This is a genomic window from Sphingomonas sp. IC4-52 (assembly GCF_020707225.1).
Taxonomy (GTDB): domain Bacteria; phylum Pseudomonadota; class Alphaproteobacteria; order Sphingomonadales; family Sphingomonadaceae; genus Sphingomonas.
Genome location: NZ_JAJFEU010000001.1, coordinates 342113 through 398384, shown reverse-complemented (window position 1 = coordinate 398384; position 56272 = coordinate 342113). Strand labels below are relative to the sequence as shown.

Sequence of the window (56272 nt, the reverse complement as noted above, 5' to 3'; positions counted from 1 at the left end):
CCGCCCAGGCGCAACTCATTCAAGCTTCAACGGCTGCATTCTGGCAGACGGTGACAGCCATAGGTCTCACCATCACCCCCGTGTTGGCCAAGGTAGGAAGCGCCATCTCCAGGCGGATCGAAGGTAATGATGACACCTCGGCGACCGCTCCCGACGACGGAAAGCATACGGTCATTATCGGCTTCGGGCGCGTGGGCCGCATGGTTGCCGAACTTCTTGACGTGCATGCCCAACCTTATCTTGCCGTCGAGGCAGACATCGACGTGGTGAAGGCGGCGCGGGCGAGCGGGAAGTCGGTAATGTATGGTGACGTCATCCGTGCAGAGTTGGTAGATCGTCTCAACTTGCCTGCAGCTCGCGCCCTCGTTTTAACGATGGATGATCCGGTACTTACCGTGCGCCTTGCACGACGGGTGCGAGCATTGGCGCCTGAGCTTCCGATCATCGCGCGCGCGCGGGACGCGGCCCACGCTGCAGAGCTTTACCGTGCCGGTGCGACAGATGCGGTGCCGGAGACGTTGGAGAGTTCGCTGCAGCTTTCCGAGGCTGTTCTCGTTGACCTTGGGGTCGCAATGGGCCCGGTGATTGCTTCCATTCACGAAAAGCGCGACGAACTCCGCCAGACGATCCGGCAAGAGGCAAAACTCAGCCGTGAGCCGCGCATCCGCCGCTTGCCGCGACAAAGCGAGATAGGCACCGCATCGCAAATCTAGAGTGACCGCTGCCCAGCGTTCGCCGCAATCAAGCGCTACCCGGCCACGATCATGGAGCCGTCGGACCTTCGTGTCGCACTTTTCAGCGGCAATTATAATTACACCCGAGATGGCGCGAACCAGGCGCTGAACTTGCTGGTAGGCCATCTTCTCAGCCGTGGCGTGAACGTCCGCGTCTACTCACCCACCGTTGCCGAGCCGGCATTCCCGGCAACGGGCGACCTTGTTGATGTGCCGGCCATCCCGCTCCCGGGAGAGCGCGGCGAATATCGGCTCGCCCGCGGCCTGCCCGCAAAGGTGAAGCGTGACTTGGCGGCATTCGCGCCCAACCTGATCCACGTGTCGGCTCCCGACATTCTAGGTCATCGGGCAATCAGCTATGCGCGGCGCCACGGCATTGCGCGGGTGGCTTCGCTGCACACCCGCTTCGAAACTTACCCACGCTATTACGGCTTGGGCTTCATTGAGCCGTTCTTTGAACGCATGCTCGCAAGGTTCTACGATCGGGTTGATCGCGTTCTGGTGCCGGGCCCGTTGATCGGCGACATTCTACGAAGCTGGGGTGTCAAGACGCCAACCACAATATGGTCTCGAGGTGTGAACCATGGCCGCTTTTCCCCTGCCCGGCGCGATCCGCAATGGCGGCGGCAGCTCGGGATTGCGGATCATGAGGTTGCGATCGGCTTTCTTGGACGGCTGGTGAAGGAAAAGGGGCTGGACGTCTTTGCCTCGGTCACGACCGAACTGAAACGCCGCGGGATAGCCCATCGCGTTCTGGTGATTGGTGAAGGTCCGGCGCGCGAGTGGTTCGCCTCGCAAGTTCCAGACGCTGCGTTCGCCGGGTTCCAAGCAGGAGATGAACTGGGACGCGCGGTTGCGTCGATGGACATCTTTTTCAATCCCAGCGTGACCGAAACGTTCGGGAACGTAACGCTGGAAGCGATGGCGGCCAGCATTCCCGTCATCGCAGCACGGGCCTCAGGCGCCGTTGGGCTGGTCGATGACGGCGTTACCGGCTTCCTTGTCGAGCCCCGCGACATCGCCAGCTATGCCGACGCGCTTTCCGCACTGATCAAGGATCCTCAGCGACGCGAAACCATGGGCCGGGCCGGCAATCAGAAGGCCGCCGGTTACCGCTGGGACGCAATCAACGAGGCAGTGCTCAACGCCTATCTTGAAGACGCCGCCTCCACTCTCCAGCGTACTGCCGCCGGCGCGTAGGCGCACGACAAGACGTGGCTTTTCGGAGCCAATCCGTTCATCGGACGTTCCGGCAACAACAGCTACAAGCGATTCATTCCGCCGTATCGGCGGGCTTCGGAGACGTCATAATGAAAATCTTGCGTACCGGTCGCAGCCTGCTGATGGCGACGGCCGTTTCTGGTGCATTGCTGGTCGCGGGGTGCGCCACGGAGACTCCATATCGTCCTGCCACCGGATCCGGCTTCAACCGCACTGGCTTTAGTGAGCGCCAGGTCGAAGCAAACCGTTTCCTCGTCAACTTCGCTGGCAACACCGTTACGGACCGCGACACCGTCGAGCGCTATCTATTGTTCCGTGCTGCCGAACTGACGCTTCAAAACGGCTTTGACTATTTCGTGACGGTGGATCGCCAGACCGATCGCCAGGCGCGGACGTATTCGACGCCCGGCACCGGATTTGGTCCCGGGTGGGGCTATGGCGGTTGGGGCGGCTATTGGGGTCCCTCCTGGCGCTTCTACGGCCGGCCTTGGGGTGGATGGGGCGGCTGGGGTCCGTGGGGTGGCGGATTCAACGACTTCGACGTCCGGACCGTCGACCGCTATGAGGCGTCTGCCGAGATCGTGATGGGCAAGGGCTCACCGCCCTCTGGAGAAGTCCGCGCCTTCAACGCTCGCGATGTTGTCGAGCGGCTCGGACCGACCATCGTACTGCCGGAGCAACAGCGTCGCCGCTGACCGCAGCGAAATGTAAATAGAAGGGGCCCTCGTCAATTCCAGCGAGGGCCCCTTTTTTCACCACAAGTCCTCGACGAGGATCAGATCGCCAAGCGAATGGCAGCCGAGCGCCTGCGCGATCAAGCCGCAGGCGTACTCCTCGACGTGCCGCCGCTTAAACCGTGCCGTGGCAGTGCTTGTACTTGCGGCCGGAGCCGCAAGGGCACGGCGAGTTCCGGCTGACTTGACCACGCCAATTTTCCGGATCTTCACCAAGATCCGCTGCCGTGGGCTGAGGGATCTGCATGGGCGGCATCTGGGTCTGGATGAGACCAAGCGTGCCCGCATCCACATCGGCCGAATTATCCTCTCCCGAGAATGGGTCGAAGTGCGTTGTGATAAAGTCGGGGAGGTCTGGGAGCGGCGGCGGTGCCTGCAGCCGGAACTCGGCATGAGCGATCGTCTTCGTCACGTCCTCACGGATATTGTCGAGCATCCGCTGGAACAGCGCGAACGCTTCCTGCTTATACTCGTTAATGGGAGTTTTCTGTGCATAGGCGCGCAGGTGAACCACCTGACGCAGCGCATCGAGCGTCGCCAGATGCTCCTTCCAATGATGATCGAGGTTCTGGAGAAGGATCGACTTCTCGACCTGCGTCCAGGTCTCTGATTCCAGTTCAGCCGCCTTCGCTGCGATCATCGCGTCGGCTTCGGCGCGCACGCGCTCCGTCACCATTTCCGGGTCGATCGCGTCTTCTTTCAACCAATCCTCAATGGCAGGATGGACATTCAGCACATCGGCGAGACGCGCTTTCATGCCGTCGATGTTCCATTGCTCGGGGTAGGAGCCGACCGGGCAGGCCTCGCCGACAATGGCGTTCACCGTTTCGGCGCGCATGTCCTCAACGACGTCGCCGACCGTCTCCGCGTCCATAATGTCCGCGCGCTGCTCGTAGATCACCTTGCGCTGGTCATTCATTACGTCGTCATATTCGACGACCTGTTTGCGAATGTCGTAGTTGCGCGCTTCGACCTTCTTCTGCGCAGTTTCGATGGCCTTGGTCAGCCACTTGCTGCCGATTGCTTCGCCATCCTCGATGTTGTTCCGCATCATGCGCGCAAACAACGTGTCCGGACCGAAGATACGCAGCAAGTCGTCGTCGAGGCTGAGGTAGAATCGGCTGAGACCCGGATCGCCCTGACGGCCTGAACGGCCGCGCAACTGATTGTCGATACGACGACTCTCATGACGTTCGGTACCGAGGACGAAAAGACCTCCTGCTTCCAGTACCTTGGCCTTTTCAGCGGCAATCTCACCCCGGATCTGCTCAATAGCAGCATCGCGGTCCGGCCCGTCGGGCATGCCCGCAAGCTCGTCTTCCACACGGAATTCGAGATTGCCGCCCAACTGAATGTCGGTGCCGCGCCCCGCCATATTCGTGGCAATCGTGACCGCTCCAAGCCGTCCCGCCTGGGCGACAATGTGAGCTTCCTGCTCGTGATAGCGGGCGTTCAGCACCGAGTGATCGACGCCTTCCTGCTTCAGGAAGTCACTGAGCAGTTCGGATTTCTCGATCGACACTGTACCGACGAGCACCGGCTGACCCTTTTCGGCATGCTGCCGAATTCGCTTGGCAATGGCGCGGAACTTGTCGTGCGTGTCCTTGTAGAACTCATCCTCCTCGTCAACGCGGCGGATCGGATTGTTCGTCGGAATGGTGACGACGTTCATCTTATAGATATCGAAGAATTCTGCGGCCTCCGTCGCCGCAGTGCCGGTCATGCCAGCAAGCTTCGGATACATGCGGAAATAGTTCTGGAACGTGATCGAGGCCATGGTCTGGTTTTCGGGCTCGATCTGAACTCCTTCCTTTGCCTCCACCGCTTGATGGAGACCGTCCGACCAGCGACGACCGTCCATCATGCGGCCGGTAAACTCATCGATGATGATGACCTTACCGTCCTTCACGATATAGTCGATGTCCCGCTTGAACATGACGTTCGCACGGAGCGACTGGTTCAGGTGGTGAACCACCTGGGTATTTTCAAAATCGTAGAGGTTCGCGCCTTCAAGCAGGCCGGCCGCCTCCAGCAGCCGTTCCACCCGCTCGGTGCCCTCTTCGGTGAGAACGATCGTCTTCTGCTTCTCGTCCTTCTCGTAATCGTCCGGCGTGATCTGTTTCACGATCGCGTCGACCTGCATGTAGAGGTCGCTTTTGTCGTCGGTCGGGCCGGAGATAATCAGGGGGGTGCGCGCCTCGTCGATCAGCACCGAGTCGACCTCGTCCACGATTGCCATGGCGAACGGACGCTGCACCATGGACGTGCGATCGTACTTCATGTTGTCGCGCAGATAGTCGAAGCCGAACTCGTTGTTCGTTCCGTAGGTGATATCGGCTGCATACGCCTGGCGCCGCTGCTCATCACTAAGGTTGGGGACAATCACGCCAACCGTAAGCCCAAGGAACCGATACACCCGGCCCATCCAGTCGGCGTCGCGCGCAGCCAGATAGTCATTGACGGTGATGACGTGAACGCCATCACCGGGCAGAGCATTAAGGTAAGTGGCGAGCGTCGCCACCAGCGTCTTTCCCTCACCTGTGCGCATTTCGGCGATCTCACCGCGGTGGAGCACAATACCGCCAATCATCTGCACGTCGTAATGGCGCTGGCCCAGCACGCGGCGAGCAGCCTCGCGCACGGTGGCGAATGCCTCCGGCAGCAGGTTGTCGAGCTTCTCGCCGCTGGCCAGCCTTTCGCGAAACAGCACCGTCTGATTGGAAAGCGTCGCATCGTCCATCGCCTGCAGCGACGACTCGAACGAAGCGATTTTTGCTAGGATGGGGTTGAGCGAGCGAACGTAGCGGTCGTTTGAAGAGCCAAAGAGCGACTTGGCGAAGTTGCCGAACATGAGCTGATATCCTGATAATCGATGCGGCGCGGCAGCCTCGCTGGGCGCGCGCGGAAAAGGCGTGCTGGTCCGACGCGTGAGTCGGGAGGAATTCTCTATTCGCGCCTGCGGCTGGCGAACAAAGGCTCGGCCGCCACAAGCGTTAATGCCCGCACCTCACCCGGCAGCGCCGCCTCACGTAACGTCGGCAGCGCCGTCCTGGGACGCTGGGTGAGGAGCCGTGGGGCATGCGCCGTCGCCGTCGTAGTGAGCGACCCCTCGGCCACCGCCTGCGCGCGATCCTGCGACCGCACGCTCGCGCCGACGCCGGACAGCGCCGAGAGCAAAGCGGACAGGAGGAGCAGCAGATTCATTTCAGCCCGGACATAGGGAGGCCGGCCGACATGGCCAACCCAAAAGCGTCACACTTCATTACGTCGGCAGCCGCCATACGATCCGCCGGGTGAACTCCCGCTTGTGGGACAAGCTCTTGGGGTCATAGCAGCCGCGCGCCATTATGGCACGGCAGCCAGCCTGATCCAGCAGATGGTGCCCACTTGATACGGCAATGCGGCACGAAGCAATCCGGCCATTGTCGCCGACCATCCAGCTGAGCGTCGTCGTTCCTTCCTGATCCTGCATGATGGCGTTAAGCGGATAATCATCGGCGGTGCCCCACTCCGCCGCTGGAGCGCAGGCTGCGTCTGGGTCGCTCTGCTCCGCAACCGTCGAGGGCCCGGCGCGGCTCGGCGGTGCCTCGGGCATGGACCAGCTGGCGATCTCCCGTTCGACAATGCTCGTGAGCAACATGATGATCGCGGTACCAAGCGCGACACAGGCGCCGATAACGATATAACCGCATCGGTCATGCTGCGGTGTCACGTAGCGCTCGACGCGCCACGCCAACCACGCTCGTGTCCCGCGGATGTACGATGGAGCCCCCTCACCCATCAAAACTGACCGCACGATCATGATCGGTCAATCACGCTTTTGGTGACTTTTTCATCGCGCGGCAGCATGGCAGTTTCATGTCACACGCCGTTTCTCCACTCGCCCTTCCATTCCCTGACCTGCCGTCAATCGATGGGGCCACGCCTCGCGTCGCGCGGGCGCGCTACAAGGAATGGGATCGCTGCGACCTCAGCTTCGTAACGCTTGATCCCGGCACGACGGTGGCGGGCGTGCTGACGCAATCGAAATGTCCCTCTCCGGAGGTGGAGTGGTGCCGAAGGGCGCTCGTCCTAGGCGAAGCACGTGCCCTCGTTGTGAATGCCGGCAATTCGAATGCGTTCACCGGCAATCGCGGCCGAGCGGCCGTCGAAGCGATCGCCGCTCGTGTCGCGGCCCAGCTTGGCTGCCAGCCATCCGACGTCTTCGTCGCCTCGACCGGCGTGATCGGCGTGCCGTTGCCAATCGACAAGGCGGAAGCCGGCCTCGATTCGGCCGTCAATGCCCGCCCCTGTGACTGGCGCGAGATCGCAGCGGCGATCGGCACCACGGACACTTATCCGAAAGGCGCCGTCACCACAGCTATCGTCGATGGACGCCCAATCACTCTGGTGGGCGTGATCAAGGGCTCGGGCATGATCGCCCCGGACATGGCAACCATGCTCGGCTTCATCTTCACCGATGCCGCTGTTGATGCGCCATTCCTGCAGGCCGCACTTTCGGCAGCGAACGGCCGCACTTTCTCGTGCATCACGGTGGATGGCGACACCTCCACCAGCGACACCGTGCTTGCCTTCGCAACCGGCAAGGCGGGAAATGCTCCGCTCACGGACGACGAAAGCGCAGGTGCCGACGCCTTCAGCGCGGCATTGTCGGATCTGTGCCACCAATTGGCCCAACTGGTCGTGCGTGATGGGGAAGGCGCGACCAAGCTCATCGAGATCACTGTGGAAGGCGCCACGAACGATCCGTCGGCGCATCGTATTGCAATGTCGATCGCCAATTCACCGTTGGTGAAGACTGCTATCGCGGGCGAGGACGCCAATTGGGGGCGGGTGGTTATGGCTGTGGGCAAAGCGGGCGAACCCGCAGAACGCGATCGGCTCGCGATCCGTTTCGGCTCGACGCAAGTGGCAAGCGGCGGTTTAGCGGTAGACGGCTATGATGAAGCGCCGGTCGCTGCGCATTTGAGAGGACAGGAAATCGAGATCGGCGTTGATCTTGGCCTCGGCGAAGGGCGCGCAACGGTGTGGACCTGCGACCTGACGCACGGCTACATTTCCATCAACGCCGATTATCGGAGCTGATCCAACCCGTGGATTTCCCGACGTTTGCGCCGAGACCGGGAACCCGCCGAGAGGGGCCGCTAGCTGCGCCCCTCTCATCATCTGACCGGGAAACCGGCGCGGTCATCAATAGACCGAGCCGGTGCCACCGATCGTCAGGCGAGAGCGCCTTCTAGCCAGGCCTTGATCCGCCCCTTCGGCTCAGCGCCGACCTTGGTTGCGGCAGGATTGCCGCCTTTGAACAGGATCATCGTCGGAATACCGCGCACGCCATAGCGGCCCGGTGCATCCGGATTCTCATCGATATTGATCTTTGCGATGGTGACCTGCTCGCCGAGCTCTTCGGAAATTTCCTCCAGGCTTGGGCCGATCATCTTGCACGGGCCGCACCACTCCGCCCAGAAATCCACGAGGACAGGCTTGTCCGACTGAATGACGTCTGCCTGAAAGCTGTCGTCGGTGATCTTCTTGGTGGCCATGTAACAATCTCCTTTGCGCACCGATTTAGGTTCGCGAAACGGGACACTCAACGACCCACGGGCAAGCTTTGCTCCGCCCGGGTCAAGCCCGGCTTGTGCGTCGCCAACAGGCTCTCGGGAAGGTGAATGAGCAACGGCGCCGATGTGTAGAGTAACGACGCTTCGACCGGACGGTCGGGAAAGATCACCGATAATGCCGCAACGTACGCGGCCATCTGGCGAACGTGATAAATGGGAACTGCGTCCAGCCCTGCAGGCGCGAATCGCCCCGTCTTGAAATCAACCAGTTGCACGCGCTCCGGCGTCACAAGCAAGCGATCCACGGTGCCGGTGATTACCAAGCCGCCTTCCACCACAGCGCTGATCGGCGCCTCGCCCAGGGAACTTGGGCCGAACAGCGGGGCGGACTCGGGATCGGCGAGGATCCCACATACCGTTTCGATTACGTCCGATCGCTCATCGGGATCCGACACTTGCCCGACCTGCAACAGCCAACGATCCGCCGCCGCCCGACGGCTCTCAGCGGGGACAGCCGGCAGGCGTTCGAAAAGGCCGTGGATCAGCCGACCACGCTCCGCCGCCGCGCGCATCGCAGGCGTGGGTGGTGGATCCGCAACGGCATCTTCACCGATCGACGAGGGGGCAAGCGGCCGGGGCGGACGGGTCTCCGGCGCCGCTGGCGTACGTGCCCAAGCGGGCAGTGGCTCAGCTTCGCTTGTTTCCGTTGTTCCGGGAGACTGCAAAGGCACGGGATCATCGGGTCGGATCCCGCGAAAAACACGGGTGTCGCCCTCGGGCACTCCCAACGCATCGAACGCGCGCCGAGCGGCCGCGTACCAGCTCGCCTCCGGCGGGCCGTTGCGATACTTGACGCTCAGCGAGCCTGCGATCACCAACCGCTCCTCCGCGCGGGTCGCAGCGACATAGAACAGGCGCCAGTGCTCCTGCAGTTCGCGCGTCTCCACTTGCGCTGCAACGTCTGCAATCGACCCGGCAAGCTCCGGCGGACGCGGCGGAATCACCGGGATCGGCGCGGTAGAACCATCCGGAGTCCACATCAGTGTCCCGCCTCGAGTGGCCTTCGGGTCCGCCGTGGCGTCCGCAAGGATCACGATTGGCGCTTGCAGCCCCTTCGCACCGTGCGCCGTCATGACGCGCACCGCGCTGAGCGCCCCTTCCGCCTCGCGCTTTACCTCCACTTCGCCGCGATCGAACCAGTCGAGGAAGCGCTGCAGCGACGGGGTTGCGGTTGTTTCGAAATCAAGCGCCGCGCTCAGCAGCTCTTCGATCGGATCGCGTGCCTCCTCACCAAGGCGGGACAGCAAGCGCCGTCGCCCTTCGAGCGGCCCGGAAAGGATCTCTTCGAGAAAGCGGTAAGGCGTCGTGAAATCCGCACGAGCGAGCATGCGGTCCAGTGGCCCGAGAAGATCTCGATGATGCTCGGACAGATGCCGCCACAGGCTACCCGTTCGGGGGACCGCGCGCGCGAGCAGCTCTTCCTGACTCCAGCCGATGAGCGGGGACACCAGCAGATTGGCAAGGCTTAGATCATCCTCAGGCTGGAGGACGAAGCGAATGGTGGCCAATAGATCCTGGACTGCGAGCGGCGCGTTCAACCGAAGGCGATCGACGCCCGCGACCGGCACCCCTTCCGCATAGAGGCGGGCCACCAGCAGCTGCGCAATCTCGCCGCGCCGCTTGACCAGCACCATGATGTCTTCGGGCCGGATCGGGCGACCCTTGCTTTCCAGAATGGCGCCGCTGTCGAGCCATGCGCGGATCTCGCGAGCAATACGCGTCGCATTGGCACGCACCGCATCGTCGATCCACTCTTCGTCGCCGCCGTCATCCTCGGCGTTGCCGACTGCGATGGGAGGCCACACCTCGACACAGCCAGGCCCCGGAACCTCGCTCGCGTGTGGAGGCATGGCAGCATCAAGCCCAAGCGCTTCCGAACCGAGTGCCTCGACCGCCGCATCGACAAACTCCAGGACCGGGCGCGTGGAGCGGAAGGAGGATACCAGCGAAAGCTGTTCAAACGGGAGGCCGCGTTCATCCGCCGGCATACGGTCATCGCCGGCTACCAGAGCCGCCTTGCGTGCGAAATGCATTTCCGCCGCCCGAAAGTTGATTGGATCGGTACCTTGGAAGCCGAAGATGGCTTGCTTGTGATCACCCACGGTGAACAGCGTACGCATGGACGGCGCATAGACACCGCGACCCACGAAATACTCGTCCACCAGCGCACGTACGATGCGCCACTGCGCGACGTTCGTGTCCTGCGCTTCATCGATCAGCACATGCTCGGTCGTCTGGTCGAGCTTGAACCGGACCCAGTCGCCGATGCCTGGCACCTCCAGCAAGCGAACGGTTGCCCCGATCAAATCGTCAAAGTCGACCAGCCCTCGCCGCCGCTTGGCGGCGCTATAGGTGCGCGCATATTCACGCCCGACCGTCAGAGCCTCAGCCAGCAGATCGGCATAGGCAGCACGCACACGCAACGCGAGCAGCTCTCCGCAGGTGCCGTGCAGGCGCATGGCGAGGTCGGCATATTCCGGATCCGCCGGTGCTTGCCCCTTCACGAATGATCGCGGAACGCCATCGGTTTTCGCCCAAACCAGATGAAGCTGGTCAAGCGTTGCGGCTCGCTGCTCAGTGCCTGCCGACAGCCAGGTCGCAATCGTGTCGGCCCGCGACGAGCCTTTCTTACCACCCCAGCCGCGGTTCAGGGCGCCGATCACCTCGAGTGCAGCACGATCGATTGAGTCATCACCGCAGGCATCGCGGATGTGATCCTCAACATCGCCAGCTGGGAGATCCAATTCGCGGCGCAACCACGGCTGGATGCCAGCGGGCAGGTCGTCCAGCGCAGCGGCAGCACGGGCACAGTCGTGGAGGTATCGTTCCGCCCCTGCCTCCCCCAAGCGGATACTGAGCTTGCCGATCGCTTCCAGCGGACCAGCACGGCCCTCCTCTTCCGCCGTAACAAGCAGATCCGCCAGCGTACCGCGAGCGAGGACCGCTTCCTCGCGCGCCTCGATGGGTCGGAAACCCGGAACAAGTCCGGCTTCCGCCGGGAAGGCTGCTAAAAGCCCCTGGCAGAAGCCGTGAATGGTCTGAATGCGAAGGCCACCCCCGGGCGCGTCGAGAACCTTCGCGAACAGAGTTCGCGCCCTGTCTCGCTGCGCAGGATCTCCTGGCTCCCCAAGCGCGATGAGGTCCGCAAACAGATCGCGATCCTTCATTCGCACCCATGCGGCCAATCGCTGACTGACGCGGGCCGCCATTTCGGCGGCACCCGCCTTGGTGAACGTCAGGCAAAGGATCGCCGAAGGTTCCACGCCCCTGAGAAGCAACCGGAATACGCGGGCAGACAGCACCTGTGTCTTGCCCGTGCCGGCCGAGGCGGAAAGCCAAACATGCGCGTCGGGCGCGCTGGCCCGGCGCTGCTCACCTCTCAGCGGGGGAAGGGGGCGGGCGCCCGAGGAACTGCTCACTTGGAAGGGCGATCCGCTTGGGCAAACTTAGTTGTCACGGCCATACCATTCATCGCGACGCATCAACTGATCATATTCGGCGTAGGGCGCATATTCGGGATGGAGCTTGGCCACGAACGCCTCGTCGCCAGTGAGCCATCGCGAAGTCGCTTCCGCGAACACGGCGCGAGCCTTATCGACGAACTCGCTGGTGATGATCCGGTCGTTCTTTCCGTTTGGATCGACCGGCGTGCTTACGCTTCCAAATGATGAGTCGCGGTTTTTGGCCAGCGACCAATATTCAAAGGCACCTGCTTTGCCCGTGATACTGGCAAACCCACCTGCCTCCGCGATCGCGCCGAGCAGTCCGAGCTGCATAGAAAAGCCAGCTCGAACGGCCGCGGCGGAAGGCGCCTTGCCGGTCTTGTAGTCGACGATTGCCAGCATTCCGTCCGGCAGAAGATCGATGCGATCGAACCGGCCCGAAAGTTCGATGCCGGCAATCGTCGCCATGCCCTTCCCCTCCGCGGCAAGCACCTTGCGCCCGGCTTTCTGCTCATCCGCCATGCGCTGAGCGATCCACTCCACTGCGGCAAGCAGCCGGGGTTGCCAAAGAACCCGAACCAGCGGGTGGGTACCGGGATCACCCAGCATCTCGATCGCGAGCGGCCCAAGAGCGTCCACCCGACAGCCGGTATCCCGCGCCCATCTCTCCAAAACGCTGTGGACGGCGGTCCCGCGCCATGCGGCAGTCGGGTCCGCATCGACCGGATCAAGTGCCACAAGTCGAAGGATCCTGTGGGCATAGAAGGCGAACGGATCGGCCTTCAAGCGATCGACCTGAGTTACGGACATAGCCAGCGGGCGTAGTGCGGCGGGTGGATTGGGCGCCGGCCGAGCGGCGGGTTGGGGCGTGCCGCCGTCGTCAATCAGCCGGCTCCAGCCTTCGAGCCGTCGATCGCGTGCACGATCGAACTCATCGCCCGCCATTGCTGCGAGCCGCAGCCATAAGCGCGACGGGATCGCCGGTGCGCGAGCATCCCTGCGCGAACGTGTGATGAGCACGTTGGGCGCACCAAGCCCCTGTCCGAAATCATGCGCGGCAACACCGATCGCCCTTTCAAGTCCGGGAAGACCAAGGGCAACGCGGATGCGCGGAGCCAACCAAGGGTCCGGCGCAGTACTTCCCGGCCAGACTCCCTCATTTAATCCGCTGAGGATCATCAGGTCCGCCGATTGGAGGCGGGCTTCGATCAGGCCGTAAATGGCGAGCCGCGGGTGCCCGCCTTGCGGCGGTCGAATCGCGATCTCGTCCATCAGCAGGCGCAACGTGGGCGCCAGTTCCTGGGGCGTTACAATGGCGGGCCCCAGCGCTGCCTCGGCCTCCAGCTCGGTGAGCAGGTCGGCCGCCGCTCGTCCCGCTGGACCGCTCCAGGCATCGTCGCCGGCCAGCGCGCTTGCCGCATTGCGCAACGCCGCGATCAGGACCGGCAGGGGCGCGGCGCCATCTCCGAACGATGCTGCGAGCGGATCGAGCAATGGACGCAGCTCCGCCCACCACGCGCCCGTACGATCGCCGAGGTGCGCTTCGATCCCGTCCAGCCCAGGCGCAGGCCTTGGACCTCGCAGGCTCCGGTCCAATCGCCGTACACCCTCTAGCCAAGCGCCCCGCCTCTCACCAGCGCGCACCAGTGGATGCTTCAGCAACGTGAGGAGCGCGAGGGGCGCAAAACGGTCGGTCGCCGCCTCGATGATAGCGGTCAGCAATGTGCCTGGTGGCGTGATCGACAGGGGACGGCCGGCGCTGTCGTCAACGTCCAGTCCCCAGCGCGCACAATGCGCCGAGACGCGACGCGCCAGCGCACGGTCTGGTGTCACGAGGGCGGCGGTGCGGCCCCGGTCTTCCACCGCTTCCCGCAGCGCAAGGGCGACGGCTTGCGCTTCCTCTGCAGGACTGGAGAGCTCCGCGATCCGCACCCCTGCAAGTTGGCGCTGCTGCGGCCGCAACTCGGTCCAGCGAGCAGTGTAGTCCGCCGGCGCAAGCGCGGTTGCGATCGTTCTGCCACGTGCAGCAGAGGCATCATGGTCGCTGCCGTCGGGCCAAAGCGCGACATCGTCGCGCGCGAACCCCATTCGCGACAGCAGCTGCTTGAGATGAAACTGCGGATGCACCTCGATCGACCGGGCTGTCCGGCCAGTGATCGGATGGGGCTGATGAGGGCCGAGCGCCTGCCACTCGACCTCCTCCATCGCGCGGTCCAGACCGGCAAGCACGACCAGTCCGTTATCCAGCTTCGCTATCCGGCCGAGCAGCGCAGCCACGGCCGGCGCCGCATCCGTAATGCCGGCGGCGCAAACGAAACCCGCCGGGCCGCCCTGCCCCCAACGCTCCTCCAACCGCCGCAACAGCATGACTCGGCGGGCCGAGCTGTCGATCCGGCCCATTCGGGCAAGCTCCGCCGGCCAGTGATCCAGCACCACCCGAAACAGCTCCAGCGCCTCGCGCCAGTGCTCGGTCAAGTCCCCAAGATCCAGCTCCGCAAGGCGGCCGGGATCCACCTCTTCAACGATCAGCTGGTCAAGGGTACTCGCCAGTTCGCCCGCCAACCGGACGGCCTCTGCCGTATCCAATGCGGGCTTGGCCTGCTTGACCAGGCGAGCCAGGATCATGCGACGACCAAGCACCGAGACGGCAGGCGGCGGCGGATCAGCTGCGTCGGCAGGATCGAGCGCCGCCCCGATCGCTTCGCCAAGGTCATCCGCGCCGATGGCCACGAGACGCGGCAACACCAACGCACCACCGCGCGCGCGCACAAAGGCGTTGGTGACTGCGAGCTTCGCTCGATTGTTCGGCAGCAGAACCAGCCCGCGCGCCAAGCCTAGCGGATCGCCGCCGAAGCGCCGGATCAGCCCGGCGACCAACGCATCAGCAAAGGCGCGGTGGGGAGGAATGGTGAAGAGCCGAGGCCCTCTCCGCTCACCCATCGATCAACAGCGCTTCCGCCCTGGCGATTGCGGCAGGTGTGCCAACATCGACCCATAGACCCTGATGGACAACGCCATAGGCGCGGCCCGCGGCGATTGCCCGTTCCCAGAACAGCATCGTGGAAAACGGACCTTCAGGCGCATCCACAAGGATTGCGGGGTTGAGGATTTGCACACCGATAAAGACGAACGGTGCGAGCCGTCCTGGACGTCGGCGTGCGGTGATCCGGCCGTCCGCGCCGATGTGAAAATCGCCCTGCCCCCTGTGACAATGCGCGCGTGCTAATGGGACCAGCAACAGCAGGACGTCCATTTCCGCCGGGTTCCACCGCGCGGCCAGAAGCGAGAGGGCGTCGATGGGTCCGTCCAACCAGTAATTGTCACTGTTAACGACAAAGATCGGGTCTGCGCCAAGCAGCGGCTTGGCCTTCATCAGCCCGCCGCCTGTCTCCAGAAGCTGCGCACGCTCATCGGAGATCTCGATCTCGATGCCCTCGATGGATGACAGATGTCCTTCCAACGTATCCGCGAGGTAATGGGCGTTGACCACCGCCCGCTTCACGCCCGCGGCGCGGAGATGATCAAGCGTGTGATCCAGCAGTGTTTTGCCGGCCACTTCAATCAACGGCTTGGGCCGCGTTGCGGTCAGTGGCCGCATACGCTTTCCGAGGCCGGCAGCCATGACCATCGCCGTCTCGGGCATGTAGGCCTCGATTTCCGGCCGGATCAAACGCGGCTTGATCATTTCGCGCTCAGTAGCAGTGGATCGCCGCGCAATTCGACGGGAATGTTGGCGTTGAACCAACGTGCAACCGGCGCTAGTTCAGGGCAAGCCAAGTCACGCTCCAGATAGGACCAGACCCTGGGACAAAGGCTGGGATAGCGGTCCTTGCCGTCGCGCTTCCAAAGACGAGTGAAGATGCCGATGATCTTGGCATTTCGCTGCGCGCCGAGGACATGGTAGGCGCGCATAAAGCCCTCGCCCTCACCCGTCGCGCTTCGATAACGCTCCAGCATCGCCTGCTCCAGCGCAGGATCCACGTCACGCCGGGCGTCCTGCAGCAGCGACACCAAGTCGTAAGCGGCATGTCCGGCGAGCGCATCTTGGAAGTCTAGCAACCCCAAGGAACGGGACGCACCGACCAGCATCAGATTTTCCACGTGATAATCGCGAAGCACGGTGACCGCCCGATCGCAACTTACATGGTGCAGAACGGCGTCCCACGCATCGACATACCCGGCCGTGTCGACCTCCAGTCCCACCGCCGGGCAATACCATTCGACCAGAAGCGCCGCCTCCCGTTGCAGCTCCGCCCGATCATACGCGCGCCAGGCGCCCGCCGGGTGATCGCGGAGCGCGACGAGAACGTCGACCGCAATGGCATACAGGGTGCTCGCAGCACCAGGATCGGCATCAATCGCCTCGCGCATGCGATCGTTGCCGAAATCTTCGATAAGGACGAGCCCATGCGCCTCATCGATGGCGTGGATCTTTGGGGCACCGAACCCGCGCTGCGTCAGCCATTTCGCCACCGCTATGAACGGTCGCGGGTCCTCATGTGGCGGAGGCGCGTCCATCAGCACGGCGGTGCGCGCACCGTCGACAACACGAAAATAGCGTCGGAACGAGGCATCACCGGCTAGCGGTAGCACCGTTGCTCCGCCCCATCCGTGCGCAGCGAGAAAGGTGTGCGCTTCGGCGGGCGGCGTCATGTCTAGGACCATCGGCGCTCCCATGCCGCGGGCGTTTCCCAAGTCAAGCGCCGCGCGCCGTCTGGTTCAATGGCGAGTGTAAGTCGTAGCGCATCCGGCCATGCTCCCGCACCCGCACGGTCCGGCCATTCCACCACCAGCGCAGAGTCAAGCAAGGCTTCATCCAGGCCGAGCTCCTCGAGCTCATGCGAACCATCCAGCCGATAAAGATCGACGTGGAGGACAGGAAGTCGCACCTCCGGGGGGTCATAGGGCTGAACGATGGCGAAGCTGGGGCTCGGCGCCTCCCCGATGAGGCCGAGGCCGGCCAGCAACCCGCGCGCGATGCTCGTCTTTCCCGCGCCAAGCGGACCGGAAAGAGCGATGACGTCGCCCGGCTGAATCATCGTCGCGAGACGAGCACCGACAGCTTCGGTTTCGACCGCATCGGCCAGGCGACAGCTCCCAATCGTCATCGCGGCAGCTCTGCTTTTACCAAGGTTCCCACGCCAAGTTCGCTGACCAGCGAGATATTACCGCCATGCGCTTCGACAAACTGTTTTGCCAAAGGAAGGCCGAGATCCAGCGCGCGCACGCCGCGTGTTGTCGTGGGCTGGGCAAACCGGTCGAACGCATGCCGCGCGGCGTCCTCGTCCATCCCGCCGCCATCGTCCGACACGATGATGCGGGCCGTCTCTTCCTCGCCATCCACGTGAAGCAACACCCGCCCCCCTGAAACGGTGGCATTGATGGCGTGCCGAAGCAGATGCTCCACTGTCTCTCGGATACGCCGAGGGTCTCCGTTCACCTGCCCTGCACTCGGGTCGATCTCTACCGCGAAGTCGATGTCTCTCTCCCCGGCCGCTCCTTGCACCGCCGCAGCTGCCGAGCGCGCGATGTCCCCAAGATCGACCATTTCCCGCTTCAAGGGCATGTCACGCTCGCCCTGCGTCAGATCGAGCACTTCATCGATCAGCAGGCCAAGGCGACTGACCGATTCGAGGATCGCGACCACATATTGATCCGCCTGCTGGGTCAGCTTGCCGGCATAGCCGGCGTGCAACATTTCTGCGAAGCCGCTGATCGACGTCAGCGGCGTCCGCAATTCGTAGCTCATGTTGGCAACGAACGCCGTCTTTACCTTGTTGGCAGCCTCAAGCGCCGCGGCGCGATCGCGTAGCGCCTGTTCGGCGCGACGGCTATCGCTGATGTCCAGCATCGTGAACAGTGCGTTGCCGTCTGGCAGAGGCACCGCCGCGAACGCAAAGTGGCGACCATCCGCGAGTGCCACCCGCCCGTTCCGCTGCTGCCGATCAGTAGTGGCGGAACGGACAAGATCCGTCACCAGCGTCGCGCGATTGGGCGTCCGCAGCTTGGGCGCAATCTTCTCCGCCACCGCATCGACCCGCGGGTGGCTGCTGAGGAACTCCTCCTCGAACTCCCAAAGCGCGCGGAACCGATTGTTCCACAACTGAAGCCGACCGTCAGCGGCGAAAACGCCAAGCGCTTCAAAGAGATTGTCGAACGTGGCGGTTCTCACCCGAAGCAGGGTGTCCCTGGCAGAGGCGAGTTGCACCTCTTCCGTCCGATCTTCGAAAATAAGCAGCAGCCCGCCGTCGGGCAGCAATTGCGCAAGCACCCGAATGTGCACCCCGCCCGGCAGGTGCCAGGTTTCCTCAGTCGCCGCATCCGTACGGGTGAACCAGTCGCGGCGCTCGGCTTTCCAGCCCGGGAAATCCCGCACCTCTGGCAACCGGTTCGCTTCCCGCATGCGCTCAAGCACCCGGTCGAATTCGGGCCGATCGGCCATCCACTCGCTGCGCATCGCGAACATGCGCCGGAACGGCTGGTTGCAGAACACCATCGACCGGTCGCGTCCAAACTGAGCCACGCCGGCGGAAAGCCGATCAAGCATGGCGCGCTGTGCAACGGCAAACCGCTGTTCGCGAGCGCGAGCCTCTTCGAGTTCCTCGACATCGATGGCGAAACCCGCGACGCCCCCGCCTGGCAACGGAACATCGTAAAGCTGCATCGAACGGCGAGCACCGCCGATGGTCGCGGGAAGTACGCGGACCTCGGGCCGGCCAGACTCTCGCGCAGCCGTGGCACCGGCGAGTGGGCCACCCTGGCCGGATCCCTCGATCAACTCCAGGCCACGTGCCACAACGTCCGCAGCGTCCGCGCCTTCTACCGCCTGAACATAGGCCGTGTTGACCATCGACAACCGCAGGTCTGGTCCGCGATACCACATGGGTAGCGGGGCCGCTTCGATCAGGCCGGTCAACGCATGGAACGCGTCGCGAACCTCGGCCTGCTCGATCGCCAGTCGCTCCACCTCTTCCTGTGCTTCGCTGGCGTCATGTACCCAGATCACCACGTCCGCACTTACCGTGCCCACCGGGGCTCGGGCACCGCGCAGCATCAGCGTGCGCGCGGCCCCGCGCGGACGCACCTGTCGCACGAATGGCTTGCCCGAGCGCTGGACCGTGATCACGTCGGCGAGAAGCTGCTCAGCATCTCGCGGATCAAGTCCGCCGCCCGCCGCGCTCAATCCATCAAAGTCGGTCGGCGGCTGAACAAGGCCGAACAGGTCCGCAATGCGTGGAGGCATCTCCAGTCGATGGTCCGCGCGCACCAGAATCGGCTGCATCGGCGCGCCCGCCAGCAATCCTTCGGCGAGTTGCAGCCGCGCCCGCTGATCCGCTGCCGACGCAAGCGCTCTCAAGCCGCGGTTGAGCACCATGGTAGCCGCGCCCACCAGCAACAACAGGACGGCGCCGGCGGCGATCAACATGGGCGTGGTCAAGAAAGAGGCGAGTCCGTGATGATGTCCGCTACTTCTACGCCCGCAGGCCGCAAAGTGAACAGCCTACATCTCTCCCCGCGCACGGCGGATCGCATACCATTTCGCGACGTTCGCATTGTGCTGCTCCAGCGTGTCCGCAAATACATGGCCGCCGGTGCCGTCAGCCACGAAGTAAAGCGCCGAAGTCGTCGCCGGATCAAGAACGGCGTCTATCGATTGCCGGCCCGGGTTTGCGATCGGCCCAACAGGCAGCCCAGCACTGGCGTAGGTGTTGTAACCGTTCTTCGCCTGGAGCTCGGATCGTTTGATCCGCCGCCCGAGCGGCTTTCCCTTGGTGATAGGATAGATGACCGTCGGATCTGCCTGAAGCGGCATCCCCCGCTTCAAGCGGTTCGTGTAAACGGCGGCCACCATCCGCCGTTCGGATGGCTTGCCCGTTTCCTTCTCAACGATGGAGGCTAGGACAATGGCCTCTTCAGGCGACTTCACGGCAATCCCCGGCTTGCGCTTCTTCCACGCCGTCGCAAGATAATCCGCCATCGCCTTCTGCATGCGGGCAACGATTGCCGTGCGCGTATCGTTGAGCTGATATGCGTAGCTGTCCGGTAGAATCGAGCCTTCCCGCGGCACTGCAACCTGTCCGGTCAAACCCTCCGCGCGAATGAGCGCCTCGTGGACCAGAATGGACGGATAGCCCTCCGGTACTGGAATCAGCCGCTGGCGAACCTTGCCCTGTTCGAGCAGCGCCAGAATGTCCGAGGCGCTGGCGCGCGCCGGGATTGCATACTCGCCAGCCTTGATCGGCTTGCCAGTGCCGAACACCCGAGCATAACCGCGAAAACGCCAAGCGGAGCGGATCGCGCCCTGCTTTTCCAGTTCCCCGGCTGCCCGTGACAGGCTCGCGCCTTCCGGAACCACAACGGCGAGTGGCTTGGCCGCCGGGCCCTCCCCTGACCAATCGCGCGCAACCCAGAAGAGCGCGGCGATCAGCCCCAGCCCGATCAGCAGTCCCAGGCAACCGACCTTGCGCATCATTTCACCCCGGCGGTGGCCGGATCCCAGTTCATGGCCGGCCGAGAAGAATGTCCCGGCCGGAGCCGGGACAAGCAGTTGTTATCAGATGGCCTTCAGCACCAGCGAGGCGTTGGTACCGCCAAAACCGAAGCTGTTGTTCAGTACCGCCTTGACCTGCCGCTTCTTCGCGACATGCGGCACTAGGTCGACACCGGCGCAATTATCGCTCGGATTGTCGAGGTTCAGCGTCGGCGGCACGATCTGATCGCGCATCGCAAGGATGCAGAAGATGCTTTCTACCGCACCAGCGCCACCGAGCAGGTGACCGATGGCCGACTTCGTCGATGACATGGAAAGCGAACCAACATGATCGCCGAACAACCGTCGAACCGCGCCAAGCTCCAGTTCGTCTCCGAGCGGAGTGGAGGTGCCATGGGCGTTGATATAGTCGATGTCTTCCAAGCGAAGACCAGACTTGCGCATCGCCATTTCCATCGAGCGGAACGCACCCGAACCTTCCGGATGCGGCGCCGTGACGTGATAGGCGTCGCCCGACAAACCGTAGCCGATAACTTCGGCGTAGATCTTCGCGCCGCGCGCTTTCGCACGCTCATATTCCTCAAGCACGACAACGCCCGCGCCTTCGCCCATGACGAAGCCGTCGCGATCTTTGTCGTACGGGCGGCTCGCCTTCTCCGGCGTATCGTTGAAGTTGGTACTGAGCGCACGTGCCTGCGCGAAGCCGGCGATGCCCAGCGGGCAAATCGCGCCTTCTGCGCCACCGGCGAGCATCACGTCGGCGTCGTCCATGGCAATCATGCGGGCGGCGTCGCCGATCGAATGTGCACCTGTGGAGCAAGCGGTCACAACCGCATGGTTCGGGCCCATCAAGCCGTATTTGATGCTGACCTGGCCCGAGATCAGATTGATCAGCCTGCCATGCACGAAGTGCGGACTGACGCGCCCGGGCCCCTTTTCATGGCGAACGATCGACTCGCTTTCGATACCCGGCAGGCCCCCGATGCCAGCGCCGATCGAGCAACCGGCCCGGTAACGCTCCGCCTCCGTCATCTCCGTCAGGCCTGCGTCTTCCAAAGCCTGGCCGGCCGCATCGATGCCGTACACGATGAACGGATCGACCTGGCGCTGGATCTTGTGATCGACCCGCTTGGAAGCGTCGAAGCCATATTCGTGGCCTGCAGGCTTCACCTCGCAAGCGATGCGGCATTTCTGGTCAGACGCGTCAAAGCGCGTAATCGGCCCGGCGCCAGATTTGCCGGCGATGAGATTGGCCCAAGCTAGCTCCACCTCAGCCCCAAGAGGGGTGACGAGGCCAAGACCGGTGACGACGACGCGGCGCATTGCGCTACTCCATGAACGTTACAACGAAACGGCTCCCCGCCCTCTGGCCGGGGACGGGGAGCCGCTCAAATCCGGGCCGAGGCGGCGGCAGGCTCGAAGCCTCCGCGCCCCGTTCGCGATCAGCCCTTGTGCTCGTCGATATAGGTGATCGCATCACGCACGGTAGTGATCTTCTCGGCAGCGTCGTCCGGAATTTCCACCCCGAACTCTTCTTCGAACGCCATCACCAGCTCGACAATGTCGAGGCTGTCCGCGCCGAGATCGTCGATGAAGCTCGCGTCCTCGGTCACCTTGTCGGCTTCGACGCCGAGATGCTCGACGACGATCTTCTTCACGCGGTCGGCGGTCTCGCTCATATATATTCCCTTTGTTTCGTCGGGGGGTTGTTGAATCCTGAACGCAGGTAGAACGGGGTGCGTTGCGATACAAGTCTGCTTTAGACCATCGCCATCCCGCCGTTCACGTGCAGGGTCTGGCCGGTGACATAGCCAGCCTCCCGCGATGCCAGATAGACGACAGCTGCGGCCACGTCTTCCCCGGTTCCCAGATCGCCAGCCGGAATCTTCGTGAGAAGCGCGGATTTCTGCGCTTCCGGCAATACATCGGTCATCGCGGACCGGATGAAACCGGGAGCAACGCAGTTAACCGTGACGTTGCGGCTTGCGAGCTCCTGCGCCACCGCCTTTGACATGCCGACAAGGCCTGCCTTGGATGCCGCGTAATTCGCCTGGCCCGGATTGCCGGTCTGCCCGACCACCGAGGTGACCGAGACAATTCGGCCGAAGCGCTGCTTCATCATCGGTTTTGCGGCTGCCCGCATCAGACGGAAAGCAGCCTCAAGATTGACTCGAATGACTTGGTCCCATTCGTCGTCTTTCATCCGCATGGTCAAATTATCGCGCGTTACACCCGCATTGTTGACCAGAATGTCGAGACGTCCGCCAAGAGCTTCCACCGCCGCGGGAACCAGCCCGTCCACTGCTTGCGCATCCGCCAGGTTGGCCGGCACCGCAACGTGATCGCCGCCAAGCTGGCCGCAGAACGCATTTAATTTATCCGCATTGGATCCTGAAACGACCAGGCGTGCCCCCTGAGCGGCGAGGGCCTGCGCAATCGCCGAGCCGATGCCGCCCGAGGCGCCCGTCACCAGCGCGGTCATCCCTGTGAGGTCAAACATTCAAATCTCCCGAATTCACACGAACCGCGGCCCGCTGGTATGCGGTCGAGGAACCTTCCACGTGCGTATTTGGTCCGACCAGTTGCCGAACTTACAAGCCCTTCAGCAGCGCCTCGAGATCGTCCATGGACACGATGCTAACTGCCTGCGCGTCAGGGGCGATCCGCTTGACCATCGGTGACAGCACCTTGCCGCCAAACTCCACGAACTCTGTCACGCCAGCATCAACCATCGCCAGCACCGATTCGCGCCAACGCACCATTCCTGTAACCTGTTCTACCAAGAGGCGACGGATCGTATCCGGATCGCTCACCGGTGCTGCAGTGACATTCGCGTACACCGGGACCAGGGGAGCGGCGACCTTAGCCTCTGCCAGTGCCTTCTCCATCGCATCTGCGGCAGGCTGCATGAGCGGGCAGTGAAATGGAGCGGAAACCGGAAGAGCAACGGCACGCTTGGCTCCGTGGTCTTTCGCCAAAGCGATGGCACGATTAATCGCCGCCTTCGCGCCGGAGATCACCACCTGACTGGGATCGTTGTCGTTCGCGACTGTGCAAACCTCGCCTTCGGCCGCCGCCGCGGCAATGGCTTGCGCCTTGGGAAGGTCAGCGCCCAGCAGAGCCGCCATGCCGCCCTCACCCACTGGCACCGCTGCCTGCATCGCCTGACCGCGCAGCTTCAGCAGCTTTGCCGTGGTGGAAAGGTCAATCGCCGCGCCGGCGCATAGCGCGCTATATTCGCCCAGACTGTGACCAGCCACGAAGTTCGCCTTTTCGGCCAGGCGAACGCCGCCTTCCTTCTCGAGAACCCGCAGCGTTGCAATGGCATTTGCCATGATCGCTGGCTGCGCATTCTCGGTCAGCGTCAGTTCGTCCGCTGGCCCTTCCGTCATGAGCCGAAACAGGTTCTGGCCAAGCGCCTCATCGACCTCGCCGAACACCTCGCGCGCATGGGAACTCGCGGCCGCGAGCGCTTGGCCCATGCCAACGGACTGACTGCCCTGCCCCGGAAAGATAAACGCTCGCATCTGCCTCTCCCAAATCGAAGAGGCGCCGGGTAGGCGCGTCAGGCCGGCGGGGTCAACCGCCCTGCGGTCGAACCAGCACCATCTCCGGGCTTGGCGCAAACATACGGCGTGAGATGGCGCTGGGCACCAAAGGCTCCAGTCCGAGCCACCGAAGCAATGCGCCGAGCCGCGTCGGGGGAGAGGGATAGCGCGCGATCACTACACCTTTCGGCGCATGAGTCGCGGGCGCCACGACGAGGTCGCCCGGTTGTGCCGGAAGCGGCCGAATGTTGGTCTGACGCAGGAACGCCATCGGGATATCCGAGCGCGCTACATCATTAGGCGCGCCGGCGACAACGGCTTGCGGGTGGGCTTCCGCTGCAATCAACAAGGCTTCCATGGGCCATCTCGGATGAGCGTTTCCTACACTCACCAGCAACAGATTGGTTGAAACCAGCACCGCCAGAACCATGATCCGGGCCCAGGCACGAATACGGTCGAGCCACAGGGCCACGAGGATGACTGCAGCAAGGGCCGCCAGCATGAAATATCGCGGGTTAAGCACCAGCTTGGCGTAAAGGGCCGATACGAGAATGAAGCTGCTGCCCGCCATGGCCGCAAGCAACAGAAAGGGCGCTCGCCGCGCGACCGGCAATCTCGTCCAGCACCGACCGACGCAGGCGATCCCCGCGATCCAGAACAGGAGCCCGAAATCATCGTTGATTAACAATACGAGCAGAGGATCGATCGGCGCCCACAGAAGGAAGTTTCCCTCGTGATTGGCTGCCCGATTGATATGCTCGTCGTGATGAAACGCGATCGCATAGCGTCGCAGAGGATCACCAGTTAGCGCATATTGGAAGAGCGCTTCTCCCACGAGCACCATCGCGGCACCAATGCCGCACGCCATCAGCACACGACGCGGTAGAGGCCTACCGATCAGAAACAACGGGCCAAGCACCATCAGCGGAAGAACACTTGTTTCCCGACACAGCACGGCGGTCCCGAACATGACGCCGCCCAAACCTGCGCGCAGGAGCCCTCCCGGATCCTCCCTGCTGGAGCCAAGAAGCCACGCCCCGACCACGAGAGCGGCCGCCTCGATCAGATCGACACTTACCGTCGTCGCATGCGAGACCACCACAGGAAGAGTGGCAGTCAGCAAGGCAGCGATCCATCCGGCGCGCGGACTCCCGACCGCGGCAGCGAAGCCGCCGACCACCACCACAAGAAGAACGTAAAACAGCATCGCGGTGACTGCGAAAGCGGCGAAGTTGTTCCCAACGACTGCGATCACGGCAGCGAACGTCAGCGTAAGCGGAAAGCGGGTGGACCAGTGATCGCTGCCGGCAAAAGGAGGATCAACAAGCCAGCGCACTGCTCCGGCATGATAGAGCGAGTCGTCGGACGCCATGAACCCGATCCAGCCGACGTAGAGCGCCGCCGCCATCGCGACCACGACGAGCCCAAACCACGTCGCCGCACGCACCCGGCACGAAGCGCCGTCGTTCTCGACCAGCGCTGTCTTGTCGCTTCTCGAACGGCGCGGTGGGAACATGGTCGTCATCTTCGGCAGTGATAACTCGATCCCATGTACAAATGCTTGCCTGCTGAACCGTTGTTCAGCGTGCCCGCCTTTTTGGCGACAGTTCGCTACGAAATGCCGCGCCCAAGCCGTCCCGCAGGATACCTACGAGGTCCAGACATCTCTCCGACGCGATCGTTCAGGCGCCGCTTGCGGAAGCGCGAAGGAGATTTCAGATGTTCAAGAAGCTGGTTCAGGTGACAGTTGCGGCCTCGCTGGTCGCCACCCCGATGATTGCCGCGACGGCGGAGGCACAGGCGCGTCGTCAGGACCGCCACGTGACCACGACCGTGCAGCACCACCCGGAGTACAACCGTCAAGAAGACGACCATCGTCCCACCGCTGCAGAAGCAGTGCTCATGGCACAAGGGCGAGCGCTTTGATCGTCGCTATGCCCAGAACTATCGCACCATCGACTATCGCCAGTATCGCAGCCGCCATCTCTACGCGCCGGCCCGCAGTCAGCAGCAGGTGCGCTCCGGCAACGACGCTGTGCTTGTTGCGGTCAGCAGCGGGATTGTGGCGGCCGCACTTGCGAACGCCCTGCGGTGGCGCTTGATTTCTTCGGGATTTCCGGTACGGGACCGGGCAGCACAGGCGGGGAGCATCGTCTCCTCGCCTTCGCTATTTTTGGACGACAGTCGGAGGGGCATGGCACGGGGCCATGTCAGCGATCGGCCAACGAAGGAAAGCACATGGCTCTTTACGAGCACGTGTTCCTTGCGCGCCAGGATTTGGCACAAGCGCAGGTGGACACGATGGCGGAAGCCATCACCAAGATCGTCGAAGATCATCAGGGCAAGGTCGTCAAGACCGAGACCTGGGGCCTGCGCAGCCTTGCTTATCGCATGGTGAAGAACCGCAAGGCTCATTACGTGATGATGGAGATCGACGCACCGGGCGATACCGTCGCCGAGATCGAGCGTCAGCACTCCATCAACGAGGACATCATCCGCTACATGACCGTCAAGGTTGACGCGCATGAGCAGGGCCCGTCGGTGATGATGCGCAAGCAGGAGCGGGACCGCGAGCGCGGCCGCCGTCGTGAAGAGGAGAACGCATAATGGCACGTCCCTTCTTCCGCCGTCGCAAGAGCTGCCCCTTCTCGGCGAAGGACGCTCCCCGGATCGACTATAAGGACGTGCGGCTGCTGCAGGGCTTCGTGTCCGAGCGTGGCAAGATCGTCCCCTCGCGCATCACCTCGGTGAGCGCCAAGAAGCAGCGCGAGCTCGCCCAGGCGATCAAGCGCGCCCGTCACCTGGGCTTGCTGCCCTACGTCGTTAAGTAAGGAGAAGAGCAGATGGACGTCATTCTGCTTGAGCGCGTCGAGAAGCTCGGCGGCATCGGCGACGTAGTGAAGGTGAAGGATGGCTTCGCCCGTAACTACCTGCTGCCGAACAAGAAGGCGCTGCGCGCCAACGAAGCGAACCGGAAGGTTTTCGAAGCCAACCGTGCACGGATCGAGGCTGAGAATGCCAATCGTCGTGGCGAGGCCGAGAAGGAAGCCAAGACCTTCAAGGACGTGTCGGTCACCATCATCCGTCAGGCGTCGAACGCCGGTCAGCTCTACGGCTCGGTCGCGGTCCGCGATCTGGTCGATGCGCTGAACGATGCTGGCCACAAGGTCGCGAAGTCTGCGGTCATTCTCGACCGCCCGATCAAGGCGATCGGCGTGTACGACATCCGCGTCGCCTTGCACCCGGAAGTGTCCGTGACGGTGAAGGTCAACGTCGCGCGTTCGCCTGAAGAGGCGGAGCTGCAGTCGCAGGGCGTCGACGTGATGGCGCAGGTCTTCGAGGAAGGCCGTGACCAGGGCGGCTTCACGGAAGAGTATGACGCGAACGCCGAGCCCGGCGCGAGCGCCGAAGTCCGCGAGGAATCGGCCGAGGGCTAACCACCCTCGCGTAGGACAAGACAAAAGGCCCGTCAGGCGTCATGCCTGGCGGGCCTTTCGTTATGAGTTGCGCTCGCCGACCACATTCATGCGTGGCGCTCGGCCCTGGATACAAGCCGCCGCCGCGAGCGAGTACCGGTGGCTGATCGGCTCGATGCACTGCTCACTCCGGAGACAACCGGCCTCACGCTGCATCTGCTTGGCCCATCCAGAGCACGAGCCTCGCCGACCGGCACGCGCGTGACTCAGGCGCGCTCAGCGCGGCTCTGCCAAGCGCTTCGTACCATTTGCTGGACGCGCGCACGGCTACGCTCGGACAGCGCGCGGAGTCGTTCCCCCGCGGCCGAGATCCCCGATGAACGATCCATCCCCTCGACCTGCATGACCCAGAGCTGACGGAACGCGCCGCCGGGACGGCGGAGCAGCTGTTGAGGGGGGCCATCCTCGATGACGCGGCCGTTCGACAGAACCACCACCCGGTCGAAATTAACGACTGTGGACAGGCGATGTGCCACGGCGATGACTGTGCGGTTCTGGATCAGCGCCTCCAGCCCGTTCTGGACTTCAAGCTCCGACTCGGAGTCCAGCGCTGACGTTGCCTCGTCGAGCAGCACGATACGCGCGTTCTTCAGAAAGGCGCGGGCGATGCCGATCCGCTGCCGTTGTCCGCCCGACAAGTTGGTGCCGCGCTCGCCGACAATACTGTCATACCCGTGTGGCAGCCGACGGATGAAGTCGTCGCATCCCGCCGCCTCCGCAGCTCGGAACACCTCATCATCATCCGCGTCCGGACGGGCGAAACGGATGTTCTCCATCACCGATCGGTGGAACAGCAGCACTTCCTGCGGCACCACCGCGATCGCGTCGCGCAGGCTCTCCTGCGTTACTATGTCGACACGTTGACCATCGATCATGACATGACCGGCCTGGGGATCATGAAATCGCTGGGCCAGTTGAAGCAGCGATGACTTTCCCGCGCCGGAGGGCCCTACAATGCCGATCTTCTGCCCCGCTGGGATTTCCAACGACAGATCATGAAGCACGGGGTGGCGCGGATCATAGCCGAAAGTGACATGGCTGAACTGTACCCGACCCTCTCCCACCCGCAGCCGCGCAGCACCTGGGGCATCACTCAGCGTCTGAGGCACGCCGATAATGTCGAGCGTCTCCCGCAGATAACTGAACTGCTGGCTGACATCGATCAGAGCCATGGCGAGGTCGCGTGAACCATGGAGAATGCGGAAGGTCATCGTGCTGATGATCACCACGTCCCCGGTGGTGATGGCGCCGTTTGACCAACGCCCGATTGCCCAGATCAGCGTACCGCCGACGAAGATGGCGAGCGAGAGATCGTGGAGGCCGCGCATCCGCTCGACGAAGAACCAACCACGGCGCTGGGCCACGGCCTCATCGTCAAGAAATCCCCGCAGCCGCGACAGTTCTCTTTCACCGGCGGCAAAGGCCTTCACTACCCAGATGTTGCCGATCAAATCGACCAGTTCGCCACCGACCGTACCGGCATGCTCAGCAAAGGCCTTGTGGTGCACATGCCCGCGCAGGCCAAGCAGGACGAGTCCGGCCGTTACGACAATGAATATCGCCCCAAGAACCAAGGCCATGGTTCCGTCGATCGTCACGAAGATGATCATGGCGCCGGCGAACGCGATGAGCGGCGGTGTCACTTCTTGAAGGAGCCGGTGGATGATTGCGCCAAAGATCCCCGCCAGGCCCGAAATCCGGTGCCCAAGCGAACCGGCTCGCTGGTTCTGGAAAAAGGGCATTTGGTGGCCCGTCAGATAGTCCACCATGTCGAGCCGAATGCCGACGCCCGATACCACGGTAGCATGGCCGAGAGTCAGCGCGGCCATCCGCTGGAGCAGACTTTCAAGAACTACCAAGCTCAGGAATAATGCCAGGGCCGTGTAAACGAGCGATCGGACGCGATCGGCACTGGTCATCGCATCGATCAACAGCTTCATGGCATATTGGACGCCAATCGAGCTTACCGACGCACCCGCAACCAGTACGCCCAGCAGCAGAAAGATCCATGGACGCGCGGCCACGTAATGCAGCAGAAAGCGCGTTGGGCTGATCAGGAAGGGCATTCTTGCTTACAGTGCAGTTTGAGCCATGATCCAGCGCCGTCGACGGTTCACGGCTGACCATCCGGGAGCGCATTCAGCCGAGCTCACGATGACTTCAGGCTGTGGAACGCCGCGCTTATAGAATAACGGCGGGGAGCAATCGATCCGACACATTGCGGCGGCAATTGCGTCAGCGATCGCTCAGGCGCCACCCTCCAGGCGTTCTCTTCCGTCATGCTGTGCCAAGATCGCGACGAGCGCTGTCACACGCTCCCGCAATTCTTCCAAGCCTTGCGTATCATATCCACGTGACATGGTGCCAGGCACATGAAGAGCCGCTTCTCGAAGCGCCCGCCCCTTGTCCGTCAGCGTGATTAGAACGCGGCGCTCGTCCGCCGAGTCGCGGCGGCGATCAAGCAATCCGTTGCTCTCCATCCGCTTGAGCAGCGGGGTCAGCGTTCCACTATCAAGGAAAAGGCGCGTACCCAGTGCGCCGACCGTCTGCGGCTCCTCTTCCCACAATACCAGCAGGACAAGGTATTGCGGGTAGGTGATACCAAGACTGCGCAACACGGGCGTGTACAGTCTGTTGATCAGATTGGTGGCAGCATAAAGCGGGAAACATACCTGCCGGTCCAGCCGGAGTGGATCATCCGTATGTGCCGCCACCTGATCCTTCATCGAGTAGACACGTTCAACGTGACGTCCACGTTGCCCTTCACTGCGTTCGAATATGGGCACACCGCGTGCGCAGCCTTGACGATCTCTTCTGCCTTGGCCTGATCCACGCCAGCGATCGTGACGTCCAGCGTCACAGCCAGGTTGAAACCGCCCCCAGCACCAGGCAGCAAGCCGACCTCGCCGATCACCTCGATATCGCCATCGCGAACCTTGTCTGCCTGCGCGCGGGTCACGTGAATGACAGCGTTTTCAAAGCAAGCGGCATAGCCCGCGGCGAATAGCTGTTCCGGATTGGTTGCGCCACCCTTGCCGCCCAACTCTTTAGGCATGGCCAGAGAAAGATCGAGAATACCGTCGTCACTGCGCACCGTGCCGCTGCGGCCCCCCACTGCGGTCACCTTGGTGGAATAGAGCGTGCCCATCTTCAATCTCCGATTTCTGCAAAACCAGAGTTAGATTGCGCGCAATACTATTGCAAGACACGGGAGGGAAGTAAGATGCTGAGCCTACTGACTGCCTGCGAGGACCGATTGCGGCCTCAAGGCACTGCGACGCAGGCGCCCACAACCGCGGCAAGGGGTATGAGCGCGAGGACGAGAGGCACAATCTGCTTCATGATTGAAATCCTGGAGACATATTCGAGCAAAGAATGCTGAGCGCCGACGAAAGTTTCCGACCGAGCAGCGCCGCGACTTTCGAGGGTATCGATCAACGCCAAGCGCCCCACCACAACCATGCGTTCGGAAATCGACCAAAACGCGCCGCGGCTGCGACGCCGCGATGTCCCAACACTGCGGACCTCTCACAGGGCCGGCGGCTTATTCGAACCAGTGCGGCAGCGGATCTGCACAGGCGACGTGGAGCATTCGTTATTTCCGGCCGAACAGCTTTTCGATTTGCTCCAGCGGCATTTTCACCCAGGTGGGCCGCCCGTGATTGCATTGACCGGAGTGCGGCGTCACTTCCATCTCCCGGAGCAAAGCATTCATCTCGGTGATCGACAGAACACGCCCTGCCCTGACTGAACCGTGACAGGCCATGGTTCCTGCCACCGCGTCCAGACGCTCACGCAGAGACAAGGTTTCGTCGTAGGCGGTCAGCTCATCGGCAAGATCGCGAACCAGTCCGCTCGGATCACCGCTGCCGAGCAATGCAGGTGTGGCGCGAACCAGCATGGCGCGAGGGCCAAATCGCTCCAGCTCGAGCCCGAGCTCCGCCAATTCCTCGATCCTGGTTTCCAGCCGATCGCAATTCGGCTCGTCCAGTTCCACGACCTCGGGGATCAGCAATGCCTGCGCCGCCACCTTGCCGCCTGCCAGCGCTGCCCGCATGCGTTCCAGCACCAACCGCTCATGTGCGGCGTGCTGATCGACGATGACGAGACCGTCTTCCGCTTCAGCGACAATGTAGGTCTTGGCGACCTGCCCCCGAGCCACGCCAAGCGGATGAACACGCGATTCCGGCGGGGACGCGACAGCTGCCTCTCCCCGTGCTTGCGGCGGTGGCGCAAAGAAGGTCGGCCGCTGGTCGCGCAGCAGGCTGGCGCGGGAGATGTAGTCAACTGCCTGCGCCCCCCTCGCGATCTGATCTTGCACCAACGGCGCGACTTCGCTGTAGGCTGGCGCGTCCGGACGGAACGCCGCCAGGACCTCATCAGGCGCACGGTGCGCTACCCGGTGGCCCGCCTCATCCAGGGCGCGCCGTAAGCCAGAAACGATCAGCCCGCGCACCATGGCCGGGTCACGAAAACGCACCTCTGTTTTCGCGGGATGGACGTTCACATCGACTTGATCCGAGGGCAGATCAATGAACAGCGCCACAACCGCATGTCGATCGCGCGGCATCATCTCGGCATAGGCGCCACGGATGGCGCCGATTAGCAATCGATCCTTGACCGGTCGGCCGTTCACGAAAAGATATTGGTGGTCCGCAACGCCGCGGTGAAAGGTCGGCAATCCAGCCACCCCGCCGAGCACCACGGCCTCCCGCGTCATGTCTATCGCGACGCTATTCTCTTTCAGCGCTCGGTCGGTCAGCGCCGCTACGCGTCCCGGCCGGTCCTCGGGCTGAAGCGCCGCCAGCACTCGGCGACCATCATGCTCCACGGTAAAGATCACGTCCGGGCGCGACATCGCCAGCCGTCGCACCACGTCGAGGCACGCCGCATATTCGCTGCGTCCAGATCGCAGGAATTTGCGTCGCGCAGGAACCCGTTCGAACAAGCCTTCGACAACCACGCGCGTCCCGGGCGGCAAGGCAGCAGGCCCCTCTGAAACAAGGGCACCATTGTCGACGACACGGCACCAGCCGTCCGCGCCTCTTACCCGGCTCTCCAGCGTCAGCCTGGCGACGCTGGCGATGGAGGGAAGCGCTTCACCGCGAAATCCCATAGTGGCAACGCGATCGATGTCATCGCTGGGCAGCTTCGACGTGGCATGGCGCTCCAGGGCGAGAGCCATGTCCTGCGGGGTCATTCCACAGCCGTCATCCGCGACTTCGACGCGGCCGATCCCCCCGTCCGAAAGACGCACGGCGACACGCGTCGCACCGGCGTCGATGGCGTTCTCAACCAGTTCCTTCAACGCGCTGGCTGGTCTTTCCACCACTTCACCGGCAGCGATACGATTGATGAGATGTTCGGGCAGGCGGCGTATTGACACAGCCACGCCCCTAGCCCAATCGACGCCCTCCCGCGACCCCGAGATAACAGCAATCAGCGCCCAAGAAGCGGCTTGCGGCCGTGGCCGCGGGATGAATGGTGCAAGTCGCGTCTGCGACTCGGGGACGGAATCTAGCTCAACATGGCCTTCTCGCGTTTCTTCAAATTCATGTCGCATGACATGGCCATCGACCTCGGGACCGCGAACACCGTGGTCTATCTGCGCGGCCGCGGAATCGTACTGAACGAGCCATCCGTGGTCGCCGTGGAGACGATCAACGGTATCAAGAAGGTGAAGGCGGTCGGCGAAGACGCCAAGCTGATGATGGGCAAGACGCCTGGCAATATCGAGGCGATCCGCCCGCTCAGGGATGGCGTGATTGCCGACATCGACGTCGCCGAGCAGATGATCAAGAGCTTCATCTACAAGGTGCACGGACAGCGCAAGTTCATGCGCTGGCCGGAGATCGTGATCTGCGTTCCCTCGGGTTCGACCAAGGTGGAGCGCCGCGCGATCCGCGACGCGGCCTCGAACGCCGGGGCCAGCCGCGTGTGGCTGATCGAGGAAACCATGGCCGCCGCGATCGGCGCCGACATGCCCGTGACGGAGCCGATCGGCAGCATGGTCGTGGACATAGGCGGCGGCACTACGGAAGTTGCGGTGCTGTCGCTGCGTGGCCTCGCCTATACCACCAGCGTCCGCGTCGGTGGCGACAAGATGGACGAGGCGATCGTCAGCTACGTTCGCCGCAACCACAATCTGCTGATTGGTGAAGCAACGGCCGAGCGGATCAAGCAGGAGGTCGGCATCGCCAAGCCGCCAGTCGATGGGGTGGGCGTGACGATCCACATCAAGGGACGTGATCTGGTGAATGGCGTGCCCAAGGAGATCCAGATCAATCAGGGCCAGATCGCCGAAGCATTGAGTGAACCAGTGGCGACGATCGTCGAAGGCGTTCGTGTGGCACTGGAGAATACGGCTCCAGAACTGGCCGCCGATATCGTCGATCAGGGTATCGTGCTGACTGGCGGCGGCGCCCTGTTGCAGGGGCTGGACGAGGTTCTCCGCGATGAAACGGGCCTTCCCGTTACCGTCGCTGAGGAGCCGCTGACCTGCGTGGCGCTGGGAACCGGCCGAGCGCTGGAAGATCCCATGTACCGCGGCGTGCTTCAGAACGGCTGATCGAAGAAGGGCTTAGCGCATGGTGGCGTCGCGGGACCGACGCCCGGGATTCTCGCGGCGGGCGCAATATTCGCTCTTCTTGAGCTACATCCTGGCAGTCGCGGGGGCGCTGATCGGGGCGGTTCTGCTTGTTCTGTCGCAGTTCAATCCGCCCGCCTTTGCTGCGCTGCGCTCTACTGCCACGGAACTCACCGCGCCGGTCTCCTCCGGGCTGTCCGGCGTGATCCGCAGCGTCGCCGCCGTTCCGCAAACGATCTCAACATACTTCCGCGTTCACGGCGAGAATGAAGCTCTGCGGGCGGAGGTCGCCCGCACGCGCGATGCCCTGATGCAAGCGCGCATCATCGTACGGGATAATCGGCGCCTGCGCGCTCTGCTGCAGTTGCGAGACGTAACGCCGAACCCGATCGTAACTGCCCGCATCGTGAGTTCGAGCGCCACGAGCACCCGGCGCTTCGGCATCCTCAACGCGGGGCGCTGGCAGGGCGTGCGTCCCGGTATGCCGGTACGCGGTCCAGATGGGTTGATCGGGCGGGTCGTCGAAACCGGTCCCAACACGGCACGCGTGCTGCTCACCACTGATCCCGAAAGCGTGGTGCCGGTTCGCCGCATCGGGGACGGGCTTCCGGCGCTCGCGGCGGGGCGCGGTGACGGGCTGATGGACATTCGCTCCGTGGGAACCACCAATGCCCGCCTGCAACCAGGTGACCGCTTCGTCACTTCCGGGACAGGTGGACTTTATACGCCCGGAGTTCTCGTCGGGCGTGTCCTGAAGCCGGGTTCCGACAGTGCTTTGGCCCTGCCGTTCGCCCACCCTGACACCTTCGATTTCGTCATCGTCAGCGCACCTTTTCTTCCGCCGCCTCCGCCATCACCCGTTCCGCCGCCGGTGCCCGGCACCACGCCGCCTGCTGCAGGCGCAAAGCGGTGACGCCGAGCTCCAAACCCTTCGGGCCGGCCCTACCGCATACGCGGGCCCGCGCACTGCCGTGGATCACCGTCATGGGAGGGTCACTGGTCACCATCTTTCCCGTCGCGGCGACGTTGCCGCTGCTTCCGCCGTTTGGCCTCCTGATGCTGCTGGCGTGGCGCTTGCTGGCTCCGCTGGCGTTGCGTCGCTGGGCGCCTGCGTTACTTGGCCTGTTCGACGATTGTCTGAGCGGCCAGCCGTTGGGAAGCGCCACGCTCCTGTGGACCCTGTCCTTCTTCATGATCGATCTCTTTGATCAGCGCACCATCTTCCGTGCCTTCGCGCAGGACTGGCTTATCGCCTCGGCCGCAATCGCAATTTGCCTGGTCGGCGGGCGATTGTTTGCAACGCCTCTCGGCGGGCACGTGGATTCCGTGCTAGTCGCGCAGATCGCAGTGTCCATTCTCCTCTTCCCCTTCGCCGCGCGGATTGTCGCGTGGGTTGATCGCCGGCGCGTCGTTGAATGAACCGTTCAACCCGGATCGCTACGGAAGCACAGCAAGGCTACACCTTCTCCCGTCGTGCCTGGCTGCTCGGCGCCGCACAGGTCGGCGTCGGCACCTTGCTCGCCGGCCGCATGGGTTGGCTCGCGATTGCGGAGAACGAACGCTACAATCTCCTGAGTGAGAGTAACCGGGTAAACATGACGCTGATCCCGCCACGGCGGGGCTGGCTCGTGGATCGTCATGGGCATCCAATTGCGGACAATCGCACCGATTTTCGCGTCGATCTGATTCCCGATCGCATCGTTGATGAAGAGCGGACTCTGGCCGCATTGCGCGACCTCCTCGCTCTTACGGACGAGGACATGCTGCGGATCAGGACGGACCTGAAGCGGGCCGCTGGATTTCAACCGGTGAAGGTGGCGGAGAATGTCGGCTGGGAGCGGTTCGCGGCCGTTCAGGTGCGTCAGCCCGAGCTCCCGGGCGTCGCGCCGACCCGCGGCTTTGCACGAAACTATCCCGCTGGCGCGGCGGTAGCCCACCTGACCGGCTATGTCGGCAGCGCGTCGGCGGAACAGTACAAGCAAACCCGCGATCCGCTGCTCGTCACTCCGGGCTTCAAACTCGGCAAGGATGGTCTTGAAAAGACACTGGAAACCGATCTGCGCGGAAAGCCAGGTGCGAAGCGTATCGAGGTGACGGCCCGCGGCAAGCTGGTCGCCGAACTGGCGACTCGCCCCGACACCCCGGGCAAGACCCAGCGGCTGACAATTGACGCCGGGCTGCAGGAATATGCCGCCCGCCGGCTCGGCACCAACTCCGGCTCGGCCGTGGTGTTCGACTGTCTCACGGGCGAGATGCTGTGCATGGTCTCCATGCCGGCCTATGATCCGAACAGCTTTTCCGACGGTATCAGCCACCTAGAGTGGAAGATGCTTTCGGCCGACGATCACGTTCCTTTGATGAACAAGGTGACCCAAGGGCTCTATCCGCCCGGCTCGACCGTGAAGCCGATGAACGGCCTTGCGCTGCTTGAGGCGGGCGTAGACCCGAACGAGCGGGTGTTCTGCGGTGGCGCGCTCCGTGTCGGCAGCGGGCTGTTCCATTGTCACAAGCGCCGCGGCCACGGTGCCATCGACCTGCGCGGCGCCATCGCCCAGAGCTGCGACATCTACTTCTACGAGATGGTCCGCCGCCTCGGCTATGATCGCGTGGCCCCAGTCGCTCGCGCAGTCGGGCTGGGAGAAAAATACGACCTGCCCTTCGCCACTCAGCGCTACGGCACTGTACCCGATAGCGCGTGGAAAGAGCGCAAGTACAAGACGAAGTGGACCGTGGCGGATTCGTTGAATGCCTCCATCGGCCAAGGCTACGTGCTGGCCAATCCGATGCAGTTAGCCGTGATGGCGATGCGGATTGGCTCCGGCCGTATGCTTCAGCCCAGCCTGTTGATGGACAAGGTCCGCCCCGACGCCCCCGCCCTTCCGTTCAGCGCGGAAAACCTGCGCATCGTTCGAGAAGGCATGTGGCAAGTGGTGAATGGCGGCGGCACCGGCGGCGCTTCGCGCCTGTACATCCCCGGCATTGATCTGGCGGCAAAGACCGGCACGGCCCAGGTGCGGCGTATCACCATGGCAGAACGACGCTCGGGTGTGCTCAGCAACGCGCAACTGCCGTTCAAGCTGCGCGACCATGCCCTGTTCATCTGCTTCGCACCCGCGGACAATCCGCGCTACGCTGCCGGTATCGTGTTGGAACACAATGGCCATACCGTGCGCAACTTGGACACGCCGATGATCGGCCGTGACATCATGACGTACCTGTTCGACAAGGAAAAGGCGCTCAAGGCCCTGGCGGAAGTGGAACCGACCTGGGGCGGAGATATCCGCACCCGAATGGCGGCACAGGAAGCCGCGTACCGCGCCACCTCGGTCGCGCCAGCTCCAGCACAGGCCGTGGCGACTGAAACGGATGTTCCGGCGCCCACCCGCGCCCCCGCCGTCGAGCAGGCCACGGACGCGTCCAACGCCGCGCAAGAGGCGACCGTAAGCGACATTGCCAATGGCGCAGGTCCCGCCAGCGTCGGCACTACTGAACCATCAGACCCGCAGTGATCGGCTCCTCCATCGTCCCCGCGCCCGTCGCGCGTCTGCCGTGGCGGATGCTGTTTCTTGTCATCGGCATCGCCGTCTTTGGTCTTGTTGTGCTGTATTCCGCGGCAGGCGGGAGCCTTCGTCCCTGGGCAATGGCGCAAGGTATTCGGTTCGTCGTCTTCCTGTTTGGGGCGCTGATCATCGCGCGGGTCCGGGAAGATGTCTGGCGACAGGCGGCGCTGCCCGGATATGTGTTGATCGTCGTCCTGCTTGTTGCGGTGGAGCTTCTGGGCGCCGTACGTGGCGGTAGCCAGAGATGGCTCGACCTGGGCTTCATCCGTCTGCAACCCTCTGAACTGATGAAGCCGGCGATCGTGCTGGCCTGCGCGCGCTTCTACGAGATGCTGCCGCCTAACGAGACTCGCCGATTCGGAGGCATCTGGCCGGCAGCGATGCTCATTGGCTTACCGGCGGCTCTGGTGATGCTTCAGCCCGATCTGGGAACCGCGCTGATGATCGTGGCCGGCGGCCTCACGGTCATGTTCCTGGCGGGCGTGCCATTGCGTCTGTTCGTCGGGGGCGCCCTCGCCTTCGCGGTCGCGGCTCCGCTGGCCGTCAACTTCCTCTTGCATGAGTATCAACGCAATCGCGTGCTGATCTTCATGGATCCGGAAAGCGACCCGCTCGGCACCGGCTATCACATCAGCCAGTCGAAGATCGCCATTGGGTCAGGAGGCATCACTGGCAAGGGCTTCCTGAACGGCACCCAAAGCCATCTCGATTATCTCCCGGAAGGGCACACCGATTTCGTCTTTGCCACCATGGCTGAGGAATGGGGCGTCCTTGGCGGCCTCTTCATCATCGTGGCTTATCTGATGGTGATCCGCTGGGGCGTGAATGTCGGCCTGCAGGCGCAGAGCCGGTTTGCCAAGCTGACGGCCGCCGGCCTTGCCACCACGATCTTCTTCTACGTGGCGATCAACCTCGCGATGGTGATGGGGCTCGCCCCCGTGGTAGGCATTCCCTTGCCGCTGGTCAGCTTCGGTGGATCCGCTCAGATGACGGTCTTCCTGTGTCTGGGCATCCTCATGTCGATCGACCGGAGCAATCGCGGCGAAAAAAATTGGTGAATTCGCGAAAAAGGGTTTGCGCTGCACAAAAGCGGTGCTAATGGCGCGCCTCCCGATCGGGGCAGCCGCCCAACACGATCACGGACGCATAGCTCAGTTGGTAGAGCAGCTGACTCTTAATCAGCGGGTCCTTGGTTCGAGCCCAAGTGCGTCCACCACCCTCCTTCGCAGAAAACAGCCATTTTCTTCGAAGGGTGCGGTGCGTCTATTCGACATGTTCCGATCCGCTTTCCGACAAATCGGCGCCTAGCGCGGTGACATGAGCCCGGCGAGCAACGGCTATCTCTCGAGCCTTGTCCGCAGTTGCCTTGTTGTAGATTCGCGTGACGTCGAGCGTGGCGTGACCGGAGATCGGTCGCACGTCGGCGCTGACTGATCCCACCTCGGTGATGCCGCCATGCCGGAAGCCCGTGAACGTCATTGTCTTGGGCAGCCCCGCCTTCTCGCAGATCGCGCGGTGAACAGAGGAGACGCGGCGCTCCTTGTACTTTTTACCGCTACGCTCCTCGACCACGATCACGTCCGCAGTCCGTGGCGTGCGCGCGAGCTCATCCTCAAGGTCGGGGTAAAGGCGAATGGATTCGCCTGCGACCTCGATCGTGAGCGGCAGCACCACAGCGTTACCGGTCTTCGACTGCACCAACGCGATCTGCTTGCCAGGCTCATACCCTGCCCATTCGATCCCGCGCCGCTCCTCGCCCTCAGCGTCCTCGAAGCCAAAGGCGTCCCAGACACGCTGGCAGCACTCGAACGACAGCGCAGCGGCTGTGGCCATGGATTGGAACCCCATCTCACGCGCCGTCGCCCTGTAGAGGTCATACTCGGCACGGGTGGTCGCGCGGTTGCCCTTCGCTGCCGTGCTCTTCAACCCCATGCCCGCGAAGGGGTTCTCCTTCACGCCGGTGGCCCGATGGTGACGCGCCGCCCACGTCCACACTAGGCGACAGACCTGCATGGCATAGGTCGCCTGGCGTTCGCCGCGCTCGCGCAGCTTGCGATAGAGCTTGTCAGCAACCCCGGCATCCACCTTGTTCGCCATCCGCTGCCCAAGCGGCGGAGAGCCGGCCTTCGTCTCGAACGCGGCCAGCATGTCCATGAGCTTGCGATAGTCGTTGCGCGTTTTGGCGACGTTCTTCTTGAATCGCTCTTGGTCCCGATACCAGGCGAAGAGCCATCCAACCGTGCCTTTAACCAGGTTGGCACCGCCCTCGCCCGTCCGCCACTGTGTCAGAGCCTCGTTGAGCGCCTCTGCCTTCGTGATGGCGGCCGCAAGATCGGTTCCTAGCGCTGTGTTGACGAGCGTATGCCGGCGGCCGTCCCGCGCAGCTGCGACCAGCTTTCCGTCTTCATCACGAGCGGGCCGCGCCCAGGGCGGCAGCTCCCAGTAGTAGGCGACCTCGCCGCTGGCGCGCTTGGTGGCCCGCACATAGGCTGGCAGACGCACCCATCCTCTTGGCCGCGTCATCAATCGAACTCTATCGCATCATCGCTGTCAGCGCCGCCGAACAGCGTGGCGAGCGCGGCGTCGAGATCCGCACGCGCCGTGATGGCCGCGCCACGCGGACCGCGTTGACGGAACCGCACAAGGCCGCGCCGCTCCCACTCCCGCATTTGGCCTTCAGCGACCCCGGTGTATGCAAGCGCCGTCTCGCGGTTCATCCCCGCGGGCCAATCGGGCAGGCGTGCAAGCGCCAGACCCATCAGCGACACTCCCCCATCTTGTACCGTCGCCAGTAGCTGTCCCAACGCGTAGCGGCGCCAGCGGCGATCAGAGCGCAGGTGAGGCTTCGGCCATCCGGCAACGTGCAGCGGGCAACGATCCGCTTCCACGAGCGATCGGCCGGCCGGCAGTTGATCCCTCTACCCAAGACCAACCGCTCGGCGATGCGCTTGCTCGCGCGCGCCTTCGCGTCGTCGCAGACGTAGCCAGGCTTGCGCTGGCGGCATGGCGCCGCATTCTGCCAATCTGGAGCCTGCACACCGGCGACTCGCACCTTGAGACCGTTTTCGCACCAGAGGGGTCCGTCGGCGTCGTGAACCTTCACGACCTGACAAACGAATGGAGGCGGCAAGTCAGCTGGCATTCGACTGGTCCATATTATCGGCACCGCAGAGCGGCCGTGCGCTCGGCTGATCGTACGAGGCCGCGCAAGCGGGCCTGTGCCACCTCAAACTCCTCGGCGTCGAGCATGCGGTCCGGAACGCCAGTGTGCGGGCGCGGCGCCCGCGGCTTTCGGGCCGGCTCCATCACCGCTGAACCATTTGCCCGTGCGCCGGCCTCGACAGCGCAGGGGTGAGAAAAAGACTGTCGCGGGGGGCGAGCGACCGAGGCGTCATGGTCCGCGCGTGGGATGCGCGCGGCCGGGAGAGATGGATCTGAGGCTGGCCGCGAAGGGCGAGCAGCATGCGGGCGCCGTACTGGTCGAGCGTCACAATGATCGCCCCAAGGGCGACCACGGCTGCGCAGAACCAGACGGCGAGTGCGAGGACGTTCATGCCGCGCAGCTCCTGAAGCCGCGGCGGTTCAGCCCGCGAGGCAATGTCGCCCACAGACGATCGAGATACGGGATCACCCGCTTCACGTCGCCGAACGGCGCAACGACCTTCACGAAGCCGTCAGACTGGCGGCTGATCACCGGACACTCGAAGGCGTACAGCGGTGGCAGCTGCGTGCTGGGCCACCACAGCTCCCGGGTAGTTGCCTGGCGGTACACGGTGACAATCTCGACCGCCGACTGGTCGATCTCTCGCGTTGACAGCACGGTGCGCTGCTGCGCGGTCAGCGAATCGCCCTCGACGATCGAGCCGTACCACGGGTTGGGCTTGGACGGCGTGATGAACAGCGTCTCAGGCTGACGACCGACGACCTGCCCGATGGAGACGGTCTCGCTCATCGCGCACCGGCGGCGTTGAAAGCGGCAGCGATCCGCCCGACGAATGAGCCGATAGCCTCGGGATTGCTCAGCAGCCACGCGGCGCCGAACACCATCGCGAGTACGAAGAAGAACCAGATCGCGAAGAATGCCCGCTGAGCCCGGCGCATCGATCGACGCCGCGCCTCGAACTCATCGAAGTAGCGGCGGCGGGCGCTCACCGGGTCAGCAATCCCCCGGCGGCTCATGCTGCCGACCTCAGCAGGTTGCCGGCGGCAGCGGAAACGATCGCGGTGCGGGTCGCATCTTCCAGCTTGCGCTGCGCCCCCGTTACCGCCTCATGCGCCGCGTGCAGCGACCGCTCACCTACGAGATCTGTGAAGCGCAGCGGGATGGGCAGGTCGACCATGTGGAGCGCGCGCGGCTGAAGAACCGCGCGCGCAGCCTGGTGGCCGAACTGTCCGACATCATCGCGGAATAACGAGGTTCTGAACGCCGGCCGGGCCGGCTGAGGGGTTAAATCATGGAAGACACGAACCACGCGGGGGCGGCAACAGCCGCTTCCGCGAGCGCTGACTCTTGCGCTCCGCGCACCTGCCCGGATTGCGGCAAGCCGGTTTCCAAAAGCAGCCGCTCCGGCTTGTGCCGGTCTGACCTGCTGGCGCGCCGCAACAGGGATCCTGAGCGCCGCCGGCAAATCGCCGCGGAGCGCCGTGCGCATTTCAGCCGGCCAGGCGCCCGCGAGGCGCATTCTCGAGCTGTGCGCAAGGGCATGGAGCGCCTGTCACCGGAGGAACGCAGGCGGAGGAGCGAGCGAGGCAAGATCACGGCCCGCGATGTTCTTTTCCAGCCGGAGGTGCGTGCGCGGACCATGGCTCCGGAGGTCCGCCAGCAAGCCGGTCGCGCCAAAACCGAGACGATCCTCGGCTGGTGCCCGCCGCACCTTCGGGACACCTACCGGCACCTAGTCAACCGCAAGCACATACCGGCGGCGGAAGCTCGCGCCATGATCGATGAGGAGGTCGCGAGGCAGGAGCGCGCGCGCCTGGCTGCCCTGACACCGCTTCAGCGGCAGATTGAGCGCCTGGAGAAGGGCGGCACGCTCACCGCCAAGTTCACGCCCAAGAAGGCGGAGCACGCCTTCACCCTCGGCGGCGTCGGATCGGGTCTGCTCTGATGGCCCGCACCTCACCACAGTCGTGGCGCGACCAGATGAACGCAGACCTGAGCGTCGGCGACCAGATCCGGGAGCGTGCCACCCGCGCAGCGTCGGAGGATCTGCTCCGCGCCCAGCTCACTGCCGGTCAGCACATCCTCACTCACGCCACCGCCGTCCTCGTCGGCCGCTCTGTCGGGCTCCGTGCCTGTGCGGTCCGCGCTGCCGCCGGCGATCCCACCATCACCCAAGGAGCCCAAGCATGATGGCACAAGAAACAGGGATGGTCCGACATCGGCTATCACTTCGTCGTGCTGCTCGACGGCACCATCGAGCGAGGCCGGCCGATCGGCACGGTCGGCGCACACGTCGCCGGGCACAACTCCACCACGATCGGGATCTGCTACATCGGCGGGGTGGCGGCTGATGGGAGGGCGCCGAAGGACACCCGCACGCCCGCGCAGAAGGCGGCGCTGCTGCAGCTGCTCGGCGAGTTGAAGCGCCGCTATCCGAAGGCTGACGTGCGCGGGCACCGCGATTTTCCGAAGGTGGCAAAGGCCTGCCCGTCGTTCGACGCCAAGCGCGAGTATGCTGGGCTGTGACGCCGTCGACCGCGAAGAAGCTCGGCGTGTCGCTGGTGACGATCGTCGTTGCGATCGTGGTTCTCGGTCTGGCCGTCTTCGCGCTCGGCCGGCTTTGGCCGCGCCGCGACCCGCTCCCGACCGAGATCGCCCGCAAGGACGAGAAGGCGGCAGCGGCCAGCGCGCAGGCGATCGGCGTCGACGTCGACGGCCGCAACCGCAAAGCCTCCATCAACATCGACCTGGTCACGAAGGATATCCGAGATGCGTTTCACGCCATCCCTGCCGTTCCGGTGCCTGCTAACGGCGAGCCTCGCCCTCTCCCTCCCGCTCCTGTCGAGCGCGTGCGCGACCGCCTCAACGAAAGCATCGCGCGTGCGAACCGAGCGGCCGGCGCTGCCGACGCGCCCGACTGATCTGACAAGGACGGAACGGCTAAAGCCGTTGACGGCCACCCCACGTGCGGGGGATGACGTCACGATCAGCCGGAGCGTCCTGGAGGAGGTTTATGAGCGCCTCGCCGAAGCGGTTGGCGCGGTGGAGCGCGGGAACAACCGGATCATCGGCAACGATCGCTACTGGACCTGCGTCGAGGCGATCTGGCAAACAGGCAAGACGCAGGTCGGCTGCCGGTAAGCCGGATAGTCGCAGCGCCGCTCTTGTCGAACTTAGAAAGTGACCGAACGGGCTTTTCAAACCGGCCTGCTACTCGCTGAATCAACGAGGGGGCGGGTTCTGAGTAGGTGTAGGTTTCGGGGTCGCAGTGGGGGTCTGCTTCGGAGTTGAGCTCGGGAATGGCTTAGCCCAATCCGGAGTTTTGGTTGTCGAATGGACCCGCGGATCTCTGGGCGGTCCCTTGTCCATTGTGGACTGGTTCGGCTGACCAACCCGTCGGACGTCGGTGGTCGATTGAGCTGCTGCAGCAGCAGCCACCGTCATCAGCCCGATAGCAGCGGAACTCGTCCAGATTGCCTTAAGCATCGACTTACTCCCAGCATGGAGAAGCTAAACTTACTAAGGTCCGCGAGCCGTCGACAGACTGAACAAGTATCTAGTGGAAAGCCCGTGCAATCGTCCTTACGCGACAACTTGCGCCAGTGAGCTTTTGCGCGACCTAGCAAATCAGAGGAGAGTCGCAATCTGCAACCGCTACCGCATGACGGCCAAGCAGGCTGAACTCGCTGCGCGCTACGGCATCGTCTCGCCCTACCCTGAAGATCTGACGGTACCGCCGCCCGAATTGTTCCCGGACAAGCCCGCCTATGTCGTGCGCGGGCAGGATGGCGCCCGCATGCTGGACGCGATGTCCTGGGGCTTTCCACATAAGGTGCCGGGCAAGCGGATCGACAAGGCGACGGGCAAGCCGGTACTGCTCGACAAGAAGGTGACGAACGTCCGGAACTACACGTCGCCGTTTTGGAAGAGCGCCCTGCAGAACCCGGAGCGGCGGTGCCTGGTCCCGTTCACCGCCTTCAGCGAGTACGGACAGTCCCGCGGTGAAGACGGCAAGCTGCCGCTCCACTGGTTCGACGTGCCGAGCCGGCCGATCGTCAGCTTCGCGGGGATCTGGCGCCCGGCTGACGGCGGTGCCGTGTTCGCCTTCCTGACGACAGAGCCGAACAGCCTAGTCGCTCCGATCCACCCGAAGGCGATGCCGGTGCTGCTGCATGACGAGGATGAGGAGCGTTGGCTCCGGGCGCCCTGGGCGGAAGCGATGGAGTTGGTGGCGCCCTACCCCGCCCAGCTGATGCGAGTTGACGGCTAATCAGCCACGCCGGGAGGAACGACGTCTTCCTCGCCGAGCAGATGCACCACGAGCTTTACATCGGCGCCGGTGAGCCCGCTGGCCTCGTCGATCACATCGTCATCGTTCCACGATTGGCTGAACTGGCGTAGGCGCTCCATCGAATCGTGCAGGTCCATCGCGTGCATCCCCATTCGAGAGGTCCGCACTGGTAACGCGCGGATCGCAGCTGGGCTGCAAACCTACCGCATGGGGCCGTTCGGCTTGACGTCGTCCTGGGCTGGCACGCCGCTGCCGCCTTCCAGATCGGCGTAGCGGATCGGCGGCGGCGGCGGACTGTCGGACAGGATCTCAAGCTTACCGAGCTTGTCGCTGATCATTGTCGCGCCCAGCAGACGAGCCCGGAGCTGCTCAGTTGGCCGATGGTCTGCCAGACCTCGGAGGATCGACTTTGGCCAACCACGGATCGCCGCTTGGATGCGGTTGATCAGTTCGTCTCGATCAACCTGCCTCATTTCGCCACCTGGAACTTTGCCCACCGCGGATCGACACCACCGAGCTCCGCCTCCGGCACACCAAAAAACCGACACAGCGTTTCGCGATCGCCGTCCTCCAGCTGGTCAGGCCGCCCCTCTCGGACATAGCGCCGCAGGTACGTGCGCGGCCGGCCGATCATCGCGGCCAAGTCACCGAGCCCCGTTCGGTGCTGTTTGGAAAGAGCGCGCAGGCGCTCGCGCGGTTCGTGAATAGTCATCAGCGCTCCCATGATTCGAGCGCGCCAGATAGTGAATGTTCCCGACTTGTTCTAGCCTTGCGTCCGCCGCGCTGGCGTTCGCGCGCTCCCCGTCCTAAGCTCGAAAGAGAGGCAAATGCCGTTCCGACAAACGGTGTAAGCCCTTGATAGTTGGTAGGGCAACAAAGCGTGAATCTGTCGGAATGATGATTGAAAAGAAAGATCGAAAACCACGACTTAAAATCTCAGGCCTGACGAGGCGAAGCAGCAAACGATCACCGCCCTGACGTCTCGAATGTGGCCGGTTTCAGCTCTCATGAGTCAGCCAGTCGTGAAGTGGTCGACCCAGTTCCGGCCGTTCACCGCGGCTTGAGTGTTCCTAGAAACCGGTTGTTCGTTCACGTGCGGCCGGGCGGCGGGAACTGGCCGGGAGCCGACCGGCGGCTCTCAGGTAAATGGTAGTCGAAAGCTGCCGCCGCTTAGCGCTGCGGGCCGCCCTGCCAGCAATCGACCCAATCGTCGCCATTCCGCTTGTTTGTGCGTTTGCCTAGAAGCGGACACTTCCTGTTCGCGAGAGGTGACGATCTATGGTGGATATCTCGCTCGGGGCGGAAGACCTGGAGCGTCGCCTGGCGTCGGCCGAACGTCGGGCGGCGGCGGCTGAAACGGCACTTCGGGAGAGCCGGGCTCGTTACGGGCTGCTCATTGAAAGCTGGGCGCAGGCGATCTGGGAGACTGACGCATCCGGCGTCGTCATTGCCGACAGTCCAAGCTGGCGTGCGTATACCGGCCAGAGCTTGGAGGAGTGGTTCGGCTACGGCTGGCTTGATGCCATCCATCCTGACGACCGCGCCTGCGCCGAAAAGCACTGGCGCGAAGCGGTCGCGGCGCGAAGGTTGGTGGATGCGGAGTTTCGCCTCCGTACGCCTGACGGCGGATGGCGCTGGACGAACGTCCGCGCCGCACCCGTCCTCGGTGCGGAAGGAGCGATCGAAAAATGGGCGGGGATGAACATCGATATCGACGCGCGCAAACGCGCCGAAGCGGCGCTTCGCGAAAGCGAGGAGAGATACAGGTCCCTTTTCAACGCCGTTCGCCAAGGGCTGGCCATCCATCAGCTTGTGCGCGACGAGAACGGTGGCGTTATCGATGCGCGGTACCTCGATCTCAACCACGCCTACGAGGCGCAGACCGGCTTCGAACGCGCCAGGGCTGTCGGCCGTCTGGCGTCCGAGATCTTTCCGTTCATTGAGCCGTTCTGGCTCGAAATGGCAGCGCGAGTTGTCGAGACCGGGCAGCCCGAGCGCCTCGAACGCTTCGTTGCCGATACTGGGCGATGGTATGTCTTCGACATGGCGCCCGTCCAAGGGAACGACCAATTCGTAGTGTTCTATGACGATGTGACGGATCACAAGCGGACGGAAGCGGGGCTGCGCGAGAGCCAGGAGCGGCAGGCATTTCTGCTGGCGCACAGCGACATGGTGCGCCCGCTCGCCAACGCCGGGGAGGTTCAGGCCGCCACGACACGAATGGTCGCCGAGCACCTGGGCGTGGACCGGGCGATGTACGCTGAAGTTGAAGCGGAGGTGGGCGCCGAGACGGGCACCCTGCGGGGACAATATGTGCGGCCTGCCAAGGAGGGGGAGGCCACGATCGCCCCGTTCCCGAAGCACTTCACTTTCGCCGACTATGGCGAGCACCGGATGGCCAGGCGCTATCGCGGCGAGTTGCTGGTGCAGCCGGACATCGAGGCCGATCCCGAGGCGGACGCCGAGGAACGCGCCAATTGGAGGCTCGCGGGGGTGCGGGCCGCCGTGGTCGTGCCGCTCGTGAAGGACGGCCGCCTGGTGGCTGAGTTCGGCGTGCATTGCGTCACCCCCCGAAGCTGGACAGAGGCCGAGCTGTCGCTGTTGCGCGAAGTCGCCGAGCGCACCTGGTCGGCCGCCGAACGCGCTCGGGCCGAAGCCGCTCTTGCCGCTTCGGAAGAGAAATACCGCTCTCTCTTCGAGACGATGGGTCAGGGTTACTGCGAGCTCGAACTCGTCCGCGACGAGGAAGGGCGGGCGATCGATCAGCTTTACCTGGAGCTCAATCCGGCGTTCGAGCGGCTGTTCGGCATCGCCGCTGCCGATGCGAAGGGCCGCAAGGCGAGCGACGTCTTTTCCTTCGTCGACCCGGCCTGGACCCAAGCCTTCGATGACGTCGTCAGGACGGGGACCTACAAGCACTTCGAGAACCAGCACGGTGCGCGGGGCGACTGGTATGAGGTCTTCGTCTATCCCGGACGCGGTGACCGGGTCGTCATGCTCTACGAGGACATCACCCACCGAAAAGGCGCCGAAGAGCAACTCCGGGAGAGAGAGGAGCGCCAGGCGTTCCTGCTTGCGCTGGGCGACGAAATGCGCGCGCATCCTTCGGCCGAGCACAAGATTGAGGCGGCCTCCCGCCTGTTGGGAGAAAAGCTCAGTTCGTCGCGGGTCCTCTACGCCGAATACAACTGGGACAGGAATGTCGCGGAGATTTTCGGCGGGTGGTTTGCCCCGGGAGCAAAGCCTTTCCCGACGGTGATGCAGCTCGAGAGCTACGATGGCGAAGTCCTGTCCGACCTACGCGCGGGCCGGACCGTTCGCATCGACGACATCGGCGCTCTTGCCGAAGAATCCGCCTATGCTGCCATTGCCGATGTGGGAGTCCAGGCGCTGCTCAGTGTGGCCCTGGTAGTGGACGGCACGCTGAAGGTGAACCTCAGCATCCATCAGCACGAACCCCGGCGCTGGACCGACGGTGAGGTCTCCTTGGTCGAGGATGTCGCCGAACGGCTGTGGGCGGAAGTGGTGCGCGCCCGCGCGGAGTCCGCATTACGCGCCAGCAAAGAGCGATATCGCGCGCTCTTCGAGTCGATGGACGAAGCCTATGCCGTGGTCGACGTGCTGAAAGACGAGACCGGCGCCTGGGTCGATTTCCGCTTCGTCGAAGTCAATCCCGCCTTCATCGCCCATACAAGCATGCCCTGGCCGGTCGGTAAGACGGCCACGGAACTGCTGGGAACGCCCAACCCGCAGTGGACACGACTTTACGGGCAGGCGCTGGACAGCGGCAAGGCGATCCGCGTCGAGGAGCCAGAACCGACGCTGGATCGCGTTTTCGACCTTAACATCTTCGCACTCGACCCCGCCCGCAATCGCGTGGCGGTGCTGTTCACCAACATCACCGAGCGCAAGCGCGCGGAGGCGGCGCTGCGCGAGAACGAGCGGTGGTTGCAGACACTGATGAAGGGTGTGCCGCAACTCGTCTGGCGAGCAGTCGATGGGGGACGCTGGACCTGGGCAAGTCCTCAATGGACAGAATTCACTGGGCAAACTGAAGCGGACAGCCGTGATTGGGGATGGCTTGACCCCGTTCACGCCGACGACCGGCAGCAGGTGAAGGAGATTTGGGCGGGTGCGATCGAACGCGGCGAGTTCCACGCCGATTACCGCATCTTTCACCAGGGTGAGCATCGCTATCGATGGTTTCAGACTCGCGCGGCGCCGGTGCGGGACAGCAGCGGCGCAATCTCCGAATGGCTGGGCACCTCGACCGATGTCGACGACCTGCGCCGATTGCAGGAGCGCCAGCAGGTCCTGCTTGCCGAACTCCAGCACCGGGTCCGCAACATCTTGGCGGTCACCCGGTCGATCATCAGTCGCTCTGATGATGGGGAGCGTTCGGCGGAAGAATACGTCGAGCATCTTCAGGGCCGGATTTCGGCTTTGGCGCGCACGCAGGTGTTGCTGACCCGCTCAGCCGGCGCGCCGGTTGACCTCGAACTGCTGATCCGGGACGAGCTGCTCGCGCAGGTGGCGGATGAGGACCAGATCAGCCTTGAGGGTGATGACGTCTCGATCTCGCCCAAGAGCGCCGAGGTTCTTACACTCGCAATTCACGAGCTGGCGACCAACGCGACGAAATATGGGGCTTTTTCACGACCAAGCGGTCGGCTGGAGGTGCGCTGGCGAACCGAACCGCGCGACGGGCACGACTGGCTGGTGATTGACTGGCGTGAGCGCGGGGTGCCCGTAATCGAACTAGTGCCGCGCCGGCAGGGGTTCGGCTTGGAACTAATCTCCCGCCGGATCCCTTACGAATTAAAGGGGCATGGCAGCTTCAGGCTCCAGCCGGGAGGGATCGAAAGTCGGATCGAGTTTCCGCTCGTCGCTGGCTAGAGCATTCTGCAGACTGACGCAGGAGGACGATGAATATGCGCAACAGCAGCTTGGAGCAGGCGCGCATCCTCGTGCTCGAGGATGATTACTATTTGGCCACCGATCTGCAGAACGCGCTGGAAGATGCCGGCGCCACGGTGGTTGGCCCCTTTGCAGATGCAGCCGGCGCAGCGGAGGCATTGGCTGCCGATCCGCCCGATTGCGCCTTGGTCGATCTCAACCTGGGTCAGGGAATGAGTTTCGACGTTCCTCGGGAGCTGTCGCGCCGCGCCATCCCGTTTGCATTCGTCACCGGCTACGATCGCACCGCCATCCCCGACGAGTTTGCCGCCACGCCGCGAGTCGAAAAGCCGGTTGTCGCGCAGCAGGCGGCACGGATAGCTGGGCAGCTTCTGGCGCCTCAGCGAACCTGACGGACGGCAGCTAGCCCATTCTCACCAAGGCTGATGGGAAGATGTAGGTAGGCGGGATTGAACTCGGCGACGGAGACTAGGCCCGCCCAGTCGAGAATGGTGGCGGTGCCGCGCGTCACCGTGATCAGGCCGTCCTCGCGCAAGGTCTTGATCGAGCGATTCACATGAACCGAGGTGAGCCCGAGCGCATCGCCGAGTTGTTCCTGCGTGATCGGGAACGGAAAGCGTCCGTGAGTTAGTGCACCGATCTGGGCGTAGCGCACCGCCAACTCGCAGATCAGGTGCGCGATGCGTCCCCGCGCGTTCCTGCGCCCGACATTCACCAGCCACTGCGCCACGATTGCCCCATCGACTACGCAATCACGCCAGAACGCGGATGCGAGGCCACGGTGATCGAACGCGAGTTCGCGTAGAAGCCGGTGGGGCACTTTTATGATCGTGACATTCGTAAGCGCCTGCAACGGGGACGGCGCCTTCGGCAGCATGAGCGAGTAGAGATCCACCATGTCGCCAGGGACGTGCAGGCTGACGATCTGCCGGCTGCCGTCCTCGAGCTGCGAGAACCGGGCGACAAGCCCGTCCACGATGAGGCAGGAATCCTCAAGCTCCTCCCCCAGGCGGACGAAGTCGCGATGCGCCGCTACTTTCTGGGGCTGCCCGTTCAGAGAAAGTACGGCCTCCCGCTCCTGAGCACTAATCTCAGATCGCGCTTCCAGACGCTGGAGAAACAATCTCAGTGCTCTTTGCCGCGGGCCGATCTCCATCGCTTGATTCTCCGTTGCCAACTTACATCAGCCTGGTCGATCCGGTACGATGCCGCGCTAATCTATGTTGGGTTGCCGCCAAGATGATCCAATAGCTGGCGTGATCCGAGCGCGGCGTTCTTGACATGAGCTGCGGCAGCTTTCGAACGTTTCGATGTTCCGAGCTGCCCGGCCGCTAAGTCCGCAATGTTCGCCGTCCAGGACGCCGTTATTGGCGAGATGAACAAACGGCGGCTCCCGGGATCGATGGCGGATCGGTCGAATGACCGAGATTGGGGCGCGTGACTTCCGTCAAAGGCTTGATGAACGAGCGTTCGCTTACGCGATGCGAGTGCCCAAAACGGATGGCTGCAACCCACCCGCTGTTCGACCGCATACGCGCCTCTGAAGACGTGCGATCTTCCTGCAGCGCGGCTCCGACCTTGAGCCTTAACGCGGCTGATCTTTTCAGGAAGCTCACTTTCCGACATGTTCCAACCGCCCAGAGGCGGCTACGAGGTACAGACAGCGAAAATGTCGGAAAACAGCGAGATAAGACCGCTGTCTCTTAATCAGCGGGTCCTTGGTTCGAGCCCAAGTGCGTCCACCACTTTTCAGTCACTTAGGTGACAACATTGGCGCCGCCGCGATCGGGAAATCCACTACTCAATGACAGGCTTCGGCCTTGAACGGCGAGCTCCTCGAGCTCGTCTCGATTGTCGCTCATCGCCATTGATGGTGCGGCGCTGCGTCAACACTCGTCGCCTAGCATGCGGGAACACTCGACCACGCGCAGCCTGACTCGCCTCGCGCTGGGATCACCTTTTGCCGCCCGACGTTTGCACCGTGCGGCGTGGCGTCAGGTTCGACGAACGCCCATTGACTTGCCCACAACCCCGCTCGTACGTGTGAAGCAATTAGGTCAACTGACTTAATTGTCCGATCGACTGCCCATGACGGCGGTCGACGGCGGGAGAGCGGGAATGGCGTACGACATCATCGTAGTTGGTGGTGGGATTGGCGGATCGGCGCTTGCCACGGTTATGGCGCGCGCCGGGCGTTCGGTGCTCCTCCTGGAAAAGAGCCTCGCCTACGAAGACAAGGTGCGCGGGGAGTGGATTGCGCCATGGGGCGTTACCGAGACCAAGCGTCTTGCCCTTTATGACACGCTGCTGAGCGCCGGCGGACACCACCTCTCCAGCCATGTAACCTATGATGAGACGCGCGACCCGGCCGAAGCGGAGGCGCGCGCGCTGCCGCTCGGCATGTTCGCGCCGGACGTGCCTGGTCCCTTGTGCATCCGCCATCCGGTACATTGTCAGGCGCTCTTTGATGCGGCTTCCGCGGCCGGCGCCACCGCGCTGCGGGGCGTAGACGTCAAGCAGGTCGAACTCGGCGACACGTCCAGCGTCACTTACGTGCATGACGGCCAACAACATACGGAGCATGCGCCGCTCGTCGTCGGGGCCGAGGGACGACAATCCGTGGTTAGGCGCGCGGCTGGGCTGACGCTTCATCAGGACAAGCCGCACCATTGGTTTGCCGGGTTGCTGGTCGACGGCGTCCAGGCGTGGAACGACACGCGGCAGGCGATCGGCACCGAAGAGGATTTCGCCTTTCTCGCATTCCCGCAGGGAAACGGACGCATGCGGGTCTATGGTGGCTGGGATCTCGCGGCCAAGACCCGCTTCGCTGGTCAGGAGGGCCCAAGGCGTTTCCTGGACGCCTTCCGCATGAAGTCGGCGCCGCATAATGAAGCGATCGCCCAGGGCACGCCGGCAAGCCCTCTCCTCGCCTATTACAACAATTGCAGCGCCGCCGAGCGTCCGTTCGCACCGGGAGCCGTGCTGGTCGGTGACGCAGCTGGCTGGAACGATCCCATCCTCGGGCTAGGTCTGTCGATCACCTATCGCGATGTGCGACTGGTCAGCGACATTCTGAAGGAAACTCCCCACGGCCGGGAGCCGGATTTCCGCCCTTATGCGGAGGAACGCAGGGAGCGCATGCGCCGACTGCGCATCGCGTCCGAACTGCAAGCAAAGCTCGACATGGAGTTCGGCGAGGAGGCTCGTGCTCGCCGGCGCCGCTATCACGAGGCAAGTGCCGTTGATCCGATGCTCGGAATGCACGGCGTGGCGACCCTCGCCGGCCCGGAAGCTGTGCCGGCCGAAGTTTTCGAGGCCGCCCATGTTGCGCGAGTGGTGGGAGTCTAGCTGATGGATATCGCACGCTACAACGCCGACTGGTTGGCCGCGTGGACGGCCAAGGACGTCGACGCCCTGCTAGGCTTTTACGGCGCGGACTGCACCTACTTCGATCCGCAAACAGCCGCTGGCATTCGCGGCCATGAAGCCCTTCGCGCCTATCTTACCGGGCTTTTCGCGGCCACCCCAGCAATGACCTACACGCCCGACGAGACTTGGCCGATACCCGGCGGCTTTTGTGGCCGCTGGTATTGCGATGTTGCCGGCGGCGGCCGCCTGCGCGGGTTCGACATGGTGCTGCTCGATGGCGAGCAGATCACTCACAACGAAGTCTACGTACACCAGCTTCCACAGGATTAGGGGAGGGATCGATGCAGTTCGATTTCAACGAGCAACAGAATGAATTTCGGCAGGAGGCGCGACGCTTCCTGGCCGCCGAGTGTTCCACTGATCGGGTCCGCAAGGCGCTGGAAGGCGGCGGCTTCGATCGCTCGCTGTGGCAAGGTGTTGCCGAAATGGGCTTTCTGGGCATTGCCATTCCCGAGGAGCATGGCGGGCTCGGTCTCGGATACCTGGAGCTTTGCGCCGTTGCTGAAGAGTTCGGCCGGGCGATCGCCCCGCTGCCGATCCTCTCCTCCGTTTACCTAGCCGCCGAAGCGATCAAGTCGTTCGGGACCGCCGAACAGCAGTCCGAATGGTTGCCCAAGATTGCTGCCGGCGCCGCTATCGGCTGCCTCGCCAGCAGCGAAGGCGAGCGCCTGACGGAAAGGAACGTGTGGGCGACCTTCAACAACGGCGCACTAAGCGGCACCAAGACGCCAGTGCTCGACGGCGACATCGCCGATGTGGCAATTGTTCTCGCGAAGGAAGGCGATGCCCTCAGCCTCGTGCTGGTCGACCTTTCACAGGAAGGCGTAACTCGGCAATCGCTGGACACGATCGATCCCACCCGCGGGCAGGCGACGCTGACGTTCGACAATGCCGCTGGTGAGCGGCTTGGTGAGCGCGGTGAGGGCTGGGCCAATCTCCAGACGTTGCTGGATCGCGCGGCAGTACTGGTCGCGTTTGAGCAAATTGGCGGCGCCGATCGCGCACTGGAGATGGGCCGCGATTACGCGCTCGAACGCATGGCGTTCGGACGGCAGATCGGCAGCTTCCAGGCGATCAAGCACATGCTCGCCGACATGTACGTATCGGCGACCTTGGCCCGCTCCAATGCCTATTATGGCGCATGGGCACTATCCACGGGCGCAGCGGAGCTGCCACGCGCCGCTGCTACGGCTCGCGTCTCTGCAACCAACGCCTTCCGCCACTGCGCCAAGAACAATATCCAGGTGCACGGAGGCATGGGCTTCACCTGGCAGATGGACTGCCACCTCTTCTATCGCCGCGCCAATCAGCTTGCGCTCGCGCTCGGCAGTCTGCCGGATTGGGAAGAGAAATTGGTCAACCGGCTCGCGGCCGCAAACGAGCCGCTCGCCGCCTGATCAAGGCCGGAAGTACGCCGCCCTTCTCCGTCTCACCGCGGGGATCGGCCGGGCAAAGGACAGAGGATCCACGCTCATGAACTTCGATGACACTCCCGAAGAAGCCGCCTTCCGCGCAGAAGCGCGCGCCTGGATTGACGCCAACGCACCCAAGCACCTCCACCCGATCCTCTCGGGCTCAGGCCATGGTACAGCCGGTGATATCGCCGACGTTGACATGCTCGCGGAGAGCAAGGCGTGGCAGAAGAAGAAGTATGACGCTGGCTGGGCCTGCCTCCACTGGCCAAAGGAATATGGCGGCCGCGGCGCCACACCAATGCAGCGGGTCATCTGGAACCAGGAGGAAGGCGTATATGCGCAGCTTTCCTTCACCTTCATCATCGGTCAGGGCATGTGCGGTCCGACGGTGATGGCGTGGGGCAGCGAACAGGACAAGCAGGCCCTCCTTCCGCCGCTCGCCGCGGGCGAAGACATTTGGTGCCAGATGTTCTCCGAACCGTCCGCCGGCTCCGACCTCGCCGGTCTCCGCACCCGCGCTGTCAAGGATGGCGATGAGTGGGTGATCAACGGCTCCAAGATCTGGACGTCCGGCGCTCATATTTCGCAATATGGCATTCTGCTCACCCGCACCGATCCCAGCGTCGCCAAGCATAAGGGGCTGACGATGTTCTGGGTCGATATGCGCTCGCCGGGTATCGAGGTGCGCCCCATCCTTCAGGCTCACGGCCAATCCGGCTTCAACGAAGTATTCTTCACCGACCTGCGCATTCCAGACAGTCAGCGCCTCGGCGGCGTTGGCCAGGGTTGGACGGTCTCGTTGACGACGCTGATGAACGAGCGGCTGTCGATCGGGTCCGGCATGTCCACCGGCTTTGAAACCTTGCTGGATTATGCGGTTCGCGCGCCCGGCCGTGATGGTGGCCGTCTGGTCGACGATCCCGCCATCCGGTCGAGGCTCGCGGACTGGGCAACCAAAGCAAGCGGCTTGAAGTACACTTCAATGCGTGCCTTGACGGCTCTCTCCAAGGGGCAGGAGCCCGGACCAGAGAATTCGATCGGCAAGCTCGTCGCCGGTGCTACCAGCCAGGAGATCGCGACGTTCGCGATCGATCTGCAAGGAGAGACTGGCGTACTCACAGACCCGGCACAGGCCGCGCACGCGGCTCGCTTCCAGGCTACCCTGATGCGCAGCCCAGCGACCCGCATCGAGGGCGGAACGGACGAGATCCTGCGCAATATCATCGCCGAGCGCGTTCTCGGCCTGCCGGGCGACGTCCGCGTCGACAAGGACGTTCCTTTCGAAAAGATCCCCACCAGGGCCTGACTGCTCTCAGCGCCCGGTGAGCTAGCCAACCGGCTCACCGGGCTGTTCTTTGCGGTTCAATCGACCGCGATCACCCGACCTGCAGCCGGAACGGGTGGGCCGGCGATTATATCGGCACGAGAGCAACTTGCCCGACACTGGCGACCCGCTCGCACGCGAGCATCGCTGTCAAAGATGTGTCAAAACGTCACTTCACGCGTTCAGGAGTTTCCCGGCTCCCGAAGGAGCTTCGATGCGTCTCGTTACTGCAACCGCCCTGCTCGTGGCCGCCGTTCCGGCTCAAGGGCAAGACCCTGCCCTTGACCCCGCCTGCGCGAACGTGCGGGTGGCCCTGCCA

General features: G+C 63.6%; 56 protein-coding genes, 1 tRNA gene and 1 pseudogene (1 of these 58 only partly in view). 28 read left to right on the top strand and 30 right to left on the bottom strand.

The window, feature by feature from the left end; translation table 11 throughout:
- From LK535_RS01865 to LK535_RS01855, 3 genes are all read left to right on the top strand, one after another.
- Window positions 1-713, top strand: the final stretch of a protein-coding gene (locus tag LK535_RS01865) for a cation:proton antiporter (RefSeq protein WP_227770194.1). It extends 1072 nt beyond the left edge of the window; only the last 713 of its 1785 coding nucleotides appear in the window; the start codon falls outside the window, past its left edge; it ends in the stop codon at window positions 711-713.
- Between the two features lie 51 nt (window positions 714-764).
- Window positions 765-1934, top strand: coding sequence for a glycosyltransferase family 4 protein (locus tag LK535_RS01860; RefSeq protein WP_227770193.1), 1170 nt, complete (start codon window positions 765-767; stop codon window positions 1932-1934).
- Between the two features lie 110 nt (window positions 1935-2044).
- Window positions 2045-2650, top strand: a complete 606-nt coding sequence (locus LK535_RS01855) for a CC0125/CC1285 family lipoprotein (protein WP_227770192.1) — start codon at window positions 2045-2047, stop codon at window positions 2648-2650.
- A 154-nt stretch (window positions 2651-2804) separates the two neighbouring features.
- Here LK535_RS01855 and secA read toward each other — a convergent pair whose 3' ends face one another.
- The 3 genes from secA to LK535_RS01840 form a co-directional block, all read right to left on the bottom strand.
- A complete protein-coding gene (secA, locus tag LK535_RS01850) occupies window positions 2805-5540 on the bottom strand; it encodes a preprotein translocase subunit SecA (RefSeq protein WP_227770191.1) in 2736 nt (911 codons plus the stop codon).
- A gap of 95 nt (window positions 5541-5635) precedes the next feature.
- A complete protein-coding gene (locus tag LK535_RS01845) occupies window positions 5636-5893 on the bottom strand; it encodes a hypothetical protein (RefSeq protein WP_227770190.1) in 258 nt (85 codons plus the stop codon).
- Between the two features lie 58 nt (window positions 5894-5951).
- A complete protein-coding gene (locus LK535_RS01840; RefSeq protein ID WP_227770189.1) occupies window positions 5952-6425 on the bottom strand; it encodes a TonB family protein in 474 nt (157 codons plus the stop codon).
- A 122-nt stretch (window positions 6426-6547) separates the two neighbouring features.
- Between LK535_RS01840 and argJ the strand changes: the two genes are divergently transcribed.
- On the top strand, window positions 6548-7774 hold the full coding sequence (gene argJ / locus LK535_RS01835) for a bifunctional glutamate N-acetyltransferase/amino-acid acetyltransferase ArgJ (RefSeq protein ID WP_227770188.1): 1227 nt from the start codon (window positions 6548-6550) through the stop codon (window positions 7772-7774).
- A gap of 134 nt (window positions 7775-7908) precedes the next feature.
- Here the strand turns inward: argJ and trxA are convergent, their stop codons facing one another.
- From trxA to LK535_RS01770, 13 genes are all read right to left on the bottom strand, one after another.
- Window positions 7909-8232, bottom strand: a complete 324-nt coding sequence (gene trxA / locus LK535_RS01830; protein ID WP_227770187.1) for a thioredoxin TrxA — start codon at window positions 8230-8232, stop codon at window positions 7909-7911.
- A 47-nt stretch (window positions 8233-8279) separates the two neighbouring features.
- Window positions 8280-11729: a double-strand break repair helicase AddA gene (gene addA, locus LK535_RS01825; protein WP_227770186.1), complete on the bottom strand. Its 3450-nt coding sequence runs from the start codon at window positions 11727-11729 to the stop codon at window positions 8280-8282.
- A 27-nt stretch (window positions 11730-11756) separates the two neighbouring features.
- Entirely contained in the window at window positions 11757-14693 is a 2937-nt protein-coding gene (locus LK535_RS01820; RefSeq protein ID WP_227770185.1) for a PD-(D/E)XK nuclease family protein, read from the bottom strand.
- The gene (locus tag LK535_RS01815; RefSeq protein ID WP_227770184.1) at window positions 14686-15438 is read right to left on the bottom strand and encodes a nucleotidyltransferase family protein; all 753 of its coding nucleotides are present in this window, start codon (window positions 15436-15438) and stop codon (window positions 14686-14688) included. Before LK535_RS01815 ends, LK535_RS01820 begins: the two co-directional genes overlap by 8 nt.
- The gene (locus LK535_RS01810; protein ID WP_415837093.1) at window positions 15435-16406 is read right to left on the bottom strand and encodes an aminoglycoside phosphotransferase family protein; all 972 of its coding nucleotides are present in this window, start codon (window positions 16404-16406) and stop codon (window positions 15435-15437) included. The genes LK535_RS01815 and LK535_RS01810 overlap by 4 nt, the downstream gene beginning before the upstream one ends.
- A gap of 2 nt (window positions 16407-16408) precedes the next feature.
- Window positions 16409-16861, bottom strand: a complete 453-nt coding sequence (gene tsaE / locus LK535_RS01805; RefSeq protein ID WP_227770182.1) for a tRNA (adenosine(37)-N6)-threonylcarbamoyltransferase complex ATPase subunit type 1 TsaE — start codon at window positions 16859-16861, stop codon at window positions 16409-16411.
- Window positions 16858-19179: a sensor histidine kinase gene (locus LK535_RS01800; RefSeq protein ID WP_227771038.1), complete on the bottom strand. Its 2322-nt coding sequence runs from the start codon at window positions 19177-19179 to the stop codon at window positions 16858-16860. Before LK535_RS01800 ends, tsaE begins: the two co-directional genes overlap by 4 nt.
- A gap of 75 nt (window positions 19180-19254) precedes the next feature.
- Window positions 19255-20223: an endolytic transglycosylase MltG gene (gene mltG, locus LK535_RS01795; RefSeq protein WP_227770181.1), complete on the bottom strand. Its 969-nt coding sequence runs from the start codon at window positions 20221-20223 to the stop codon at window positions 19255-19257.
- Between the two features lie 84 nt (window positions 20224-20307).
- Complete coding sequence (gene fabF, locus LK535_RS01790; RefSeq protein WP_227770180.1) at window positions 20308-21567, bottom strand: beta-ketoacyl-ACP synthase II; 1260 nt, start codon at window positions 21565-21567, stop codon at window positions 20308-20310.
- 119 nt (window positions 21568-21686) lie between these two features.
- Complete coding sequence (locus LK535_RS01785) at window positions 21687-21923, bottom strand: acyl carrier protein (protein ID WP_046410516.1); 237 nt, start codon at window positions 21921-21923, stop codon at window positions 21687-21689.
- 80 nt (window positions 21924-22003) lie between these two features.
- A complete protein-coding gene (fabG, locus tag LK535_RS01780) occupies window positions 22004-22744 on the bottom strand; it encodes a 3-oxoacyl-[acyl-carrier-protein] reductase (protein WP_227770179.1) in 741 nt (246 codons plus the stop codon).
- A gap of 91 nt (window positions 22745-22835) precedes the next feature.
- Entirely contained in the window at window positions 22836-23771 is a 936-nt protein-coding gene (gene fabD / locus LK535_RS01775; protein WP_227770178.1) for an ACP S-malonyltransferase, read from the bottom strand.
- A gap of 52 nt (window positions 23772-23823) precedes the next feature.
- Complete coding sequence (locus LK535_RS01770; RefSeq protein WP_227770177.1) at window positions 23824-25308, bottom strand: glycosyltransferase family 39 protein; 1485 nt, start codon at window positions 25306-25308, stop codon at window positions 23824-23826.
- 203 nt (window positions 25309-25511) lie between these two features.
- On the opposite strand from LK535_RS01770, the gene LK535_RS01765 reads away from it, so the two are divergent.
- The 5 genes and pseudogenes from LK535_RS01765 (at window position 25512) to rplI (ending at window position 27229) form a co-directional block, all read left to right on the top strand.
- Window positions 25512-25718, top strand: a complete 207-nt coding sequence (locus tag LK535_RS01765) for a hypothetical protein (RefSeq protein WP_227770176.1) — start codon at window positions 25512-25514, stop codon at window positions 25716-25718.
- Window positions 25666-25800 (top strand): annotated as a pseudogene (locus LK535_RS16725) (hypothetical protein); the annotation flags it as partial. The gene LK535_RS01765 and the pseudogene LK535_RS16725, both read left to right, overlap by 53 nt.
- Before the next feature lie 230 nt (window positions 25801-26030).
- Window positions 26031-26399, top strand: a complete 369-nt coding sequence (gene rpsF / locus LK535_RS01755; protein ID WP_231022467.1) for a 30S ribosomal protein S6 — start codon at window positions 26031-26033, stop codon at window positions 26397-26399.
- Entirely contained in the window at window positions 26399-26623 is a 225-nt protein-coding gene (rpsR, locus tag LK535_RS01750) for a 30S ribosomal protein S18 (RefSeq protein WP_007403456.1), read from the top strand. The genes rpsF and rpsR overlap by 1 nt, the downstream gene beginning before the upstream one ends.
- Window positions 26624-26635: 12 nt before the next feature.
- Window positions 26636-27229: a 50S ribosomal protein L9 gene (gene rplI, locus LK535_RS01745; RefSeq protein WP_227770175.1), complete on the top strand. Its 594-nt coding sequence runs from the start codon at window positions 26636-26638 to the stop codon at window positions 27227-27229.
- A gap of 245 nt (window positions 27230-27474) precedes the next feature.
- On the opposite strand, the gene LK535_RS01740 is transcribed toward rplI, so the two are convergent.
- The 4 genes from LK535_RS01740 to mutL all read right to left on the bottom strand — a co-directional run bounded on the left by LK535_RS01740 (window position 27475) and on the right by mutL (window position 32654).
- Complete coding sequence (locus LK535_RS01740; protein ID WP_227770174.1) at window positions 27475-29334, bottom strand: ABC transporter ATP-binding protein; 1860 nt, start codon at window positions 29332-29334, stop codon at window positions 27475-27477.
- Between the two features lie 180 nt (window positions 29335-29514).
- Window positions 29515-29994, bottom strand: a complete 480-nt coding sequence (locus tag LK535_RS01735) for a MarR family winged helix-turn-helix transcriptional regulator (protein WP_227770173.1) — start codon at window positions 29992-29994, stop codon at window positions 29515-29517.
- On the bottom strand, window positions 29991-30416 hold the full coding sequence (locus tag LK535_RS01730; protein WP_227770172.1) for an organic hydroperoxide resistance protein: 426 nt from the start codon (window positions 30414-30416) through the stop codon (window positions 29991-29993). The genes LK535_RS01735 and LK535_RS01730 overlap by 4 nt, the downstream gene beginning before the upstream one ends.
- Window positions 30417-30863: 447 nt before the next feature.
- Window positions 30864-32654 (bottom strand): DNA mismatch repair endonuclease MutL, encoded by a 1791-nt coding sequence (gene mutL / locus LK535_RS01725; protein WP_227771035.1) that lies wholly within the window; start codon window positions 32652-32654, stop codon window positions 30864-30866.
- Between the two features lie 141 nt (window positions 32655-32795).
- On the opposite strand from mutL, the gene LK535_RS01720 reads away from it, so the two are divergent.
- From LK535_RS01720 to LK535_RS01695, 6 genes are all read left to right on the top strand, one after another.
- Entirely contained in the window at window positions 32796-33836 is a 1041-nt protein-coding gene (locus LK535_RS01720; RefSeq protein ID WP_066782297.1) for a rod shape-determining protein, read from the top strand.
- Window positions 33837-33855: 19 nt separating this feature from the next.
- The gene (mreC, locus tag LK535_RS01715; RefSeq protein WP_227770171.1) at window positions 33856-34767 is read left to right on the top strand and encodes a rod shape-determining protein MreC; all 912 of its coding nucleotides are present in this window, start codon (window positions 33856-33858) and stop codon (window positions 34765-34767) included.
- A 71-nt stretch (window positions 34768-34838) separates the two neighbouring features.
- Window positions 34839-35273 (top strand): rod shape-determining protein MreD, encoded by a 435-nt coding sequence (gene mreD, locus LK535_RS01710; RefSeq protein WP_227770170.1) that lies wholly within the window; start codon window positions 34839-34841, stop codon window positions 35271-35273.
- Window positions 35270-37363, top strand: coding sequence for a penicillin-binding protein 2 (gene mrdA, locus LK535_RS01705; RefSeq protein ID WP_227770169.1), 2094 nt, complete (start codon window positions 35270-35272; stop codon window positions 37361-37363). The genes mreD and mrdA overlap by 4 nt, the downstream gene beginning before the upstream one ends.
- 47 nt (window positions 37364-37410) lie before the next feature.
- On the top strand, window positions 37411-38472 hold the full coding sequence (gene rodA, locus LK535_RS01700) for a rod shape-determining protein RodA (RefSeq protein WP_265334012.1): 1062 nt from the start codon (window positions 37411-37413) through the stop codon (window positions 38470-38472).
- A gap of 82 nt (window positions 38473-38554) precedes the next feature.
- Window positions 38555-38630 (top strand) — tRNA-Lys (locus LK535_RS01695).
- Window positions 38631-38677: 47 nt separating this feature from the next.
- On the opposite strand, the gene LK535_RS01690 is transcribed toward LK535_RS01695, so the two are convergent.
- From LK535_RS01690 to LK535_RS01665, 6 genes are all read right to left on the bottom strand, one after another.
- The gene (locus LK535_RS01690) at window positions 38678-39916 is read right to left on the bottom strand and encodes a hypothetical protein (protein ID WP_227770167.1); all 1239 of its coding nucleotides are present in this window, start codon (window positions 39914-39916) and stop codon (window positions 38678-38680) included.
- A gap of 20 nt (window positions 39917-39936) precedes the next feature.
- Window positions 39937-40173, bottom strand: a complete 237-nt coding sequence (locus tag LK535_RS01685) for a hypothetical protein (RefSeq protein WP_227770166.1) — start codon at window positions 40171-40173, stop codon at window positions 39937-39939.
- The gene (locus tag LK535_RS01680) at window positions 40173-40556 is read right to left on the bottom strand and encodes a thermonuclease family protein (RefSeq protein ID WP_227770165.1); all 384 of its coding nucleotides are present in this window, start codon (window positions 40554-40556) and stop codon (window positions 40173-40175) included. The genes LK535_RS01685 and LK535_RS01680 overlap by 1 nt, the downstream gene beginning before the upstream one ends.
- 163 nt (window positions 40557-40719) lie before the next feature.
- A complete protein-coding gene (locus LK535_RS01675) occupies window positions 40720-40968 on the bottom strand; it encodes a hypothetical protein (protein WP_227770164.1) in 249 nt (82 codons plus the stop codon).
- Entirely contained in the window at window positions 40965-41366 is a 402-nt protein-coding gene (locus tag LK535_RS01670) for a hypothetical protein (RefSeq protein WP_227770163.1), read from the bottom strand. The genes LK535_RS01675 and LK535_RS01670 overlap by 4 nt, the downstream gene beginning before the upstream one ends.
- Window positions 41363-41593: a hypothetical protein gene (locus LK535_RS01665; RefSeq protein ID WP_227770162.1), complete on the bottom strand. Its 231-nt coding sequence runs from the start codon at window positions 41591-41593 to the stop codon at window positions 41363-41365. Before LK535_RS01665 ends, LK535_RS01670 begins: the two co-directional genes overlap by 4 nt.
- Before the next feature lie 101 nt (window positions 41594-41694).
- Between LK535_RS01665 and LK535_RS16720 the strand changes: the two genes are divergently transcribed.
- The 7 genes from LK535_RS16720 (at window position 41695) to LK535_RS01635 (ending at window position 44847) form a co-directional block, all read left to right on the top strand.
- On the top strand, window positions 41695-41826 hold the full coding sequence (locus LK535_RS16720) for a hypothetical protein (protein WP_265333965.1): 132 nt from the start codon (window positions 41695-41697) through the stop codon (window positions 41824-41826).
- A gap of 291 nt (window positions 41827-42117) precedes the next feature.
- Window positions 42118-42522, top strand: coding sequence for a hypothetical protein (locus LK535_RS01660; RefSeq protein ID WP_227770161.1), 405 nt, complete (start codon window positions 42118-42120; stop codon window positions 42520-42522).
- Window positions 42523-42557: 35 nt separating this feature from the next.
- Window positions 42558-42767, top strand: a complete 210-nt coding sequence (locus LK535_RS01655) for a hypothetical protein (protein WP_227770160.1) — start codon at window positions 42558-42560, stop codon at window positions 42765-42767.
- Window positions 42768-42794: 27 nt separating this feature from the next.
- Window positions 42795-43103 (top strand): N-acetylmuramoyl-L-alanine amidase, encoded by a 309-nt coding sequence (locus LK535_RS01650; RefSeq protein ID WP_227771034.1) that lies wholly within the window; start codon window positions 42795-42797, stop codon window positions 43101-43103.
- A 26-nt stretch (window positions 43104-43129) separates the two neighbouring features.
- Window positions 43130-43498, top strand: a complete 369-nt coding sequence (locus LK535_RS01645; RefSeq protein WP_227770159.1) for a hypothetical protein — start codon at window positions 43130-43132, stop codon at window positions 43496-43498.
- Between the two features lie 28 nt (window positions 43499-43526).
- Window positions 43527-43718 (top strand): hypothetical protein, encoded by a 192-nt coding sequence (locus LK535_RS01640; RefSeq protein WP_227770158.1) that lies wholly within the window; start codon window positions 43527-43529, stop codon window positions 43716-43718.
- Window positions 43719-44187: 469 nt separating this feature from the next.
- Window positions 44188-44847 (top strand): SOS response-associated peptidase family protein, encoded by a 660-nt coding sequence (locus LK535_RS01635; RefSeq protein ID WP_265333964.1) that lies wholly within the window; start codon window positions 44188-44190, stop codon window positions 44845-44847.
- Here LK535_RS01635 and LK535_RS01630 read toward each other — a convergent pair.
- The 3 genes from LK535_RS01630 to LK535_RS01620 all read right to left on the bottom strand — a co-directional run bounded on the left by LK535_RS01630 (window position 44844) and on the right by LK535_RS01620 (window position 45580).
- The gene (locus LK535_RS01630; RefSeq protein ID WP_227770156.1) at window positions 44844-45005 is read right to left on the bottom strand and encodes a hypothetical protein; all 162 of its coding nucleotides are present in this window, start codon (window positions 45003-45005) and stop codon (window positions 44844-44846) included. The two genes, LK535_RS01635 and LK535_RS01630, sit on opposite strands and share 4 nt — an antisense overlap.
- A 63-nt stretch (window positions 45006-45068) precedes the next feature.
- Complete coding sequence (locus LK535_RS01625; protein WP_227770155.1) at window positions 45069-45206, bottom strand: hypothetical protein; 138 nt, start codon at window positions 45204-45206, stop codon at window positions 45069-45071.
- Between the two features lie 131 nt (window positions 45207-45337).
- Window positions 45338-45580, bottom strand: coding sequence for a helix-turn-helix domain-containing protein (locus tag LK535_RS01620; protein WP_227770154.1), 243 nt, complete (start codon window positions 45578-45580; stop codon window positions 45338-45340).
- 566 nt (window positions 45581-46146) lie between these two features.
- Here LK535_RS01620 and LK535_RS01615 point away from each other — a divergent pair.
- The gene (locus LK535_RS01615) at window positions 46147-49764 is read left to right on the top strand and encodes a PAS domain S-box protein (protein WP_227770153.1); all 3618 of its coding nucleotides are present in this window, start codon (window positions 46147-46149) and stop codon (window positions 49762-49764) included.
- A gap of 29 nt (window positions 49765-49793) precedes the next feature.
- A complete protein-coding gene (locus LK535_RS01610) occupies window positions 49794-50177 on the top strand; it encodes a response regulator (protein ID WP_227770152.1) in 384 nt (127 codons plus the stop codon).
- On the opposite strand, the gene LK535_RS01605 is transcribed toward LK535_RS01610, so the two are convergent.
- A complete protein-coding gene (locus LK535_RS01605; protein WP_227770151.1) occupies window positions 50165-50908 on the bottom strand; it encodes a Crp/Fnr family transcriptional regulator in 744 nt (247 codons plus the stop codon). The genes LK535_RS01610 and LK535_RS01605 overlap by 13 nt on opposite strands.
- A gap of 995 nt (window positions 50909-51903) precedes the next feature.
- On the opposite strand from LK535_RS01605, the gene LK535_RS01600 reads away from it, so the two are divergent.
- The 4 genes from LK535_RS01600 (at window position 51904) to LK535_RS01585 (ending at window position 55935) form a co-directional block, all read left to right on the top strand.
- On the top strand, window positions 51904-53133 hold the full coding sequence (locus LK535_RS01600) for an NAD(P)/FAD-dependent oxidoreductase (protein ID WP_227770150.1): 1230 nt from the start codon (window positions 51904-51906) through the stop codon (window positions 53131-53133).
- A 3-nt stretch (window positions 53134-53136) separates the two neighbouring features.
- Window positions 53137-53484 carry a YybH family protein gene (locus LK535_RS01595; protein ID WP_227770149.1) on the top strand — a complete coding sequence of 116 codons (348 nt, stop codon included), beginning with the start codon at window positions 53137-53139 and terminating at the stop codon, window positions 53482-53484.
- Window positions 53485-53495: 11 nt separating this feature from the next.
- Window positions 53496-54611, top strand: a complete 1116-nt coding sequence (locus LK535_RS01590) for an acyl-CoA dehydrogenase family protein (protein WP_227770148.1) — start codon at window positions 53496-53498, stop codon at window positions 54609-54611.
- Window positions 54612-54687: 76 nt separating this feature from the next.
- A complete protein-coding gene (locus LK535_RS01585; protein ID WP_227770147.1) occupies window positions 54688-55935 on the top strand; it encodes an acyl-CoA dehydrogenase family protein in 1248 nt (415 codons plus the stop codon).
- The last annotated feature ends 337 nt before the right edge of the window (window positions 55936-56272 follow it).

Excerpts from the sequence above, each read along its gene's own strand:
- LK535_RS01860 (WP_227770193.1), top strand. The coding sequence starts at position 765 with ATGGAGCCGTCGGACCTTCGTGTCGCACTTTTCAGCGGCAATTATAAT.
- LK535_RS01855 (WP_227770192.1), top strand. The coding sequence starts at position 2,045 with ATGAAAATCTTGCGTACCGGTCGCAGCCTGCTGATGGCGACGGCCGTT.
- secA (WP_227770191.1), bottom strand. The coding sequence starts at position 5,540 with ATGTTCGGCAACTTCGCCAAGTCGCTCTTTGGCTCTTCAAACGACCGC.
- LK535_RS01845 (WP_227770190.1), bottom strand. The coding sequence starts at position 5,893 with ATGAATCTGCTGCTCCTCCTGTCCGCTTTGCTCTCGGCGCTGTCCGGC.
- argJ (WP_227770188.1), top strand. The coding sequence starts at position 6,548 with ATGTCACACGCCGTTTCTCCACTCGCCCTTCCATTCCCTGACCTGCCG.
- trxA (WP_227770187.1), bottom strand. The coding sequence starts at position 8,232 with ATGGCCACCAAGAAGATCACCGACGACAGCTTTCAGGCAGACGTCATT.
- LK535_RS01820 (WP_227770185.1), bottom strand. The coding sequence starts at position 14,693 with ATGGGTGAGCGGAGAGGGCCTCGGCTCTTCACCATTCCTCCCCACCGC.
- LK535_RS01815 (WP_227770184.1), bottom strand. The coding sequence starts at position 15,438 with ATGATCAAGCCGCGTTTGATCCGGCCGGAAATCGAGGCCTACATGCCC.
- LK535_RS01810 (WP_415837093.1), bottom strand. The coding sequence starts at position 16,406 with ATGACGCCGCCCGCCGAAGCGCACACCTTTCTCGCTGCGCACGGATGG.
- tsaE (WP_227770182.1), bottom strand. The coding sequence starts at position 16,861 with ATGACGATTGGGAGCTGTCGCCTGGCCGATGCGGTCGAAACCGAAGCT.
- LK535_RS01800 (WP_227771038.1), bottom strand. The coding sequence starts at position 19,179 with ATGTTGATCGCCGCCGGCGCCGTCCTGTTGTTGCTGGTGGGCGCGGCT.
- mltG (WP_227770181.1), bottom strand. The coding sequence starts at position 20,223 with ATGCGCAAGGTCGGTTGCCTGGGACTGCTGATCGGGCTGGGGCTGATC.
- fabF (WP_227770180.1), bottom strand. The coding sequence starts at position 21,567 with ATGCGCCGCGTCGTCGTCACCGGTCTTGGCCTCGTCACCCCTCTTGGG.
- LK535_RS01785 (WP_046410516.1), bottom strand. The coding sequence starts at position 21,923 with ATGAGCGAGACCGCCGACCGCGTGAAGAAGATCGTCGTCGAGCATCTC.
- fabG (WP_227770179.1), bottom strand. The coding sequence starts at position 22,744 with ATGTTTGACCTCACAGGGATGACCGCGCTGGTGACGGGCGCCTCGGGC.
- fabD (WP_227770178.1), bottom strand. The coding sequence starts at position 23,771 with ATGCGAGCGTTTATCTTTCCGGGGCAGGGCAGTCAGTCCGTTGGCATG.
- LK535_RS01770 (WP_227770177.1), bottom strand. The coding sequence starts at position 25,308 with ATGTTCCCACCGCGCCGTTCGAGAAGCGACAAGACAGCGCTGGTCGAG.
- LK535_RS01765 (WP_227770176.1), top strand. The coding sequence starts at position 25,512 with ATGTTCAAGAAGCTGGTTCAGGTGACAGTTGCGGCCTCGCTGGTCGCC.
- rpsF (WP_231022467.1), top strand. The coding sequence starts at position 26,031 with ATGGCTCTTTACGAGCACGTGTTCCTTGCGCGCCAGGATTTGGCACAA.
- rpsR (WP_007403456.1), top strand. The coding sequence starts at position 26,399 with ATGGCACGTCCCTTCTTCCGCCGTCGCAAGAGCTGCCCCTTCTCGGCG.
- rplI (WP_227770175.1), top strand. The coding sequence starts at position 26,636 with ATGGACGTCATTCTGCTTGAGCGCGTCGAGAAGCTCGGCGGCATCGGC.
- LK535_RS01740 (WP_227770174.1), bottom strand. The coding sequence starts at position 29,334 with ATGCCCTTCCTGATCAGCCCAACGCGCTTTCTGCTGCATTACGTGGCC.
- LK535_RS01735 (WP_227770173.1), bottom strand. The coding sequence starts at position 29,994 with ATGAAGGATCAGGTGGCGGCACATACGGATGATCCACTCCGGCTGGAC.
- LK535_RS01730 (WP_227770172.1), bottom strand. The coding sequence starts at position 30,416 with ATGGGCACGCTCTATTCCACCAAGGTGACCGCAGTGGGGGGCCGCAGC.
- LK535_RS01720 (WP_066782297.1), top strand. The coding sequence starts at position 32,796 with ATGGCCTTCTCGCGTTTCTTCAAATTCATGTCGCATGACATGGCCATC.
- mreC (WP_227770171.1), top strand. The coding sequence starts at position 33,856 with ATGGTGGCGTCGCGGGACCGACGCCCGGGATTCTCGCGGCGGGCGCAA.
- mreD (WP_227770170.1), top strand. The coding sequence starts at position 34,839 with ATGGGAGGGTCACTGGTCACCATCTTTCCCGTCGCGGCGACGTTGCCG.
- mrdA (WP_227770169.1), top strand. The coding sequence starts at position 35,270 with ATGAACCGTTCAACCCGGATCGCTACGGAAGCACAGCAAGGCTACACC.
- rodA (WP_265334012.1), top strand. The coding sequence starts at position 37,411 with ATGCTGTTTCTTGTCATCGGCATCGCCGTCTTTGGTCTTGTTGTGCTG.
- LK535_RS01685 (WP_227770166.1), bottom strand. The coding sequence starts at position 40,173 with ATGGGTCTGGCGCTTGCACGCCTGCCCGATTGGCCCGCGGGGATGAAC.
- LK535_RS01680 (WP_227770165.1), bottom strand. The coding sequence starts at position 40,556 with ATGCCAGCTGACTTGCCGCCTCCATTCGTTTGTCAGGTCGTGAAGGTT.
- LK535_RS01675 (WP_227770164.1), bottom strand. The coding sequence starts at position 40,968 with ATGAACGTCCTCGCACTCGCCGTCTGGTTCTGCGCAGCCGTGGTCGCC.
- LK535_RS01670 (WP_227770163.1), bottom strand. The coding sequence starts at position 41,366 with ATGAGCGAGACCGTCTCCATCGGGCAGGTCGTCGGTCGTCAGCCTGAG.
- LK535_RS01665 (WP_227770162.1), bottom strand. The coding sequence starts at position 41,593 with ATGAGCCGCCGGGGGATTGCTGACCCGGTGAGCGCCCGCCGCCGCTAC.
- LK535_RS01660 (WP_227770161.1), top strand. The coding sequence starts at position 42,118 with ATGGAGCGCCTGTCACCGGAGGAACGCAGGCGGAGGAGCGAGCGAGGC.
- LK535_RS01655 (WP_227770160.1), top strand. The coding sequence starts at position 42,558 with ATGAACGCAGACCTGAGCGTCGGCGACCAGATCCGGGAGCGTGCCACC.
- LK535_RS01630 (WP_227770156.1), bottom strand. The coding sequence starts at position 45,005 with ATGGACCTGCACGATTCGATGGAGCGCCTACGCCAGTTCAGCCAATCG.
- LK535_RS01625 (WP_227770155.1), bottom strand. The coding sequence starts at position 45,206 with ATGATCAGCGACAAGCTCGGTAAGCTTGAGATCCTGTCCGACAGTCCG.
- LK535_RS01620 (WP_227770154.1), bottom strand. The coding sequence starts at position 45,580 with ATGACTATTCACGAACCGCGCGAGCGCCTGCGCGCTCTTTCCAAACAG.
- LK535_RS01615 (WP_227770153.1), top strand. The coding sequence starts at position 46,147 with ATGGTGGATATCTCGCTCGGGGCGGAAGACCTGGAGCGTCGCCTGGCG.
- LK535_RS01610 (WP_227770152.1), top strand. The coding sequence starts at position 49,794 with ATGAATATGCGCAACAGCAGCTTGGAGCAGGCGCGCATCCTCGTGCTC.
- LK535_RS01600 (WP_227770150.1), top strand. The coding sequence starts at position 51,904 with ATGGCGTACGACATCATCGTAGTTGGTGGTGGGATTGGCGGATCGGCG.
- LK535_RS01595 (WP_227770149.1), top strand. The coding sequence starts at position 53,137 with ATGGATATCGCACGCTACAACGCCGACTGGTTGGCCGCGTGGACGGCC.
- LK535_RS01590 (WP_227770148.1), top strand. The coding sequence starts at position 53,496 with ATGCAGTTCGATTTCAACGAGCAACAGAATGAATTTCGGCAGGAGGCG.
- LK535_RS01585 (WP_227770147.1), top strand. The coding sequence starts at position 54,688 with ATGAACTTCGATGACACTCCCGAAGAAGCCGCCTTCCGCGCAGAAGCG.